Source organism: Streptomyces sp. NPDC127129 (assembly GCF_042671585.1).
Lineage (GTDB): Bacteria > Actinomycetota > Actinomycetes > Streptomycetales > Streptomycetaceae > Streptomyces.
Map to the genome: position 1 here is coordinate 225672 of NZ_JBHXTV010000007.1, position 56148 is coordinate 281819.

Sequence of the window (56148 nt, forward strand, 5' to 3'; positions counted from 1 at the left end):
TGCATGACCTTCTCCAGCAGCGGGAGCAGGTCCTTCACGGAGGAGATCTTGGAGTTGACGATCAGGATGTACGGGTCGTCCAGGGACGCCTCCATACGCTCCATGTCGGTGGCGAAGTACGCCGAGATGTAGCCCTTGTCGAAGCGCATACCCTCGGTGAGCTCCAGCTCCAGACCGAAGGTCTGGGACTCCTCGACGGTGATGACGCCTTCCTTGCCGACCTTGTCCATCGCCTCGGCGATGAGCTCGCCGATCTGGGTGTCGGCGGCGGAGATGGAGGCCGTGGAAGCGATCTGCTCCTTGGTCTCGACATCCTTCGCCTGCTCGAGCAGGGCGCCGGAGACGGCCTCGACGGCCTTCTCGATGCCGCGCTTGAGGGCCATCGGGTTGGCGCCGGCCGCCACGTTGCGCAGGCCCTCGCGGACGAGCGCCTGGGCGAGGACGGTCGCGGTGGTCGTACCGTCACCGGCGACGTCGTCCGTCTTCTTGGCGACTTCCTTGACCAGCTCGGCGCCGATCTTCTCGTACGGGTCCTCGAGCTCGATCTCCTTGGCGATGGACACACCATCGTTGGTGATCGTGGGGGCGCCCCACTTCTTCTCGAGGACGACGTTCCGGCCCTTGGGGCCAAGGGTGACCTTGACGGCGTCGGCGAGCTGGTTCATCCCGCGCTCGAGACCGCGCCGTGCCTCCTCGTCGAACGCGATGATCTTGGCCATGTGAAGTGGTCCTCCCGGACATGGGGTGGATAACGCTCCAGGACCGCGCCGACGCCCGCGACGGACGGCCTGCGTGCCCTGTGGTTCCTTGCCCCACCTGGCCGCGGACCTCGTCTGCCCGATCCTCGTAAGCACTCTCACCTTCAGAGTGCTAACGCCAATGATTAGCACTCGGCCCATGCGAGTGCAAGCGCCTCTCGATGATCGGAACCCCGTCGCGCGCCGCCGGCGCACGCGACGCGCACGCACGAGGGGCCCGCATCCCGGTCAGGATGCGGACCCCTCGGCGTGAGAACGCGTGAGTGCGTACGTGGTGGCCGATCGCGCCGTGCTCAGACGGCGAGCTTGACCATGTCCGCCTGCGGACCCTTCTGGCCCTGCGAGATCTCGAACTCGACCCGCTGACCCTCTTCAAGGGTGCGGTAGCCGTCCATCTGGATCGCGCTGTAGTGGACGAATACATCCGCACCACCGTCGACCGCGATGAAGCCGTAGCCCTTCTCCGCGTTGAACCACTTGACGGTGCCCTGAGCCATGCCTAACTCCCCTATTACTGGCCCTTGCGCGGGACCGCACTTCGCGGACCCGGGTCAGACCCTGCGCCGGAACGCGTCGACCGCGGCTGAATGTATCTGCCCAACTGCCCTCTGCAACAGGTCAATCGGGCGAGAATTCTGGGCATGGCGTAAAGGAGAATTGCGGAGAATTTACTGAATTCCGGGGCAAGTCGGGCCCGGCAAAGCGCGCAGAAGGTACACAACGCACGTGCACTTTGGCTGCTTCTTGTCGCGTGCGGGCGCATTCTCATATGCGTCTGGCACGAGCAGCGAGGGAAAGCCGGGGGGACTTCCCCAACTCTACCGCGCTCAACCATGCAGAATTGCCCCCTCCGCTTCTCTCGCGGAAGGGGCAATTCGGTTACGCCGGGTAACGCGGGGGCGCCGAGACGGCCCTGCAGCCGCCCGCACCTCGCCGGACGATCAGCCTCCGGCGACGGCCGGGATGATCGAGACGCCGGCGCCGTCGGGGGTCGCCGTCTCCAGGCCCTGCTCGAAGCGGACGTCGTCGTCGTTGACGTAGACGTTCACGAAGCGGCGCAGCTTGCCCTGGTCGTCCAGGACACGGGCCGCGATGCCCGCGTGGTTCTTCTCCAGGTCGGCGATGACCTCGGACAGGGTCGCGCCCTCGGCGGCGACCTCGGCCTGGCCGCCGGTGTAGGTGCGGAGGATGGTGGGGATGCGGACCTTCACGCTCATGGGGTGTTCACCTTCGGTGGCTTCGGGCGGGGCGGGGACGGGGGTGGCCGGGGGCCGGGGCGGCCGGCTCACCGGCCGCCCCCGCACCTCGGCGGTCGCGGGCGTCAGCCCGCCAGGCCTGCTTCGCGGAACGCGTCCAGGCTCGGGCGGATCGTCGCGGTCGCCTGCGAGGTATCGGCCACCGCGTCCAGCGTCTTGAGGCCGTCACCCGTGTTGAGCACGACCGTGGTGAGGGCCGGGTCGATGAGACCGGCCTCGACCAGCTTCTTCGTCACGCCGACCGTCACGCCGCCCGCCGTCTCGGCGAAGATGCCCTCCGTACGGGCGAGGATCTTGATCGCCTCGACGACCTGCTCGTCGTCGACGTCCTCCACCGCGCCGCCCGTGCGGCGGGCGATGTCGAGGACGTACGGGCCGTCGGCCGGGTTGCCGATCGCCAGCGACTTGGCGATGGTGTTCGGCTTCTGGGGGCGCACGACGTCGTGACCGGCCTTGAAGGCGGCCGACACCGGCGAGCAGCCCTCGGCCTGCGCGCCGAAGATCTTGTACGGCTTGTCCTCGACCAGGCCCAGCTTGATGAGCTCCTGCAGACCCTTGTCGATCTTGGTGAGCTGCGAGCCGGAGGCGATCGGGATCACGAGCTGGTCCGGGATCACCCAGCCCAGCTGCTCGCAGATCTCGTACGCGAGCGTCTTGGAGCCCTCGCCGTAGTACGGACGCAGGTTGACGTTGACGAAGCCCCAGCCCTCGCCCAGCGGGTCGCCGATGAGCTCGGAGCAGAAGCGGTTGACGTCGTCGTAGTTGCCCTCGATGCCGACCAGCTCACCGCCGTAGACGGCGGCCATGACGACCTTGCCCTGCTCCAGGTCGTGCGGGATGAACACGCAGGAGCGGAAGCCGGCGCGGGCGGCGGCGGCGCCGACGGCGCCGGCCAGGTTGCCGGTGGAGGAGCAGGACAGCGTGGTGAAGCCGAAGGCGCGGGCCGCCTCCAGGGCCTGGGCGACGACGCGGTCCTTGAAGGAGTGCGTCGGGTTGCCGGAGTCGTCCTTGACGAAGAGCTTGCCGGGCTCGACACCGAGCTCACGGGCGAGGTTGTCGGCCTGGACGAGCTTGGTCCAGCCGGGGTTCAGGTTCGGCTTCTCGGCGACGTCGGCCGGGACGGGCAGCAGCGGGGCGTAGCGCCAGATGTTGGCGGGGCCGGCCTCGATCTGCTTGCGCAGCGCCTCGGGGTCACCGGTGGGGAGGTCGTACGCGACTTCGAGGGGGCCGAAACAGAGCTCGCAGGCGAAGATCGGGCCGAGCGGGAAGACTTCACCGCATTCCCGGCAGGAAAGGCCCGAAGCGGGACCGAGGTCGACGGTCCGGGAGGTTTCGGTGGAAACAGTCTGTACAGCCATGGAGGCGAGGCCCTTTCTCCTCATCTTTCTCATGACGAATGTCGTCATGAGACGGATTTGGCACCTTCCCTAGCCGGGAGCCTCGCTGGCGCGTTGTGTCGCGGACGAGACCGACTGGAGGGTTGCCGGGGCTTCAACGGGCCGTTTCCCTCTGCCCCTCTGGATGAGCGGTATTCGATTGTGTGAAGCGATTGTGAGACGCGGGTGGGACCCCGACATGCATCGGGCATCCGCGTTGTTCAAGACTGTAACCGAAGGCCCGGAGGGTTGAACCTGCCGTCCGAACCGCGAGATGGAGATCACGTGCTGGAGGAAGTGGAGCGCTGGCTGGGCCGGCGGTCCTGGTCCGTGGCGGACCGTTCGCTCGACCGCATCCTGGCGGCGAAGCACGGGACGACGGTCAGCGTCGTCCTGCCCGCCCTCGACGAGGAGGCGACGGTCGGCGACATCGTCTCGGTGATCCGCCGGGAGCTGATGACCGAGGCGGTCCCGCTCGTGGACGAGCTGGTGGTGATCGACTCCGGCTCCACCGACCGTACGGCGGAGTTCGCGGCGGCGGCCGGTGCGCGTGTCGTGGCACGCGACGCGATCCTGCCCGGGATTCCGGCCGTGCCCGGCAAAGGCGAGGTGCTGTGGCGGTCACTGATGGTGACGCGTGGGGACATCATCTGCTTCGTCGACGCGGATCTGCGGGACTTCTCCGCGGACTTCGTGACCGGGATCGTCGGCCCGCTGCTGACCGACCCCGACGTCGACTTCGTCAAGGCGATGTACGACCGTCCGCTGGGCGACTCCCCAGGTCAGGGCGGACGGGTGACCGAGCTGGTGGCACGGCCGCTGCTCAATCTGCACTGGCCGCAGCTGGCCGGCTTCGTACAGCCGCTCGGCGGCGAGTACGCGGCGCGCCGCTCGCTGCTCGAACGGCTGCCGTTCCCCGTCGGTTACGGAGTGGAGCTGGGCCTGCTCGTGGATGCGCTCCACACGGTCGGTCTGGACGCGCTCGCCCAGGTCGACGTCGGGGTCCGCAAGCACCGGCACCAGGACGGCCGCGCGCTCGGCAGGATGGCGGCGGCGATCTACCGGACGGCGCAGCTGCGGCTCTCCCGCGGGCATCTGGTGCGGCCCCGGCTGACGCAGTTCGAGCGGGGCGACGACGGATTCACCCCGCGGACGTACGCGGTGGACACCGAGGAGCGTCCGCCGATGATCGACATCACGGAGTACACGCACCGCCGCGTGGCGTAGCGCGGGATGATGATGCTTTTTGCATACATTTCCGTTCTATGCCGCTCCCTCCACGAATGACCACGTTGCCGGCGGTGCTCGGCCTCGCCGTCGGCTCACTCGGTTCGCTCGGCTCGCTCACCCTCGCCGCGGCCGGCCCGGCCGCGGCGGACGTGGTGGAGCCGTTCGGCAAACGCTACGAAGCCTCGCTGTACGGCGACTTCACGACCATCGGCGCCACCGCGGCCGTGACCGCGGGCGCCGGGACCGGCACCAGCACCGGCACCGGCACCGGGGCTGCCACCGGGACCGGCTCCGGGACCGCTCGCGTCGTGATCCCGGTCGGCGCCAAGGTCGCGTACGCCCGGCTCTTCTGGGGCGGGCACGACGGCACGTACAGGACGCCCAGCGGAGCCCTGTCGAAACGGTGCACCGACGCCGGCCGCGACGCGGCGACCCCGTCGGACGACCACGCCACGACCGAACCGCGCATCAAGGTCGGGACGGGGCCGGAGGCGACGGTCTCGATCGACAGCATGGTGACCGACCCGGCCGACACCGGTGGCGCGCACTACTACACGGGCGAGTCGGACGTCACGGCCGCGTTCGCCGGCGTGACCGGCACCGACACGCCGGTCACGGTCGGCGGCATCTGGACGGCCCTGGGCACGGACTGTGTGGCGGGCTGGTCCCTGACACTGGTCCACGAGTTCCCCGGCCCCGAGCCGGCCTTCGCCCCGGACCGGCGCGCCGTCCGCGTCTACGGCGGGCACGTCCTCCAGCGGTCCACCTCCCCGGCGACCACGATCGCCGTCGACGGCTTCCACCGGGCGGCGGGCCGGGCGCGGGCGAGCGTGACGGTCTACGGCGCCGGGAGCACACCGGGCGACGCCTTCCTCGTGGGCGGCAGGAACGTCACCGCGGCCCACCCCGCCGGCGGCACGGGCGCCTCCCTCGTCACGGCCTTCGACATCCCGGAGGGCACCCTTCCGGTGGGCGCCCGGTCGACGGAGCTGACGTTCACTCCGACGGGCGACACATACGTGCCCTCCGCGCTCGCCTTCTCCGTACCGGTGCCGGACCTGGAGATCACCAAGACGGCGGACCCTCGGAAGGTGAAGCCGGGCGACACCGTCACGTACACGATCACGGCGAAGAACACCGGCCGCCTCGGCCATCAGGACGCCCGGTTCGGCGACGACCTGACGGGGAACCTGGACGACGCCGTCTACAACGGCGACGCGAAGGCGACGACGGGGACCGCGACGTACGACGGGCGCTCGATCGCCTACACGGGGGACATCCCGGCCGGCGCGACGGCGAGGATCACCTACTCGGTCACGGTCGACGACCCGGTGCGCGGTGACGGCAGGCTGGCGAGTGGCATCGAGGCCACGTCGCCCCGCACGAACTGCGGGCCGGGCAGCGAGGATCCGGCCTGCGCCGTGACCCCGGTCATCGTCCTGCCGAAGCCGAGCCCGACGGCCACGCCGACGCCTGAGCCGACACCGACACCGACACCGACGCCGACGCCGACGCCGACTGCCACCGCGACCGGGACCGGGACCGGGACCCCGGCCGCGACCGGGACTCCGACCCCGACCCCGACCCCGAAGCGGACGGACCCGAGGGACCTGGCGGACCCGAAGGCCGCGGAAGGCCCGGATCCGAGCGAGTCCGAGGCCGGGCTGCTCGCCGCCCCCGCCGGCCACGCGCCGCGCCCCACCGCCCCGCACGGCCCCGGCGGCACGATGGCCGAGACGGGATCGAGCGGTGAGCGGCTCTGGCTGCTCGGCGGCCTCGCACTCGCCCTGGCGGCGACCGGTGCGGTGGCGAAGGCGGCCCTCCGCGGGCGCCGCGAGCCATGAGGCGTGGATTCGCCAGATTTGTATACGTACGTTTGAGCGTTTACGTGACGGGCTAGGTTCGCGACATGGTTTCTGTGCTCGTGGCGTCCAACCGGGGTCCGGTCTCGTACGCCCTCGCCTCCGACGGCGCGCTCACCGCCCGGCGCGGCGGGGGCGGTCTCGTCTCCGGGCTGAGCGCGGTGTCCTCCGAGGACAGCGTGTGGGTGTGCGCGGCGCTCGGAGAAGGCGACCGCGAGGCGGTGCGGCGCGGGGTGACCGAGCCCGGCGTGCGCATGCTGGGCATCGCCCCGGAGGTGTACGCCGACGCGTACAACGGGATCGCGAACTCGGTGCTGTGGTTCCTCCACCACCATCTGTACGACGTGCCCCACGAGCCGGTCTTCGACGTGGAGTTCCGGCGGCGCTGGGAGTCGTACCGCGCGTACAACCGGGCCTTCGCCGAGGAGCTGGCGGCCCGGGCCGGCGAGGGCGCGGCGGTCCTGGTGCAGGACTACCACCTGGCGCTGGTCCCCGGGCAGCTCCGCGAGCTGCGGCCGGACCTGCGGATCGGCCACTTCACGCACACGCCGTGGGCGTCTCCGGAGTACATGCGGATGCTGCCCGAGGACGTCCGCGAGGAGCTTCTGTGGGGGATGCTCGGCGCGGACGAGCTCGGTTTCCACACCTGGGGATGGGCGCGGGCCTTCATCGACGGGGCGCACCTCGGCGGCGAGCAGGGCGAGGCCGTCGGCGTCTGGCGGGACGAGGACCCCTGGCGCGGGGTGGAGCACCGCAGGGCGGGCGGCGAGCCGCGGCGCACCAGGGTGCACGTCTTCCCGCTGGGCGTGGACGGCGACGACCTCCGCTCCCTCGCCCACACTCCGGAGGTCGACGACCGGCTGGCCGCGCTGCGGGCCGAGATCGGCGACCGGAGGACGATCGTGCGGGTGGACCGCACGGAGTTGTCGAAGAACATCGCCCGCGGCCTGCTGGCGTACCGGGAGCTGCTCCGCGAGCGCCCGGAGTGGCGGGGCAGGGTCGTCCACCTGGCTTCGGCGTACCCCTCCCGCCAGGACCTGGAGGTCTACCGCTCCTACACGGCGGCGGTCGCCCGGCTCGCGGAGGAGATCAACACCGAGTTCGGCACGGACGACTGGCAGCCGGTGCTGCTGTCGGTGAAGGACGACTTCCCGCGCTCCCTCGCGGCGTACCGGCTGGCGGACGTGGCGCTGATCAATCCCGTACGCGACGGGATGAACCTGGTGGCCAAGGAGATCCCGGTGGTCTCGGAGGCGGGGTGCGCGCTGGTGCTCTCCACGGGCGCCGGCGCCTACGACGAGCTGCGCGAGGACGCCCTGACGGTCAATCCGTTCGACGTCTCGGAGACCGCCCGCGCCCTGCACCGCGCGCTGACGATGCCCCCCGCCGAACGCGCGGACCGTTCGAAGCGCCTGGCCGCCGCCGCGACGGCGCTGCCGCCGCAGCGGTGGTTCCTGGACCAGCTGGACGCCCTGCGTCGGGCCTGACCCGTGCGCCCCTGACCGCGGTCCGGTGAGAACCGGAACGCGGCGGTGGATTTTCCGCGATCGACCCCTCCTCGCAGCGACTCCTTTCGTGTCAGACTCTGCCGCGATCGTTCCCCCAGGCGATCCACAGGCGACAAAGAGAACCACGCGAACCATGCGATGCATGCATGCGAAGGGATCGCAGACGTGAAGAGATTTGTCGTGGGCATGACCATCGGGTCGGCGCTCACCGCGCTCCTCGCCACGGGGCTACAGCCCGCCGTGGCGCAGGAGCTCCAGGACACGTCGTCGGAAGCCTCGGGGACGGCCTCCGCGCCCCGGTCCGACAACCGTCCCGGACCGCTCACCAAGCAGCGCACCGAGCTGCGCAAGCAGGCGATCGACAAGATCGCCAAGGGGAAGGCCAAGGCGAACGCCCGCGGGGTGGTCGAGGTCGCACCCGGCAAGTTCGTCGAGACCACGACCACCACGGCCGTCCGCGAGGAGAAGATCTTCACCATCCTCTCCGAGTTCGGCGACCAGGCCGCCGGGAAGTACGGCACGGTCCCCGGCCCGCTCCACAACGAGATACCCCGGCCGGACCGGAGCGTGGACAACTCCAACGCCTGGACGGCTGATTTCGACAAGGCGTACTACGAGAACCTCTTCAACGGCTCCGGCGAGTCGATGAAGACGTACTACGAGAAGCTCTCGGGCGGCCGCTACTCGGTCACCAACACCGTCGAGGACTGGGTCAAGGTCCCCGGCAACGCCTCCCTCTACGGCGACAACGCCGTCGAGGACACCGGCGGCTCGTGGGCCTTCGTCCAGGACACCGGCGACGCCTGGTGGAACGCCCGGATCGCGGCGGGCCAGACCCCGGCCGAGATCGACGCGTACCTCGCCCGGTTCGACGTCTGGGACCGCAACGACTGGGACCACGACGGCGACTTCGACGAGGCCGACGGCTACATCGACCACTTCCAGGCCGTCCACGCCGGCATGGGCGAGGACGCGGGCGGCGGCGCACAGGGCGAGGACGCCATCTGGTCGCACCGCTGGTACGTCAACGGTGACGACTTCGGCCTGACGGGCCCGGACGTCGCCGGCACCCAGAACAAGGCGGGCGGCGCCCGGATCGGCCAGTCGAAGTACTGGCTGGGCGACTACACCACCGAGGGCGAGAACGGCGGACTCGGCGTCTTCTGCCACGAGTTCGGCCACGACCTCGGTCTGCCGGACTACTACGACACCGACGGCGGCGAGAACTCCACCGCCTTCTGGACGCTGATGAGCTCCGGTTCCTGGCTCAGCCACGGCGCCTCCGCCAACGCCGGCATCGGCACCCACCCGGGTCTGATGGGCGCCGAGGAGAAGCTGTTCCTCGGGTGGCTCGACCACGCGAACGCCGAGCTCGGCACCTCCGGCTCGTACACCCTGAACCCGGCGCAGCTCCAGGTCACGGGCAAGGAGCAGGCGGTCCGCGTCGCGCTCCCGGACAGGACGAGCAGCACGGGCTACGCCACCCCCGTCTCGGGCACGCACGCCTGGTGGACCGGCTCGGCCGACGGCCTGAACCAGTCCCTCACCCGGCCCGTCCCGGCCGCCTCGCGCGTCACCGTCAAGGCGAGCGCCTGGTACGAGATCGAGGCCGACTTCGACTACCTCTTCGCCGAGTACTCCCTCGACGGCGGCACGACGTGGGCCCGCGCCGGAGCGGCCGTCGACGGCTCCTCCGCCGGCAGGTGGACGACGCTGCGGTACGCGTACGACTCCCAGGGCAAGGCCTCGCTCTTCCGCTTCCGCTACCAGACGGACGGCGGTGTCCACTTCGCCGGCGCGTTCCTGGACGACATCTCGCTCTCCGCCGGCGGGACGACGCTGGCGAGCGACGATGTCGAGCAGGGCGTGGGCGGCTGGACCGCCGACGGCCGCTGGAAGATCTCGACCGGTACGGAGACGGCCACGTACCCGCGCTACTACCTGGTGGAGAACCGCGAGTACGTCGGCAGCGACGCGCTCCTGGCCGAAGGCCCCTACCAGTTCAGCAAGGGCGTCACGGCACCCGACTGGGTGGAGTTCTTCCGGTACCAGAACGGCATGCTGGTCTGGTACGTGGACCGGTCCTACGACGACAACAACGTCAGCTCGCACCCGGGCGGCGGCCAGGCCATGGTGGTGGACGCCCGTCCGACGCCGTTCGGGTTCGCCGACGGCACCGCCCCCAGCAACCGCCGCCAGCCCTTCGACGCGACCTTCGGCCTGGAGGCCACGGACGCGACCTGCCTCCACAAGGAGGCCCTGACGGGCAAGGGCAAGAGCCAGACGGTCGCGACCCTGGCGGCGTGCGCGCCGTCGGTCCCGGGCATCGCGGTCTTCGACGACACGGACCCGAACGCGTACTACGACACGGCCGCCCCGCAGGCCAGCGTCAAGGTCGCGGGCCACGGCGTGAAGGTCACGGTCACCGGCGACGCCGGTGACGACCTGACGATCAGCGTGGTCAACCCGGCCGCGCACTGACACACGGCGCGCACAGCCTCGCGGAGGCGGTGCGGGGGTCAGGCCTCCCGTACCGCCTCCGCCAGGTCCGTCAGGAACCGCACCACGCCCTCCGGCCCGGCCACCGAGAGGTCGGCGCGGTCCGCGAGTTCCTGGACCTCCGTCGAGCCGCTGCAGACCAGCAGCCCCGGGGTGCCGTTCGAGCGGAGCTTCTCCACGGCCGCGAAGGCCGGCAGGTCGCCCAGGTCGTCACCCGCGTACAGGACGGACCCGGCGCCCACCTCCCGTACGTACTCCGCGAGCGCCACGCCCTTGTCCATGCCGGGAGGGCGCAGTTCGAGGACCATGCGGCCGGGTTCGAGGACCAGGCCGTGGCGGGTGGCGAGGTCGGCGAGCGGGGCCTTGAGGGCCTCGAAGGCCGCCTGGGGGTCGGCCGAGCGGCGGGTGTGGACGGCGACCGCGCGGCCCTTCTCCTCGATCCAGGTGCCCGGCCAGGCGCCCACGCCGTCGAGGAAGCCGGGGAGTTCGGCGCGTACGGACGCCACGCCGGGGTGCACGGCGGAGGCCTGGACGGTACCGGTGACCGCGTCCCAGCGCTCCGCGCCGTAGTGGCCGAGGACCACGAGGTGGTCGAGGCCGGGGACGCCGGCGAAGCCGCCGTACCGTACCGCCACCCCCGCCGGACGACCGGTCACCACCGCCACCGAGGCGATCCGCGGGGCGAGGGCGGCGAGCGCGGGGACGGCGCCGGGGTGGGCGCGGGCCTGTTCGGGGTCGGGGACGATCTCGGCGAGCGTCCCGTCGAAGTCGAGGGCGACGACGGCCTTCTCCGGCCGCGCGAGAAGCGCGGCCAGACCGTCGCGGCCTGCGGATGTGGTCGGGTGCGGAAGGCTGCTGACCATACGACGACCCTACCGACGCGGGCTCACCGGCGCTGCTCCTTCTCGGCACGGACCCGGCGCAGCCGGTTGACGGTCACCGGGTCGTGCCTGAGAGCGCGCGGGTCGTCGAGGAGGGCGTTGAGGAGCTGGTAGTAGCGGGTCGCGGAGAGGCCGAGCTGCTCGCGGACGGCCCGCTCCTTGGCGCCGGGGCCGGGCCAGGAGCGGCGCTCGACGGCGAGCACGGCCCGCTCCCGCTCCCCGAGCCCCTCGTCGCCGGGTCCGGAGTCGCTCGTGTCGGTCATACGACCAACCTATTACTCCGCGCCCTCGGCCGCCGTCGCCGCTCGTGCGATCTCGCCCAGCACGTCGGAGGGCTTCGCCCCCGGGGTGACGGCCTTGCCGATGTTCTGCTTGACGAGGTCGCTGACCTGGGCCCAGGAGGTCTTGCCGACCGGCGGGAGCTGCGAATTCGGCAGCTCCGTCAGGAACTCACGCAGGTTCTTGTGCTCCTCGTCGCTCTCCATCCGGGAGAACGCGCTGACGGTCACCGGCAGCAGGTCGTTGTCGCCCGCGAACTTCAGCACGTTCTCGTCGCTGAAGACGAAGTCGAGGAAGTCGCCGATCTCCTCGCGGTGGCCGTTCTGCTTGAAGCCCATGATCCAGTCGGCGACGCCCATGGACGCCTTGGACTTGCCGTTCGCGCCGGGCAGCGCGACCTTGCCGACCTTCACGCCCTTCTTCTCGGCCTCCTGCATCAGCGAGGGGTGGCCGTTGAGCATGCCGACCTCACCGCGCGAGAAGGCGGCGAAGGCGTCCTTGCGGTTGAGCTTGCCGGGGGCGACGGGGCCGGTGAGCTTCTTCTGGACCAGGTTCGTCTTCAGCCAGTCGAAGGTCTCGACGTTCTGCTCGGAGTCGATCCGGTAGCGGTCGGTGCCGTCGGTGTAGCCGTCGCCGCCGCTGAGCAGCCACATCATCGTCTCGGCCTGGGCCTCCTCCGGACCGAGCGGCAGCGCGAAGGGGTAGGTGACGTCCTTGGCCTTGAGCTTCTGCGCGGCGGCGGCCAGCTCGCCCCAGGTGGTCGGCGGCTTGCTGATGCCGGCCCGCTCGAAGAGGTCCTCGTTGTAGAAGAGCAGCCGCGTGGAGGCGACGAAGGGCAGGCCGTACTGGGTGCGCTTGTGCTCGCCGGCGGAGGCGAGGGGGGCCTGGAAGTTGGCCTGGACGGGTATGGAGAGCAGCTCGTCGGCGGAGTAGAGCTCGTCGGCCGCCGCGTAGTCGGCGTAGGCGCCGATCTGGGCGATGTCGGGGGCCTGGCCGGCCTTGACCATCTCGGCGACCTTGCGGTCGACGTCGTTCCAGGACTCGATCTGGACTTCGACCTGGACTCCGGGGTGCTCGGCCTCGTAGGCGGCCGTGAGCTGGTCCCAGTACTTCTTGGTGGTGTCGCCACCGGTCAGGTCGTAGTCGGCCGCGACCAGCTTCAGGGTCACGTCGCCGGAGTCGCCACCGGTGAGACCGCAGCCGGAGAGCCCCGCGGTCATGCCCAGCGCGGCGAACGTCGCGGTCAGTCCAAGAAATCGCCGCTGCACAGCGTCGCCCCACCCTCGTGCTCGTCGTTGAGCTGTGATTTTCACAGAAGAGGAAGCATAAGGTCTACACCACTTGGGTAGGTCTTCGGGATCGGGTGCAGACCCGGTGAAGCCGCGCCCGGGCGGCCGCCACCCGGATTTGTATCCCTGCGCAACAATATCGGCCAGTGGACTAGACCTTTCGGCCCTGCACACGCGAGACTGTTCCCGTGAGACACGTCATCGCCCTCGATGTGGGCGGCACCGGCATGAAGGCCGCCCTCGTCGGCGCGGACGGCACCCTGCTCCACGAGGCCCGGCGCGCCACCGGGCGCGAGCGCGGCCCCGAGGCCGTCGTCGAGACGATCCTCGGCTTCGCCGCCGAGCTGCGCGCCTACGGACTGGAGCGGTACGGCGAGCCCGCCGCGGCCGCCGGAGTCGCCGTCCCCGGCATCGTCGACGCCGAGAACGGCATCGCCGTCTACGCCGCCAACCTCGGCTGGCGCGACGTCCCGATGCGCGCCCAGCTCAGCGAGCGCCTCGACGGCATCCCGGTCGCCCTCGGCCACGACGTCCGCACCGGCGGCCTCGCCGAGGGCCGGATCGGCGCCGGGAACGGCGCCGACCGCTTCCTCTTCGTACCGCTCGGCACCGGGATCGCCGGCGCCATCGGCATCGGCGGTGTCATCGAAGCCGGCGCCCACGGCTACGCCGGCGAGATCGGCCACATCGTCGTCCGCCCCGGCGGCACCGAGTGCGGCTGCGGCCAGCGCGGCTGCCTGGAGCGGTACGCCTCCGCCTCCGCCGTCTCCCTCGCCTGGGCCGCCGCCTCCGGCGACCCCGACGCCGACGCCGCCGACTGCGCCAAGGCCGTCGAGTCCGGCGACGCCAGGGCCGTGCAGATCTGGCAGGACGCCGTCGACGCGCTCGCCGACGGCCTGGTCACCGCGCTCACCCTGCTGGACCCCCGCACGCTCATCATCGGTGGCGGTCTCGCCGAGGCCGGGGAAACCTTGTTCACACCACTGAGGGCCGCCGTGGAGGAACGCGTCACGTTCCAGAAACTGCCCGCCGTCGTCCCCGCGGCACTCGGGGACACCGCCGGATGCCTGGGCGCGGGCCTCCTCGCCTGGGATCTTCTCTCCCTCGACTCGGAGGTATCCGCCTGATGGCCGTTTCCACAGTTCTCGCCGGTGCCCGCGTGGTGCTGCCGACCGGCATCGTCGAGAACGGACGGGTGATCGTCGACGGCGGTCGTATCGCGGGCGCCGCGCCCGCCGACGCGCCCGCGCTCGACCTCACCGGCCATTGGGTCGTCCCCGGCTTCGTCGACATGCACAACCACGGCGGCGGCGGCGCCTCGTTCACCTCCGGCACCGTGGACGAGATCCTCACCGGCGTCCACACCCACCGGCTGCACGGCACCACCACCGTCGTCGCCTCCTTCGTGACCGGCGAGATGGACTTCCTGAGCACCCGCGCCGGGCTGCTCTCGGAACTCGCCGAGCAGGGCGAGATCGCGGGCATCCACTTCGAGGGCCCGTTCATCGCCCCCTGCCGCAAGGGCGCGCACGACGAGACGCTGCTGCGCGACCCCGACCCGGCCGACGTCCGCAAGCTCATCGACGCCGCCCGCGGCCAGGCCAGGATGGTCACCCTCGCCACCGAACTGCCCGGCGGCATCGACTCCGTACGCCTGCTCGCCGAACACGGCGTGGTCGCCGCGATCGGCCACACCGACGCCACGTACGAGCAGACCGTCGAGGCCATCGACGCGGGCGCCACCGTGGCGACCCACCTCTACAACGCGATGCCCGCCCTCGGCCACCGCGCCCCCGGCCCGATCGCCGCGCTCCTGGAGGACGAGCGGATCACGGTCGAGCTGATCAACGACGGCACCCATCTGCACCCGGCCGCACTGGAGCTGGCGTTCCATCACGCCGGGCCGCGGCGCGTCGCGTTCATCACGGACGCCATGGACGCGGCGGGCTTCGGCGACGGCCGGTACATGCTCGGGCCGCTGGCCGTCGAGGTGAAGGACAGCGTCGCCCGGCTCGTCGAGGGCGGCTCCATCGCGGGCTCGACCCTCACCCTGGACCGCGCGTTCAAGCGGGCGGCGACCGTCGACGGGCTGCCCGTCGAGTCCGTCGTCCAGGCCATCTCCGCCAACCCGGCCCGGGTGCTCGGCATCGACGACCGGGTCGGCTCGCTGGAACCCGGCAAGGACGCCGACCTCGTCGTCCTCGACGCCGCCTTCGACGTCAAGGGCGTGATGCGCAAGGGCGCTTGGGTGGTTGAACCCGACCTGGCGTGATATCGCCCCATCAGCGGTACGGCGGTTGGTCCGGGGACTGGGCCAACCGCCTTCCGTTTGGCATGATCGTGGCGCGTTCTACGGCTGTTCCAAGAACTTTCGACGGGCTACGGGGGTACGGCAGGTGATTCTCACGGTCACCCTCAACACGGCGCTGGACCTCACGTACCGCGTCCCCGCCCTCACCCCGCACGCCTCCCACCGCGTGACGCAGGTGATCGAACGCCCCGGCGGCAAGGGCCTCAACGTCGCCCGCGTCCTCGCGGCGCTCGGCCACGAGACGGTGGTGACCGGCTTCGCGGGCGGCTCCACCGGCGAGATCCTGCGCGGCCACCTGACGGCGACCCCCGTCCGAGACGAGCTGGTCCCGATCGCCGGACACACCCGCCGTACCGTCGCGATCGCCGACACCACGACCGGCGACACCACCCAGCTGAACGAGCCGGGCCCGGCCATCACCCCCGCCGAGTGGACGACCCTCACGACCCGTTACACCGGCCTCCTCGCCGGCGCCTCCGCGGTGGCCCTCTGCGGCAGCCTCCCGCCCGGCATCCACGTCGGCGCGTACGCGGAGCTGATCCGGCTCGCCCGCGCCGCCGGCGTCCCGGTCCTCCTCGACACCAGCGGCGAGCCCCTGCGGCGCGGCATCGCCGCCCGCCCCGACGTGGTCAAGCCGAACGCGGACGAGCTGGCGCAGCTCACCGGCTCCCGCGAACCGCACCGCGCCACCCGCGACGCCCGCCGCCGCGGCGCGCACGCGGTGGTCTCCTCGCTGGGTCCCCAGGGCATGCTGGCCGCGACCCCCGACGGCCTCTGGCACGCGGCCCCGCCGGCCGCGGTGAAGGGCAACCCGACGGGCGCCGGAGACTCGGCCGTCGCGGGCCTCCTCGCCGGCCTGGTCGACCGCCTCCCCTGGCCGGACCGCCTGACCCACGCGGTCGCCCTCTCGGCGGCGACGGTCCTCTCCCCGGTGGCGGGCGAGTTCGACCGGGGCGCGTACGAGGAACTGCTGACCCGGGTGACGGTGACGGAGCAGCCGGCAGCGGCGTGACGACGCGAGAGGCCCCGCGGGACCGAAAGGTCCGGCGGCGAGCTCACGGCTGCCGTCCTTCTGACGGGGTGCCAGGAGGACACCTTCACAAACGATGATGATCGGACCACATGCGCGATGTGAGGATGTGGGTGAGTTGATCGATCGCGAGGGAGAGTCGAGATGAGCGGCCAACTGGAACTTGCCGATGCGTACGACCTGATCTATTCGGCGGCGTCTCGGATGATGTCGCAGGAAGAGCGTCCCGTGTGGCGCCTGGACAGTCCGGGTGGGCGGTGGTCGGAGGAGCGCCGCGCGGCATGGCGGGAGTTGGAGGCGGCGCTGTCCGCCTCTGAGGGTCCCGCTCCGCAGGCGGGGGACCCGTCGGATCCGGCCCGTCATCTGATCTCCCGGCGTGCCGCCGGGCCTGTAGACCGGCCGATCACCTTCGCTGAGGCGGTGGCGGAGTGGGAGGCCCGTATGGCTGCGGACCCGGGCCCCTGGGAGACCCGGCGCGAGCCGTATCTGGACGACTACCTGGTGCCAGGGCGGGCGGTGGTCATGCATGAAGGCCACATGATGACGCTGACCGGGCCGTTTGGTGACCTGGTTCACCGGCTGAAGCCGGGACGGCCCGCGCTGAAGATCGTCGGCGACACTACGGAGTTGAGCCGACTGGTGCACGAGGCGGCCGACGAGCTGCGGGCGGCGATGGGCGCGAACACCCCCACCCCGCACCCGGTCGGGACGGTCGACGTAGCGCGGGTGTCCCACCGGCCGTCCGACGTTGACGACCTGCGGGCACGCTACGACACATTGTTCCGAGCGGCCCAGCGCGCATCGGACAATATGCCCACCCTGGAGTACATGCGGGAAACCGGCGATGCCTCGGTAAGTCCTTTTACGACAAGGGCCGCGCAGGACGTTCAGAACCTTCTGGCCGGGCGGTCGCGAGTGTTCTGGCGGGAGCAGCACGAGCTGATCGACCCGAGCGTCCACGCGGCTGCGGGGGTGAGCTGGACCGAGGGGCAGCCGGCTCCCCGTCCTGCCGGAGACAAGGCGAAGTTCTTCGCGCGCAGCGCGGAGCTCGGACGGAAGCCGAGGCCGCCCCACCCTGGAGAGGTACGCATCTTCCGCGAAAAGGGCGACCCGGACCACGTCGCCATCTCCGCTGTTCGCGCGGGAATCCTGGCGGAAATCCTCGACGAGTACGCCGCCAGGATCCACCCCGGCGCGGAATCCGGCATCATCCACTTCTCCGCCTACGACCTGACGGAATTCATCGACGAGGGAATCGGCCGAGAACTGCGGGAAACCTACGGATTCTGACGTGGGGCATGCGGTGATCGAAGAAAAACGGGGGATCGATGGCTGACCAGCGGTACAACATTCTCGTCGTGTCGGACAACAGCGGCAGGGGTTACGGGGGTGTGGAGGTCTTCAACCAGCAGATGGCCGAGGCTCTCTCCCGCCGACACAACGTCACGCTGTTCACGGCCAACCCTGAAATGCCTGAGCACGAAGGCATACAGAGGGAGGTGACGACCCAACCCCCGGAGGGTGTGAAGGGGCGGGACTGGATCAAGCAAGTCGCCGGCCAGGACCCCATGGCGCACGGCCTGGAAGACCCTGCGAGCCGGCCCTACGACATGATCATCGGGCACTCGCGCTTCTCCGGACCGGCCGCTGCCGAGCTGCGGGAGAACTGGTACCAGGACGCACGCATGGTGCACTTCCTGCACACAAGCCCCGAACGGCTACCGTTCTTCAAGGGAATTTCCCACGAAGAGGCCATTGAAAAGGGCGCCCAAGATTCCGCGATCGAGCGTGAAACGATGGCCCGCGCGGACGTCGTGGCCGGCGTAGGGCCTCTCCTGTCGGAAGCAAGCAGGCAGCTTTCCGCTGAGGGGGCACACCTTCCTCATTCCCATGAAGTGATTCCGGGCACCCGCATTTACGATCCGGTGCAGCACGACCCCGCTCCTGAGCGGCTGAACCTCCTGCTCATGGGCCGGGCTGGTGACCCCCTTAAGGGCGTACAGGACGCCGCCAGGGCAGTGGCCCTGCTGAACGCATCCGGTGTCTCCGTCCATCTCACCGTCCGCGGTCTACGCGACGAGGAAATGGCGGCGGCGATTGAGGAACTCACTGACCTCAGCGGCGGAAACGTGACAATCAAAGGTCGCACGAGCAATGTTGAGGAGCTCAATGACGACATCAGGGGTTCCCACGCGGTGATCATGCCTTCGAAGCACGAGGGTTACGGCATGGTGGCCGCCGAGGGGCTCGCCCATGGTGTCCCCGTGCTGGTCAACGAGGAGAGCGGCGCCGCGATGTTCTTTCAGGACACCGATCGGGTGCCGGCGGAGATCGGCCAGCGGTGCGTGGTGCCCGAGCCGACCGACGGCGAGCCCCGTTCAAAGGCATGGTTCCACGCGATCAACCAGTTTCATCAGGAGCTCCCCCAGCGTCAGGCCGATGCCCTCTACCTGCGGGAAGTACTCCAGCAGTACTCCTGGGACCACGCCATGCAAGCCCTGGTCCAGGCGACCATGGAGCAGACGCCGCTGCCGCAGCGCGGCCCCGAGATGATGGTCACCGCCCAGGAGCGGGACGCGGCCCGCACGGTCCAGGGGCCGAACGGGCAGGTCCTCAGGCCCGAGGCACCGGAGCAAGGGCCGCCACAGGCGCCGCAGCAGGCCGCCGTCGGACAACAGCGCCAGGGACCTGGGCAGGAAGGCCCCGGGCAGGAAGGGCCGGGACAGGAAGGTCCAGGGCAAGAGGGTCCTCCGGGGCCGCAGGGGGGCGGGCCCCGTACCCCCGGGCCGCAGACCCCGGCACCACAGACCCCGGCGCCACAGACCACCGGCCAGCAGGCCCCGGCACCACAGACCCCCGGCCAGCAGGCCCCGGCACCGCAGACCCCCGGTCAGCAGGCCCCGGCACCGCAGCCTCAGGCGCCGGAGCAGCCCCGGCCGGCGTGGCAGGCGGGTTTCACGCACACCCAGCCCGCCCCGAGGAGCGGGCCCGCCCCCGCCGCTCCTGACAACTCGGCACCCTCGTGGCAGGCGGGCTTCACGCACAAGCAGCCCGGCGCCGCCGAGCGGCGCGGTAGCTCGGCCCCCGCGCCTGGCGCCGGGGAGAGCGCTCCGGGACGGGGCGGCCCCCAGCAGGCGCCGCCCAGCCCCCGCGCCGACGGGGTCGGCATGTGAGTCGGCGCCGGGTGGACGCACCACGCGTCCACCCGGCGCCGGGTGTCTGTATCAGGCGGCCTACGGGCCGACCGGCTCAGAGGTTACTGATCTTGACCCAGTCGAGGATCACGTCGCACTGGTTGCCCGCCTCGCAGGAGAGCTTGATCTCGTTCTGGCCCTTCTGGAGCGAGACCTGCGACCAGGTGGTCTGCCAGTTCTTCTCCAGGTTCGGGTCCGACGAACCGATGAAGTTCTTCAGGTTCATCGCGTTCGTGTTCGCCTTGCCGTTGACGGTCACGGTGGCGTTGGCGTCCTTGGCCGGGACCGAGTACCGCACTTCGATCTTGTACGTGCCGGCCTCGGGGACCTCGGTCTTCCAGGTCGCGGACGCACCGACGGTGTTGAACCCGGTCACGTAGGTGCCGCCCGCACCCTTCGCGCCCTTGATGGTCTTCTCGAGGTGCGCGCTGCCGCCGAGCTGGAGGACCGCCGCGTCCTGCTGCGGCAGGGCCGCCGGGGAGTCGTCGGGGCTGGGCTCGGCGCTCGGGCTCTGGGTGGCCTGCGAGGCGCCGCCGGTCGGCTTGCCGCCCGCGGCACCGCCGTCGGTCTCCTCGCCGCCCTTGTTGGTGATGATGGCGGCCGTGATTCCGAGCACAACCACCGCGACGACCGCGATCGCGCCGATCAGCAGGCCCCGGGTGTTGGGGCCGCGGCCGCCGCCACCGCCGCGCTGGGGCGGGATCGGCGACTGCCGGGTCTGCTGGTTGCCCGGGTACGTCTCGGGGGCCGCGTACTGCGGATGCGGCTGGCCGTACGCCGGCTGCTGCGGGACCTGCCCGGGCGGCGGACCGTACTGCTGCTGGCCGCCGTACTGGCGCTCGCCGACCGTTCTGACCTGGTTGTACGAGGTTCGCGGGACACCCGGCTGCGCGGCCGGTCCGGGGTAGCCGTAGCCACCGGCCTGACCCGGGGGCTGGGCGCCCGCCGCCTGGCCGTCCGCGTACAGGTAGCCGAACGGATCGTCGTTCTCGGGCGTGTTCGCGCCGTCGTTACCGGCAGCCATCCGGTCACTCCTATCCCATGCTCGCCAGCCGTCGCCGACCGGCCGAGCCTACCCCGAACGGGGAAGCCGGCGATCCGGTCCTTGACAAGGAGGGGTGCCGTGGGCCGCTATCCGGCGCGCCTGTGGACCTTGGCGCGCGACCGCTTCTCGATGTACATCCGCTGGTCGGCGGAGTTCAGGACCTCTTCGACGGTCATGCCGCACTCGGCCCAGCCGATGCCGAAACTCGCCCCGACCCGGACCGCCCGGCCGTCGACCCGGATCGGCGGAATGATCGCGTTCCGGAGCCGTACGGCGAGGTCCGCGGCGTCGGCGGCGCCGAGGCCGTCGGCGAGGACGACGAACTCGTCACCGCCGAGACGGGCGACGGTGTCCCCGTCCCGTACGCCGGTGGTGAGCCGCCGGGCCACCTCGATGAGGACCGCGTCGCCGGTGTGGTGCCCGAAACGGTCGTTGATCGACTTGAAGCCGTCGAGGTCGCAGAAGAGCACCGCGAGCCCCTTCGTGCCGTCGTCGATCTCCCCGCCGGCGGGCGCGACGGAGTGCACGTGGTGGTCGTACGGCCCGCCGGCGCCGTGCCCCGCGTCGAAGCCGAAGCCGTGCTCGTGCCCGTACGGGGCGTCGTAGTCGGTCTCGGGGGTGGCGTGCGGGCGCTCGCAGATCCGGGCGCTGAGCCGGGAGCGCAGCTCGGCGCTGTTGGGCAGGCCGGTGAGCGCGTCGTGGGAGGCGCGGTGGGCGAGCTGCAGCTCGTGACGCTTGCGCTCCTCGATGTCCTCGACGTGGGTGAGGAGGAAGCGGGGTCCGTCGGCGGTGTCGGCGACCACCGAGTTGCGCAGGGAGACCCAGACGTACGTGCCGTCGCGGCGGCCGAGCCGCAGCTCGGCGCGGCCGCCCTCGGCGGAGGTGCGCAGCAGCGTCCCGATGTCCTCGGGGTGGACGAGGTCGGCGAAGGAGTAGCGGCGCATGACGGAGGCGGGCCGGCCGAGGAGCCGGCAGAGGGCGTCGTTGGTGCGCAGCAGGCGGCCGTGCTGGTCGCCGCCCATCTCGGCGATGGCCATGCCGGAGGGGGCGTACTCGAAGGCCTGGCGGAACGACTCTTCGCTGGCGCGCAGTGCCTGCTGCTCCCGCTCCAGACGGACGAGGGCGCGCTGCATGTTTGCTCGCAGCCGGGCGTTGCTGATCGCAATCGCGGACTGCGAGGCGTACATCTGCAGGGCCTCCTGACCCCAGGGGCCGGGATGCCTGCCGTTGCGGGGCCGGTCGACGGAGATGACGCCGAGAAGCTCGCGTCCGGAGCCGGAGGCATACATCGGGGCGTAGAGGCGGTCGTGCGGATGCCACTCGTCCTCGAAGCGCGGGGCGGGGCCTTCGGTGTGCCACTGGGGGACGTCGTCCTCGATGAGGACCCAGCCCTCGGTGTGCGGTATGAACCGCAGGTCACCCCAGGCGACACCCATGGAAAGGCGGCGCTCCCAGGACGCGCGGGAGCCGACGCGGCCGGTGATCAGCGCTTCGGCCGCGGGGCTGCCGGCGAAGGCGGCGACGACGAGATCTCCGTCGGGGCGTACGAGGTTGACGCAGGCCAGCTCATAGTTGAGGCCCGCGACGATGCCGTCGGCCACGGTCTGCAGGGTGTCCGCCAGACTGCGGGCTGTATTGAGGTCGGCCACGACCTGATGCAGCTGCCGCAGGGTCGCAAGACGGACGTACGGCTCCGACTCGGTCTCCATCGCTCGCTCTCCCCGAGACCTCGACAGCAACTCCAGGGTTCTCATCGGCTCTCGTACTGCACTGTCTCCGCCACTGAATCACAGCGAGCGTTGCACCCGGTACACAGGGTCAACAAATACTGCACTCTGTGACTCAAGTCACAAGACGTGAGGAAGCGTGCCAGGGGGTGCCGGAAACCGCCCCCCACCCTTCCTGAACGCAAAGTGAACGGCGGGCGACCAGCAGGGGGTCACGTGTCACCCCTCCGGGACCGAGGTCCTAGGACCGGCGGGGGTGCCCGGTCTGGTCCCGGGGCCCGATGCCACGGCCCGCGGGGCGGAGCTAGCGTGCGGATGTGCTGACGACGACCCTCACCTCGCCCCCCACCTCGGATCTGGCGATCCCCCATGCTGAGGGGGTGAGCAACGACGAGTTCCGGGCGGCGATGTCCCGCCTCGCGGCGGGCGTGGTCCTGGTGACGGCCCACGACCCGGACGACGGCCCGCGCGGCGAGGACGTCGGGATGACCGCGACCGCGTTCCTCTCGGTCTCCCTGGACCCGCCGCTGGTCATGGTCAGCCTGCGCAACGGCTCCCGCATGGACGACCTGCTGGCGGAGGTCCCGGTCTGGGCGGTCTCGGTACTCGCCGAGAACCAGCGCCACGTCGCGGGCCGTTTCGCGATGAAGGGCCGCGTGAGCGACCGCCTCCTCTTCGCGGACATCCCGTGCACCCGGGGCGAGGAGAGCGGCGCGCTCCTGGTGACCGGCGCGCTGGCGACGCTCGAATGCCGCACGGAGAACCGCGTGGTGGCGGGCGACCACACCCTGGTGGTGGCCCGCGTCCTGACGTCGTCGGTGCCGAGCGCGACGCAGGACTCCCCGCTGACGTACTTCCGGGGCAAGTACCGGCACTTGGCCTGACCCCGAAGACACCTCGAACCACTGAGGCGGGCGCGTGGGGCTCCCCCGCCGCCGAAGCCGGCGAGCGGGCCGGGCTCCCCGGACCCGGCCGGCACCCGAAGAACCGGGGCGGGCGGGTCAGCCCCGCCGGTCGGCCCGGTCGGCCCGGTCGGCCCGGTCAGGGCCGGTCACGGTCGTGCCCGATCTCCCGCCGGTCGGCCCGGTCAGGACCCGGTCAGCGCCCGGTCAGGACCAGTCGCGGCCCTGGCGGCCGCGCTTCGTCTCCGCGCGCTGCTTCTTCACCCTCAGCCGGCGCTCGTTGATCCCCCGCGGGATCTTCGTCGCCCGGCGCGGCTTCGGCGGCGGAGCCGTCGCCTCCGCGAGGAGCGCGGCGAGACGCACCGCCGCCGTCTCACGGTTGCGCCACTGCGAGCGGTGTTCCGACGCGCGGACGGTCACCACCCCGCCGACCAGCCGCGAGGCGAGCCGTTCGAGGGCGCGTGCCTTCCAGACCTCGGGCAACGCCTCCGTCGACGCCAGGTCGAAACGGAGCTCCACCTGCGAGTCACTGGTGTTGACGTGCTGCCCACCCGGCCCCGACGACCGCGAGAAACGCCACATGAGCTCGGCCTCGGGCAGGGAGACGGAGCCGCGGATCAGATAGGGACCGGACATGTCATCCATGTTCCCCGGACCGGCTCCCGCACGTCATCCTGTTTTCGCACCGTGGCGACACCGGTCCTGGACCGTGGAACCGGCGGGGCACCGTCCGCGTTATCCCGTGTGACGACATCACGAAGGTCACGAAGAAAGGCACATCCCATGGCTGTAAGCCTGTCCAAGGGCGGCAATGTCTCCCTGACGAAGGAGGCTCCGGGCCTGACCGCCGTCACCGTGGGCCTCGGCTGGGACGTCCGCACGACCACCGGCACGGACTTCGACCTCGACGCCTCGGCCATCGGCGTCGACGCCGCCGGCAAGGTCGCCTCCGACGCGCACTTCGTCTTCTTCAACAACAAGTCCACGCCGGACCAGACCATCGTCCACACCGGTGACAACCGCACCGGCGAGGGCGGCGGCGACGACGAGCAGATCAACGTGAACCTCGCCGCGCTGCCCCCGAACGTGGACAAGATCGTCTTCCCGGTCTCCATCTACGACGCGGTCAACCGCACGCAGAACTTCGGCCAGGTCCGGAACGCGTACATCCGCATCATCAACCAGGCCGGCGGCGCCGAGATCGCCCGCTACGACCTCTCCGAGGACGCCGCCGTCGAGACCGCGATGGTCTTCGGCGAGCTGTACCGCAACGGCCAGGAGTGGAAGTTCCGCGCGGTCGGTCAGGGTTACGCCTCGGGCCTCGAGGGCATCGCCCGCGACTTCGGCGTCAACCTCTGACGTACGTACGGCGGCGGTAGGACGGCCTCGGCCCAGCCCGCGGCCGAAGCCGGCCACAAGGTCCGTATGGAGAGCCCCGGCGCGACGAACGCGCCGGGGCTCTACCCTTGCCCGCGTGATCGTCGAACCGCTCACCCCGGCCGAGGCCCACGCCCTCCCCGGCCCGCTGCTCACCGAACTCACCGCGCTGTACGCCTCGAACCGGGCGTTCCACGAACTCACCGGCGACTTCCCCGACCCCGACGACATCCGGCCCGAACAGGTCGCCGCCGCCCTCGCCGACGAGTTCGCGCAGCCCGGCACCGAGGTACTGCTGGCCCGCTCCGAGGGCCGGCTCGTGGGCATCGCCGTCACGCTCGCCCACCACCCCGACCCGGCCGACCCGGACCCCTGGCTCGGCCTGCTGATGATCGAGGGCGGCGCCCACCGCACCGGTCACGGCCGCCGGCTCGCCGCCGCCGTCGAGGACCGCTTCCGCGCCGCGGGCCGCACGGGAATCGGGCTCGCGGTCCTGGAGGACAACCCGAAAGCCCTCGCGTTCTGGACCGCCCTCGGCTACGAGGAGACCGCGCGCAGGCCCGACCGCGCCCACGCCCGGCCCTGCGTCGTCCTCCGGAAAAAACTCGGTCCGAAAAAATCCGGCGGGGATGTCGAGAACGCGGAACCTGCTCCGTCCCCGGGGTGAACGCGACCACAATGGGTCGTATCAGCACCGAGGAGAACCACCATGGCCAAGTACCTGCTGCTCAAGCACTACCGTGGCGCCCCGGCTCCGGCGAACGACGTCCCCATGGACCAGTGGACGCCGGAGGAGATCTCGGCGCACATGCAGTACATGCAGGACTTCGCGGACCGGCTGGAGAAGTCCGGCGAGTTCGTCGACGGTCAGGCACTCGCACCCGAGGGGACGTGGGTCCGGTACGACGGTGAGGGGCGCCCGCCGGTCACCGACGGCCCGTTCGCGGAGACCAAGGACCTCATCGCCGGCTGGATGATCATCGACGTCGACAGCTACGACCGTGCCGTCGAACTGGCCGGGGAGCTGTCGGCCGCTCCCGGGGCGGGCGGGAAGCCGATCCACGAGTGGCTGGAACTGCGGCCGTTCTACGGCGTGCGACCCACCATCACGGAGTAACCTCACCGATGGACGAGGCGCAGCTCAGGAGCCTCACGCCGAGCGTCCTCGGAATCCTCGTCCGCCGCGGAGCCGACTTCGCGGCGGCCGAGGACGCCGTCCAGGACGCCCTGGTCGAGGCCGTCCGCCTCCGGCCGGCCGACCGGCCCCGGGACCCCAAGGGCTGGCTGGTCACCGTGGCCTGGCGCAAGTTCCTCGACGCGACCCGGGCCGACGCCGCCCGCCGCCGCCGTGAGGACCGCGCCGACGAGGAGCCGCCGCCCGGCCCCGCGCCCGCGGTGGACGACACGCTCCAGCTCTACTTCCTGTGCGCCCACCCGTCGCTGACGCCCTCGTCCGCGGTCGCGCTCACCCTTCGCGCCGTCGGCGGGCTGACCACCCGCCAGATCGCCCACGCCTACCTGGTGCCCGAAGCGACGATGGCGCAGCGGATCAGCCGGGCCAAACGCACCGTCTCCGGGGTCCGGTTCGACCAGCCCGGCGATGTCGCCACCGTGCTCCGCGTCCTCTACCTGGTCTTCAACGAGGGCTACTCGGGCGACGTCGACCTCGCCGCCGAGGCCATCCGGCTCACCCGGCAGCTCGCGGACGTGATCGACCATCCCGAAGTGGCGGGGCTGCTCGCCCTGATGCTGCTCCACCACGCCCGGCGCGCCTCCCGGACCGCACCCGACGGCAGCCTGGTCCCGCTCGCCGAGCAGGACCGCGGCCGATGGGACACCGGGGCGATCGCCGAGGGCGTCCGGATCCTCCAGGCGGCCCTCGCCCGCGACCGGCTCGGCGAGTTCCAGGCCCAGGCCGCCGTCGCGGCGCTCCACGCGGACGCGCCGACCGCCGAGGAGACGGACTGGGTGCAGATCGTCGAGTGGTACGACGAGCTCGCCCGGCTGACCGACAGTCCGGTGGTCCGGCTCAACCGCGCGGTGGCGGTCGGCGAGGCCGACGGACCGCGCGCCGGGCTTGCGGCGCTCGCCACGCTGGACGACTCCCTGCCGCGCCACACCGCGGTCGCCGCCTACCTGCACGAGCGGGACGGGGACGGGGAGATGGCGGCGCGGCTGTACGCCGACGCGGCCCGCAAGGCCCCGAACCTCGCCGAACGCGACTACCTGACGCGTCAGGCCGCCCGCCTCAACGCCGAGGGGCAGCGCTGACGGGAGTGCACGGGCGGGCCGGGCGGGCCGGGCGGGCCGCATCGGCCGCGGCCCGGGCCGCCCTCATGACGTGGCCGGCCGGCCCTTCCCGTACAGCCACACGTCCCACACCTCGTCGTCGAGGTCCCGACCCGCCACGTCCTCCACGTAGGCCGTGAAGTCGGCGGTGGAGGCGGTGCCGTGACGGTGTGCCGCGGGCCAGCCGGCGAGGATCTCGAAGAACTTCTCGTCGCCGACCGCCTGCCGGATCTTGTGCACCACCATCGCGCCCCGCTGGTACACGGGCGGGTCGAAGAGGTTCTCCGCCGCGGGCGGCTCGGCCGGCGGGAAGGCCCAGTTGGCGTCCACGGCGACCGCCGCGTCGAAGCTGCGCTGCGCCGGGGTGTCCTCGAAGTCCTCCGCGTACAGCCACTCCGCGTACACCGCGAAGCCCTCGCTGAGCCAGATGTCCTGCCAGGTCGCGGGCGTGACCGAGTTGCCGTACCACTGGTGCGCCAGCTCGTGGGCGAGGATCTCCGGTGTGAACGCGTCCTGCGGGAAGACCGGCCGGGTCTGGGTCTCCAGCGCGTAGCCCGCGTCCCCGGTCCGCTCGACGATCGCGCCCGTGGCGGAGAAGGGGTACGGGCCGAAGTTCTCCTCCTGCCAGGCGACGATCTCGGGGATGCGGTCCAGCAGCGGCGCGCTCTTCGCGGCGACGGTCGGGTCCGCGGCCGTCAGCACGGGCAGCCCGGACGGGGTCGCCGAGGCCTTCGTCACGTACCGGCCCACACCGACGGTCGCGAGATAGCTGGCCATCGGCTCGGCGACGCGCCAGACGGACGTCGTCCGGCCGTTCGCGGTCCGCTCCGAGGTCCGTACGCCGTTGGAGATCGCCTGCGTCCCGGCGGGGACGGTGAGCGTGATGTCGTACGTCGCCTTGTCGGAGGGGTGGTGGTTGCCGGGGAACCAGGCCATGGAGCCGGCCGGCTGACCCAGCGCGAGCGCCCCGTCGGCGGTCCGCAGCCAGCCCTCCTGCGAGCCGTCCGCGTCCGTGATCGTCCGGGGCACACCGGCGTACGTGACCTTCGCGCGGAACACGTCGCCCTTGTCGATGTCGTCGCGGGGCCGGAGCGTCAGCTCGTTCCCGGCCCGGTTGACCGCGGCCGGGACGTCGTTCACGGAGGCCGACGCGACGGAGAGACCGGCGAGGTCGAGGTTGAAGGCGCTGAGGTCCTGCGTGGCGCGGGCCGTGATCATGGCCGTGGCGTCGAGCCGGCCCTGCCGGGGCTCGTAGCGGAGGTCGAGCGCGTAGTGGGTGACGTCGTAGCCGCCGTTGCCGAGCTTGGGGAAGTACGGGTCGCGCAGCCCGGCCGCGCCGGGCGTACCGCGCACCCCGCCCACGTCGACGCCGTCGTCCGCGGCCGCGGTGCAACCGCCGAGGACGAGCAGCGCGGCGAGGGCTCCCGCCAGGCCGACTCTGCTCCGCATGTCCACCAGTCGATCTTAGGCAGGGGTACGGCTCCGGTGCCGCTCGGCGGGGTGACGGCGCGGGTGCCGCCCGACGGGGATGCGGGCGGCACCGGTCCCGTGCGGGGCGCGTTCGCGCGGCCGCACGGGGCTACGTCCAAGGGCTACGTCTCGGGGTTGCTTCCCGGAGTGCTCCCGAGGCTGCTTCCCGGGGTCACTGCGAGAGCGACGCGAGGCCCGCCTGCGCGAACTTCTCGTCGAGGTCGCCGCTCGGCGCACCGGCGACACCGATGCCGGCGATCGGCGCGCCCTTGGCGGTCACCGGGACGCCGCCGCCGAGGAACAGGGTGCCGGGGATGTCCTTCAGGTTCGGGGCCTGGGCGAGGCGCTTGGCCAGCTCCGAGGTCGGGGCGTTCCAGGAGACCGCCGTGAACGCCTTGCGCTCGGCCGACTCGTACGACTGCGGGCCGGCACCGTCGCCGCGCAGGGTCACGATGGTGTTGCCGTTGCGGTCCACGACGGCGACCGTGATGCGCTGGTTCTCGTCCTCGGCGGCGTCCAGGGTGGCCTGCGCGGCCTCGGTCGCGGCCTCGATCGTCAGGTGCGTGGTCTGCTGGAGGTTCTTGTTCGACGCGTCGGCCTTGGCGGCGACGGCGGGCGCGGCGGCGGGGGCGGAGGCGTTCGCGGAGACGGCGCCGAACGTGCCGGCGGCGGCGATGGCGACGGTGGCGGCACCGAAGACGATCTTCTTCTTCATGACGGGCTCCTTGAGGCTGTGGCGGTGGTCGGTTCGGTTCGAGGCGGGTCGTTCGTTCGCTCTGCCATCGATCCTCCGGCCGGATCCGGGCCCGTACGGTCCACGGACCGGATGCCGCCGTCGCGCATGATGGACGACGGGGGTGTCAGCCGATCGGTTGATGCCCCTCTGGTCCTCCTGGGCCAGTATGGATACGTATCCCCAGGTCAGAAGGTTTCTCCCCCGGTCAGAGGAGTACGTGTGACGGCGCAGGACCCGGACGAGGACCCGGACTCGCGCTGGCTCGCGCGGGTCATGCACCTCGCCTTCTTCCTCCTCCTCGGCGCGTCCCTGGCCCGCTTCCTGCTGCGGCACCCGTGGGAGGACCGCAGCCCGTGGATCGTCGCCCTCTCCGGCGCGCTCGCCGCCCTGTACCTCCTGGGCCCCGTGCTCGGCACCCGTCCCACCCCGCGCCGGATCGCCTGGCTGGTCACGGTCGTCGCCGTCTGGATGCTCCTGGTGGTCCTCGCGCCGAGCTTCGCGTGGTGCGCGGTGCCGCTGTTCTACACCGGCATGCGCACGCTGCCGCCGCGGGCCGCCCTCGTCCTCGTCACCCTCCTCACCGTCTTCGTCGTGACCGCGCAGGTCCAGCTCTCCGACGACGGTTTCGACCCCAACCTCGTCGTCGCCCCGCCGGCCGTCGCCGCGATCGCCACCGCCGTCTTCGTCCACGCGCAGCGGCAGGCGGACCGGCAGCGGGCGCTGATCGACGACCTGATCCGGACCCGCCGCGAGCTGGCCGCGATCGAGCGCCGCGAGGGCACTCTCGCCGAACGCCAGCGGCTGTCGATGGAGATCCACGACACCCTGGCGCAGGGCCTGTCCAGCCAGCAGATGCTGCTCCAGGCCGCCGAACGGACCTGGGACAGCGATCCGTCGACCGCGCGCCGCCATGTCCGTACCGCCGAGTCCATCGCCGAACGCAACCTCGCCGAGGCCCGCCGCTTCGTCCACGACCTGGCCCCGGCCGACCTCGCGGAGGGCGGCGGCCTGGAGGAGGCGCTGCGGATGCTGGCCGGGCGGGAGGCCGCCGCGTTCCGGGTCGACGGGGCACCGGTCGCCCTGCCGGAGCGCGCCCAGTCGGCGCTGCTGCGCATCGCGCAGGGCGCCCTCGCCAACGTCCGCGAGCACGCGGGCGCCACCTCCGCCGCGCTGACCCTGACGTACCTCGACGACCAGGTCGTCCTCGACATCGCCGACGACGGACGCGGCTTCGACCTCTCCGCGGCGCGCGACGGCGCGGGTGTGCGCGGCCACGGCCTGCCCGCGATGCGGGCGCGGGTGCGCCAGCTCGGCGGCACCCTGACGGTGGAGTCCACCCCGGGCGAGGGGACGGTCCTCTCGGCCGCGATTCCCTTGCCCACGAACCTGGAGGCAGGCCGATGAAGGCCTACGAACCCGGAGGCCGGCCGTGACCGTACGGATCCTGCTCTGCGACGACCACGCCGTCGTCCGTGCCGGGCTGCTCGCCCTGCTCGGCAGCGCCGACGACATCGAGGTCGTCGGCGAGGCCGGCAGCGGCGAGGAGGCCGTCGCGATGGCCGCCAAGCTGCGCCCGGACGTCGTCCTGATGGACCTCCAGCTCGGCCCCGGCATCGACGGCGTCGAGGCGACCCGCCGGATCGCGGGGACGGCGACCGGCGTGCACGTCCTGGTCCTCACCACCTACGACACGGACGCCGACATCACCCGCGCCATCGAGGCGGGCGCGACCGGCTACCTCCTGAAGGCCGAGCGCCCCGAGGAGCTCTTCGCCGCGATCCACTCCGCCGCCCAGGGCCGTACGACCCTCTCCCCGCCGGTCGCCAGCCGTGTCATGGACCGGATGCGCGGCGCCGCCGGTCCCACCCTGACCGACCGCGAGCGGGACATCCTCGGCCAGCTCGCCCACGGGCTCGGCAACCGCGAGATCGCCCGCGCGCTCTTCATCAGCGAGGCGACCGTGAAGACCCATCTGGGACGGATCTACGCGAAGCTCGGCGTGGACACCCGTGCGGGTGCCGTCGCCGTGGCGAAGGAGCAGCGCCTGCTCCCCTGACGCTGCTACTCTGCGTTGCCTTTCTATCGCAGAGTGTCAGTCTCGTCTCGTTGTGGGAGCGCACGTGAAGATCGCCTGCGTCGGCGGTGGGCCCGCCGGCCTGTACTTCTCGATCCTGATGAAGCGGCAGGACCCCTCCCACGAGATCACCGTCTACGAACGGAACCCCGCGGGCTCCACGTACGGCTGGGGCGTGACCTACTGGGCCGGGCTCCTGGACAAACTGCGCGCGGGCGACCCGGAGTCGGCGCGCGCCGTCGACGAGGCCTCCGTCCGCTGGACCGACGGGGTCGCCATCGTCCGTGACGAGCGGACCGTCCACCGGGGTGACGAGGGCTTCGGCATCGGCCGCCGCAGGATGCTCACGCTCCTCGCCGAGCGGGCCGAGGCGCTGGGCGTACGGGTCGTGTTCGAGCACGGGATCTCCGGCCCCGACGCCCCCGAACTGGCGGACGCGGACCTCGTCGTCGCCGCCGACGGCGTCAACAGCGCCCTGCGCGAGGCGTACGCGGGCCATTTCGGGGCCGAGGTCGCCACCGGCCGCAACCCGTACGTCTGGCTCGGCACGACGAAGGTCTTCGACTCGTTCAGCTTCGCCTTCAAGGAGACCGAGCACGGCTGGATCTGGTGTTACGCGTACGGGTTCAGCGGCGAGCAGTCCACCTGTGTCGTCGAGTGCGCCCCGGAGACCTGGAAGGGGCTGGGGCTCGACACGAGGAGCGAGGCCGACAGCCTGCATCTGCTGGAGAAGCTGTTCCACGACCTCCTCGACGGGCAGCCGCTGATCGGCCGCGGCCAGGAGGCCGGCGCGGCGCAGTGGCTCACCTTCCGCACGCTCACCACGCGCGTCTGGCACCGCGGCAACCTGGTCCTCCTCGGCGACGCCGCCCACACCACGCACTACTCGATCGGTGCGGGCACCACGCTCGCCCTGGAGGACGCGCTCGCGCTCGCGGACGCCCTGCGCGCCGGCGGGGACCTGGACGGGGCGCTCGCGCGGTACGGCGCCCGGCGGCGCGCCGAGCTCCTCTCGGCGCAGAGCGCGGCCCGCTACAGCGCCCGGTGGTACGAGAACCTGCCCCGTTACATGCGGCTGCCTCCGGCCCAGATGTTCGCGCTCCTCGGCCAGCGCCACTCGCCCCTGCTGCCGCACGTCCCGCCGCAGCTCTACTACCGCCTCGACCGCGCCGCCGACGGCCTCCAGCCCCTGCGCAACCTGAAGCGCTGGCTGGGCCCGAGGCTCGCCCGCACCCTGCACGCCAGGTCGCGGTAAGGGCCGCGCCGCCGCGCGTGGGACCATCGTCCCCGTGCTCGACATCGGCTACTCCCTCTCCCGTCGCTTCCCCGACCCCCCGCAGACCGACTACCGCCGCGCGGACGTCCACGCACTGCGCCACGACCTGTTCTGCGGGGACGTGTACCTCGCCGACCCCAAGGCCGACCGCGAGGTGTCCACAGCCTGGGGATGGGTGCCGGTGCTCGACTTCGCCTGGGCCCTCTGCGACATCGTCGAGCAGCTGGACCGCGACCCCCGGGGCAGCCGGTCCTCACAGCCCCAGTACGCCGAGCTCGACTTCACCGAGTCCACGGACCGCATGCTCTTCGAGCGCCGCTTCGGCTGGGTGGACGTGGAGGCCGACTGGATGCCGGGCGACGAGCCGCCGCTCACCTTCAACCACGCCGAACTGCGCCGCGAGGCCCGCGACTTCCTGCACGACCTGGTCGCCGACCTCACCGACATGCACGAGGGCCTCGGCGACAACCCCGTGATCTGGGACCTCCAGGCCCGCTTCCCCCGAGTCCCGTAGGACGCGCCCTCAGTCCTCCACCCGCACCCCCAACTGCGCGGCGAACACCGGCGCCAGGTCCAGCAACTGCGCCGTACTGATCACCGCCCCCGACAGCGCGTCGACCCCCCGCGCGATCTCCAGGCGGTCCACCGTCCGCAGGTCCACGTCCTTCATCCGGGCCCCGGCGAAGTCCGCCCCCTTCAGCACGCACCCCCGGAACTCGACCCGTTCGAGCACCGCGCCCGCGAAATCGGGCTCGTCGAGCACGCACTCCTCGAAGACGACGTCCTTGAGCCTGGCCGTCCGCAGGTTCAGGAAGTCGATCTTCCCTCCCCGCACGAGGACCCGCTCCAGCACCGCCCCGTGCAACTGCGTCCCCCCGAGCCGCGCGTCCACGACCTCCACGTCCCGCAGCGACGCCTCCGCGAGATCCGTACCGACCCCGCGCACCCCGTTCAGCACGGAATCCAGCAGGCGCGCTCTGCTCAGCCGCGTCTCGTCCAGCACGCACTCCCGCAGCGCGCACTCCAGGAACCGCGCCCCGGACGCGCCCTGCCCGGACAGGTCACGCCCCTCGAACGCGATCCCGTCGTAGTCCCCGTCCGGCTCCAGCTCTCCTTCGTGCGCCTCCAGCGGCGGCAGCCGGACCTCCGCCCTCCGCGCTGCCGCGATCCTCTTCCTGCCGCTGCCGCTGCTGCCGCCGCCGCGGCTCGCCCTGCCTGTCACCATGCCCCCATCGTGACGTACGCCACTGACAACGCCCCGATGTCACATCCGGGACCCCCTCGCCCGTCCCCCTCGTACCAGCGACACAAGGGAGCGAGCGATGCAGCGGAACGACACGACCGGGGCCCGGACCGCCCGGAACCACATCACCGTCGTCGGCGGCGGGTTCGCCGGACTCACCGCGGCCATCACCGCCGCCGAGTCCGGAGCCGCGGTCACCCTCCACGAGGCCCACCACACCCTCGGCGGCCGCGCCCGCACCGCCGACGGGCCGTACCGCACCAACGAAGGACCGCACGCCCTCTACCGCAAGGGCCCGCACTGGACCTGGCTCGCGCAGCGCGGCCTCATCGGCCCCCTCGCGCAGATCCCGCCCCTCGAAGCCGCCCGCTTCCGCTTCCACCTCGACGGCAGGCTGCGCCGCATCCCGCCGCTCGGCTTCCTGCGCCACGCGCTCCGCACGGCCGACCAGGCCCCCGTCGACACCGACTTCCTCACCTGGGCCACCCGCATCGCCGGCCCCGAGGCGGCCCGTCAGGCCGCCGCGTTCAGCGGTGTCGCCCTCTTCCACCACGACCCGGGCGCGCTCTCGGCCCGCTTCGTCCAGGAGCGGCTGCACCGGTCCGCCGCCCTGCCGCCCGAGGCGCAGTACATCCAGGGCGGCTGGGGGCGGCTCGTCGAGCGAATGGCCGCGTACGCCCGGGAGGCGGGCGTACGGATCGAGACCTCGTCCCGGCTCGACGCGCTGCCGCTCGACGACGGCCCGGTCGTCGTCGCGACCTCCCTGGCCGCCGCGGCCCGCCTCCTCGGCGAGCCGGCCCTCGGCGGGGAGAGCGGCCGCACCGTCCTGTTCGACCTGGCTCTGCGCCGCCGCACGGGCGACCCGTTCATCGTCTCCGACCTGGACGCACCCGGCTGGATCGAGCGCTTCACCGCGCAGGACCCCTTCCTCGCACCGGCCGGCGAGCAGCTGATCCAGGCGCAGTTCCCCATCGCCCCGGGCGAGTCCAAGGCCGACGGCGTCGCGCACGCCGAGCGCCTGCTCGACCTGGGGTTCCCCGGCTGGCGCGAGCGTACGGTCTGGCGCCGCGAAGCCGTCTCCGGCGGCCGTACGGGCGCGGTCGACCGGCCCGGTACGACCTGGCGCGACCGGCCGGCGATCGACCGGGGCGACGGCGTGTACCTGGTCGGTGACGAGGTGGCGGCGCCGGGCGTGCTGTCGGAGGTGTCGTTCACGAGCGCGGTGGAGGCGGTGTCGCTGGCGCTCAGGACCCGGACCCTTGACCTCAAGTCTGCTTGAGGTTGAAAGCTGGGTGCCGTCACGACGTACCGACCACACTTCGGGGAGTCATCATGCACGCGATCCGTCTCCACGCCTTCGGCCCGGCGGAGAACCTCAGCTACGAAGAGGTGGAGGACCCGGCCCCGGGCCCCGGACAGGTGCGGATCGCGGTCACCGCGGCCGGCGTCCACCTCCTCGACACGGCCCTGCGCCTCGGCCGGACCGGCCCCTTCCCCGCCCCCGCCGAGCTGCCCACGATCCCCGGCCGCGAGGTCGCCGGCACCGTCGACGCACTCGGCGAGGGCACGGACCCGTCCTGGCTGGGCAAGCGCGTCGTCGCCCACCTGGGCATGGCCCCCGGCGGCTACGCGGAACGCGCCGTCGTCGACGCCGGCCGGCTGCACGCCCTCGCGGACCGCCTCGGCGAGGCGGAGGCCGTCGCGATGATCGGCACGGGCCGCACCACGCTCGGCATCCTCCAGTTCACCGAGCTCGGCCCGGACTCGGTCGCCGTCGTCCCGGCCGCGGCCGGCGGCATCGGCACCCTCCTCGTCCAGTACGCGAAGAACACCGGCGCCACGGTCGTCGGCCTCGCGGGCGGCCCGGAGAAGGTGGCCCTCGTGAAGGAGAACGGCGCGGACCTCGCGGTCGACTACAAGCTGCCCGACTGGCCGGACCAGGTCCGCGCCTTCCTCGGCACCAGGTCCGCCACGGTCGTCTTCGACTCCGTCGGCGGCGCCACCGGCCTGGCGGCCGTCGACCTCCTCGGGAAGGGCGGCCTGCACGTCGTCTTCGGCTGGTCCGGCGCCGGCCTCCACGACGGCGAGCCGCTCACCTTCACCGACGAGGAACTCGCGGCCCGTGGCATCACGTCGGAGTCCGTCCTCGGCCCCGTCATGATCCAGAAGGCCGGCGGCGACGTCCGCAACCTCGAACTCGCCTCCCTCGCCGCCGCCACCGAGGGCACCCTCCGCCCGGCGGTCCACCGCTTCCCCCTCAAGGAGGCCGCCGCGGCCCACCGCGCCCTGGAGACCCGGGGCACGATCGGCAAGGTGGTTCTGATCCCGTAACGGAACCGGCCGCCGGACCCGCGTCAGCGGGGCGGGGCGTGGGCGCCCCGCCCCGCCGGCACCTCCTCACCCCGCGGCACGCGGCAGCACTACGCGACCGACCCCAGCCCGCGCAGAGCGTCGTCCGTCAGCCGGTACACCGTCCACTCGTCCTGCGGGCGCGCGCCCAGCGACTCGTAGAAGTCGATCGACGGCTTGTTCCAGTTCAGGACCGACCACTCCAGCCGCTCGTACCCCCGCTCCAGACAGATCCGCGCCAACTCCGCCAACAGCGCCTTCCCATGGCCGCCGCCCCGGCTCGACGGACGGACGTACAGGTCCTCCAGGTAGATGCCGTGGACACCGCGCCAGGTGGAGAAGTTCAGGAACCACAGGGCGAAGCCCACGGGCTCGCCCTCGTCCGATTCCGCGATGTGCGCGAAGGCCGCGGGACGCGGGCCGAACAGCGCCTCGCGGAGCTGCTCGGGGGTCGCGCGGACCTCGTCCAGCGCCTTCTCGTACGCGGCGAGTTCGCGGACCATCGCGTGGATCACAGGGACATCGGCAGGAGTGGCGGTACGAATCATGCACGCATCATGCGCCCCGCCGGCACCCGGTCGACGCCCGCCCGGCACCCCGCGAACGCTTCCGGCACCCCGTCAACGCCCCGCCCGGCACCCGCGAACGCTTCCGGCACCCCGCAAATGCCCCCGCCGGCACCCCGCCAACGCCCGCCCGGCACCCCGCCAACGCACCCGCACCCGCACCCGCACCCCTCAACGGCCCCGGGCCAGCAGGGTCCGCGCGATGGACACCTGGTCGGGATCGAGCGCCTCCTCGCCGTCCTCCACGTCCCACAGCCCGTTCTGCAGCACCCGGCCGAGCGTCCACGCGAGCGCACGCCCGCGGTCGAGCCCCAGCCGCTCCGTCAGCAGATCGAACCGCCACAGCGTCCCGGCGGCCGGATCCTCCTCCCACAGATCCGTCAGCGCGGGAAGCAGTTCGAACCCCGGATCGCCCACCAGCGGCTTCGGATCGATCGCCAGCCACGGCTCGCGCTCCGCCGCCAGGATGTTGTCGTAGTGCAGATCCCAGTGCAGCAACCGGTCCCCCGGCTCCCCCATCACCTCCCGCACCGCCGCCGCGCAGTCCCGCAGCAGCGCCGCGTCGTCCGCCCCCAGCCGCGCCGCGGCGCCCGGGGTCTCGGCCACCATCCGCGCGGCGATGTCACCCAGCCCCCGCAGCCCGTCCGGCGCGGGTACCGCCACCAGCCGCGCCAGCAGATCGGCGAGGATCCCCACCGCCTCCCGCACGTCCGTCAGCGTCGACAGATGCCGGCCCTCGTCCAGCCGCTCCAGCAGCAGCGTGCCGGTCTCCGGATCGTCCGCGAGCAGCCGTACGGCCCCCGAACCGTCCCAGACCCGGAGCGCCACGGCCTCCCCCGCGCTCTCCTCGTCGAGGAGCTGCATCTTCAGCGCCGCCCGTACACCGTCCGCTCCCCGGGTCACCGGCAGCACGAGCGACGCCACCCCGTACATCGACGGCCCCGTCACCCGCAGCCCCCACCGGTCCAGGAACTCCCGCGCCCGCCCCGGCAACGCCGCGACGAACGCGCGCCCCGCCTCTCCGTTGAACCTCGCCTGCGATGCCACCAGTTCCGCCGGAATCTCGATCACAGGTCGAAGCTATCGGCGCCGGCCGCCCGGCACACCCGAGAAAACACCCGGCCCCCGCAGGACGACGCCCCCTCACACCCCCGCATCCCGCAACACCCGGGCGAACGCGTCGTGGTCGTACAACGCACCGCCCACCCCCACCTGCTGCCCGTCGAGCAGCACCGTCGGCGTCCCGCCCACGCCCGACTCCTCGAACACCTTCTCGGCCGACGCCACCCACTCCCGGTACGACCCCTCCCGCACCGCCCGGTCGAACTCCGCGCCCCGCAATCCCTCCACCCCGTCGGCCACCCGCAGGGGATCCTCCGCCCCGCCACTCGCGAGCACCGACGCCTGGAACTCCGCGAACTTCCCCGCCTCCACCGACGCCCGCAGCGCGTTCGCCGACCGCGCCGACGCCGTCCCGCCGCTCCGCGCGTCCAGGAACGACGCGACGACGTACGCGATCCGCACCTTCCCCGCCGCCGCGGCCTCCGCGAGCGCCACGCCCCCGCTCTCGTCGAACTTGGCGCAGTAGCTGCAGCGAGGGTCGAGGAAGACGGTCGCGGTGTGCGGCGCCGACGGATCCCCGACGAGGATCCGCGGACCCTCGACCACCGTCGTGAGCCCGGCCGCGGCGGTCGAGAACGACACCGCGGGAGCGGCCACCGGCGCCGCCGAACAACCCGCCGCCGCAAGCCCCACCACCCCCGCCGCGGCGAGCGCCACGACAGCACGAACAGTCCTGCGTACGGGCATGAAAAGGTCCTTTCGGAACAACGGAATCCGCACCTTCGAACCTAGGCCGCACCCCCACCCCACCCACCCCGCCGAAAGACCCCGATCCAGGGGTCGAAGGCCCTCCGGCCATCCAGTAGCCTCCCGCCCATGGTCAGCAGGAGCAGCACGGTCAACGGCGGCATCTCGTTCTGGTACGCGCAGGAAGGCACCCCCGCCCCGCGCGAGCCTCTGCCCGGGGACGCCACGGCGGACGTCTGCATCGTCGGCGGCGGCTACACCGGACTGTGGACGGCGTACTACCTCAAGAAGGCCGTCCCCTTCCTCAACATCACCGTCCTCGAAGCCAAGTTCTGCGGTTACGGCGCCTCCGGCCGCAACGGCGGCTGGCTCTACAACGGCATCGCCGGCCGCGACCGCTACGCCAAGCTCCACGGCCACGAGGCCGCCGTCCGCCTCCAGCACGCGATGAACGACACCGTCGACGAGGTCGTCGAGGTCTGCGCCGCCGAGAGCATCGACGCCGACATCCACCGCGGCGGCGTCCTGGAGATCGCGCACTCCCCCGCCCAGCTCGCCCGTCTCAAGGCCTTCCACGCCGTGGAGATCGCCTTCGGCGAGAAGGAACGCGAGCTCTACGGCGCCCGCGAGACCGCCGACCGCATCCGCGTCGCCGGCGCCGTCGGCTCCTCCTGGACCCCGCACGGCGCCCGCCTCCACCCGGTGAAGCTCGTCACGGGCCTGGCCGCCGCCGTCGAGGCCCTCGGCGTCACGATCCACGAGTCGACCCCGGTCACCGAGATCAAGCCCAAGCACGCCATCACGCCGTACGGCACCGTCCGCGCGCCCTACGTCCTGCGCTGCACCGAGGGCTTCACCGCCTCACTCACGGGCCAGCGCCGCACCTGGCTCCCCATGAACTCCTCCATGATCGCCACCGAGCCCCTCACCGACGCCCAGTGGGACGCCATCGGCTGGCACGGCCGGGAGACCCTCGGCGACATGGCCCACGCCTACATGTACGCCCAGCGCACCGCCGACGGCCGCATCGCCCTCGGCGGCCGGGGCGTCCCGTACCGCTACGGCTCCAGGACGGACAACGACGGCCGCACCCAGCCCCAGACGATCGAGGCACTCCGCGACATCCTCGTCCGCTTCTTCCCCTCCCTCGCCGGCATCGGCATCGACCACGCCTGGTCCGGCGTCCTCGGCGTCCCCCGCGACTGGTGCGCCACCGTCACGCTCGACCGCTCCACGGGCCTGGGCTGGGCGGGCGGCTACGTCGGCTCCGGCGTCGCCACCGCCAACCTCGCGGCCCGCACCCTGCGCGACCTGATCCAGCAGGACTCCGGCCAGTCGGGCCCCACCGACCTGACCGCGCTCCCCTGGGTCGGCCACAAGGTCCGCACATGGGAACCGGAACCGCTGCGCTGGCTCGGAGTCCAGACGATGTACGCCGCCTACCGCAACGCGGACCGCCGGGAATCGACCACCCACACGGCGACCACGTCCCGCATCGCCCGGCTCGCCGACCGGCTCTCGGGCCGCTGACGTGGTGCTCGTCATGCCCGGTCGGCGGACGTCGACGATGGAGCTGCTGGCCGGCGAGGCGACGGCGCGGGGGATGGCGACCCTGGCGGCGGAGGAGATCGGCGCGGCGGTGGGACCGGCGTACTGGTACGGCGGACCGGTGGCCGGAGCACGCTTGGCCGGACGGCTCGGGTTCGCCCTGCTCGAACCGGCGGACGACTGGCTCGCCGAGCTGCCGGAGGAGTTCACGGGGCGGGAGGTCCGTGCGGCGACCGTCGCAGATGCCTGGGCGATCGAGCGGCCCACGTTCGTCAAGCCGCCGCGGGACAAGTCCTTCCCGGCGGACGTCTACGCCGACGGCTCGCGGCTGCCCGGCGACCTGGACCCGGCGACGCCGGTGCTGCTCTCCGAGGTGGTGACCTTCGCCGCCGAGTACCGCCTGTTCCTGCTGGACGGGCGGATCGCCACAGGCAGTCGGTACGCGGTGTTCGGCCGGCTCGACCCCGGCCCGCTCGACCGGCACGGGGCCGTCGCCACGGAGATCACCGAGTTCGTCGACCGTCTCGTCGCCACGGCCGGGCCCACCCTGCCGAGCGCCGTCGTCGTGGACGTCGGCCAGTTGCTCGACCCGTACCGTCCGGGCCATCGCTGGGCCGTGGTGGAGGCCAACATGGCGTGGTTCTCCCACGCGTACGCCGCCGACCCGGGGCGAGTCCTGGACGTCGTACTACGGGCGGCGGGACCGCGCGACCGGGTGCGGCCGGACGACCTCCCGTTCGTACGCCACTGAACCCTTAGTTGGGCTGGTAGTCCCAGAAGCAGTAGGCACAAGCGCCACAAAGGCTCGTTGAGGAAACCGAGATCCGCACTCATCGGCCGGTGCTGCGGGCAGGCGGAGGCATTCCTGGCATCGGCAGCATGCCAGGCCGATCCGGGCTGCGGCAGCCGGGGCCCACTCGACCATCTGGACCACCTCGTCGGCCCGCCCGGCCCCTGGGGCGGCCCCAGGGGCGGTCCGAGACTCACCCGTGACCTGCGGAAAGATCCACGACGGGGTTACCGCGGGTTCCGTCGCCACGCGCACAGGATCGTCACCGAACCGACATACCGAGCGGTCGGAAATCCCCTTACGCAAGGGCTATACCCATGAGTAACGTACGCGGACCCACCAGCGCCACCCGCCCGTTCCCCGGGGCGGCAAGGAGCGAGATCGATGTCGTACCACCAGCCTTTCCCCGGCCCACCGCCCGTACCCCAGCACCGGAATGCCGGGCGGCACCGCCAAGACGCGGCGTCGCAGTCCTGGGAGGGTGGATCGCCGTCCTGGGACACCGATCCACGGGCAGCCCGTGACTCGTCCCCGCGAGCGTGGGACTCCTCGCCGCAGGGGTGGGACTCCGCGCAGCAGCCCTGGGACGCCTCCCCGCAGCCGCAACCGCAGCCGCCCGCCGCCACCCACGATCGTGATGATCTGCACCGGCTCGGATCGGCTTACCGAAGGCTCCGCCGCGTCGCCACCTTCACCGCGCTCGGCTACTTCGTCATCTTCCTTTTCCTGTCCGGCTACGCCCCCTCGATGATGACCAGCAGCATCAGCGGTGACCTCACCACCGGGCTGGTCCTGGGGCTCCTCCAGCTGCCCGTGGCGCTGGCCGCTATCGCGCTGTACGAGCGGATCGCGCGCAAGAACGTCGACCCGCTCGCCGCGGCGATCCGCGAACGCGCCGAGCAGGCGGCCGCGGCAGCGGCGCCCCGGCCCGAGCGCCAGAGCCGCTCCGGACGTCCCGTGTGGCAGCAGCCCACCGGAGGTGCGCGCGCATGACCAGCTTCAGCTCCGAGGCCCAGACGATGTCGCTGATGGCGTTCATCGCGGTCATCACCGTCACGCTGCTGCTGTGCGTGATGACCGGGCCCGACCGTGACGACCTGGGCGACTTCTACACCGGCTACCGCTCGCTCTCCCCCGTGCAGAGCGGCCTCGCCATCGCCGGCGACTACATCTCCGCCGGCACCGTGCTCGGCACCATCGGCATCATCGCGCTCGTCGGCTACGACGGCATCACGCTCGCCCTGAGCACCGTGCTCTCGCTGGTCCTGATGATGTTCCTGCTCGCCGAGCCGCTGCGGAACGCCGGCCGGTTCACGATCGGCGACGTCTTCACCCGTCGTCTCCCCGGCCCCGCCGTGCGGATCACCACGGCCGCGGTCACCCTGACCGCACTGCTCCCGCTGGTGATCTTCCAGCTCGCGGGCGCCGGCGATCTCCTCTCCGTCGTCCTCGGATTCGACGCCGACGGCTTCAAGACCGGGGCGATCGTGTTCCTGGGGCTGCTGATGATCGCGTACGCGGCGATCGGCGGCATGAAGGGCACCGCCTTCATCCAGATCGTCAAGACCGTCGCCCTGCTCGGCGCGTCCCTCGCGATCGCCGCGCTCATCCTCAACCGCTTCGACTTCAGCCTGCCCTCCCTGCTGGACGCCGCCAAGCGCGGCAGCGGGGCGGGAGACGCCTATCTCTCCTCCGGTCTCCAGTTCGGCGGCAACGAACTCGACATGATCAGCACGCAGTTGACGGTCGTGCTCGGCGCCGCGGTGCTGCCGCAGATCACCATGCGCATGTTCACCGCGCGCAGCGCGGCGGCCGTGCGGCGCTCGATGTCGTGGGCCGTGTCGACCGTCGTCGTGACCTGTCTGCTGATCGCCGTCATCGGCTTCGGCGCGGCGGCGATCGTCGGCCACCAGGGAATCGTCGCCGGCGACCCGCAGGGCAAGACAGCGTTCCTCATGGTCAGCCAGGCCGTCATGGGCACGGAGCAGACGACCGTCGAGACGCTGCTGTTCACAGCCGTGGCGACGGCCATCTTCCTCACCCTGCTGGCCTCGGTCGCCGGGATCACCCTCGCCTGCGCCAACACCCTGGCGCACGACCTCATCACGCACGGGCTGCGCCGAAAGGCGCACCTGAAGGGCTCCACCGAGATGGCCATCGCCCGGACCGCCGCGGCGGTCGTCGGGCTCGTGGCGATCGCGATCGCCGCCGGTGCACGCCATCTGAACCTTCAGGCGCTGCTCACCCTGTCGTTCTGCATCGGCGCGTCCGCGGTCGCACCGGCCCTCATCTACAGCCTCTTCTGGCGCCGCTACTCCCGTACGGGACTGCTCAGCACCCTCATCGTGGGCACCGCCTCCGCGTTCATCCTCATGACCGGCAGCAACCTGGTGTCCGGATCGCCCCAGGCGATCTTCCCGGACCAGGACTTCAACTGGTTCCCGTTCACCACGTCGGGCATCCTCTCGGCCCCGCTGGGCTTCCTCGCGGGCTGGCTCGGCACGGTGCTCTTCGAACGTGACGCGGCCGACCAGCGCATGCGGTACGAAGCGGTGGAGGAAACGATCCTGGCCGGCACCCCCGCGGCAACGAGCGCCTCCGCGTCCTAGACGCGCACGCCCCGAGGTGTGTGCTGCCGTCACCGGTAGACGCCGAAGACCCCCGACCGTGATCGGTCGGGGGTCTTCGCGTGTCCTACCTGGAGCCCCCTGTCGGGTTCGAACCGACGACCCCCGCTTTACAAGTTCGGCCGGGCTGCCGCTGGCCGGGCAGACTGCTGTTCGTGGCTGCCGTGAGGAACCGTGATGGACTGCCGACATCCACCGTCGTTGATGTCATCCGTGGATGTCGGCTTCACGAATCGGCAGCCCCCGTCAGCGTTTCTTCCGGAGCTTGCGCATCTTCGCCTCGGCTTCCTTCTTCTTCCGCTGCTCCACTCCGTACGCGGACCATGGGCCTTGATGCTTGGCACACCGCGAGCTACCGATGATCGCCTTGCTTTGGCAGCGGCCGCCGTTCTTGGTGGGTGCCCCGCACTTCGACTGAGTCATCCTGCCCCTCCTCAGGGCCCACCGCAGGCCCCTTCCCCACGCTGCGCGCAGAGCCGGCTCGCGGCGAGGGCGCAGAGGACGGCGGTGGAAGCACAGGCTGGGCGTCGGAGAGTATCGGGGTTGCTCAGAACTCCCTGAACATGGAGGGATCCCACTCTGGTGGAAGGGACCGGGCCATGAAGACGTAGACAGGCCCGTACGGCGTCTCCGTCTGGAGAGCCTCCCACTGGTCCAGGTCGTGAGCGCAGTACCGGCGCCACAAATCCATCATCTGCGCGACCTCTTCGTCACTGAGACGATCACGGTCCTGCCCGTCTGTCATGGGCGCCATGGTAGGCGCGTCCCCGAGCCCCCTGTCTACGCCCACCTCTTTACAAGAGAGGGAGGAGGGAGCCGCATCTGACCTGCACTGATGCTGCGGGAGCTGATCGACGCCCCAGAGCCCGGCACCACCCCTCGTTCCCCGTGGTTCCCCGCACGATCTGGCACGGATGTGGCACGGCCTTCACCGCCGTCTGTCAGTGCCTCGGGATATCGTCCACCTGCGCGCGGTCGGTTTCCGAGGTGTCCAGCTCTGTAGTGCAGCTGCATCCCTGGCTCTGTCTGGGGGCGGTCCGGTGCAAGCCCAGCACCTAACCGACGTCCAGGCTCCGCCGATGGCCAAGAGTGCCCTGCCAGCGCTGACCGCGCGCACGCTTCCAAGTCTGTTGGTGGAGTGGTGGGCGTCGTTCGCCGCCGTTCACCTGCGCGCTCTCGGGGACGCAGAAGCATTCGCCGTGGCGCCGTGGACCACCGTGAACGGTCCTGGCCGTGTGTGAATGAGACGGAGATGCGGTGGCCGAGCGAGGGTGGCCTGCCCGGAAACACCTTGGTAGCCGCATCCGCGGAAGGGTTAGCGTGCGTTCATGGATCTCCTACGCCGTGCAGCCGTGAAGCTGGCCCTCGGAGAGCAGCCGACCGAGGACCTACCGATGATCGCTGCCCTGGCGGTGGCTGACGGCCTGAACAGCCAGTCCCTGATCCAGTTGGCAGGGCTCTCTCGGCGTGACCCGCCGGCCGACATCCGCGACCTCTTCATGCAGACCATGGCAGAGCTGGGGCTTTCTGTACCCGACGTCGAGGAAGCCTGGCGCGAACGAATGCTCGAGGCGGCAGAAGGCATGCTCAGTGGCTCCCTTACGCACTACGAGGCCAGCAGCGAGATCTACTGGTGCGCCTGCCATCTTGATCGGACGGACACTGCGAACGAGCTTGTGAACCTGTTCATGGGGCTGTGGAGCAACTGGGAAGACTGGCCGGATGGACGCCCCTCCATCGAACGGGACATGCAGGTGGCCGCTGCCGACCTTCTGCGAAGCCACGGCAAGCCGGTGCCCAAGTGGGCGCGGCTCCACGCGCCGCCGGGCACGGAACAAGCGCGGCCGGCCTTCTGATCCGTAGCTCTAGTGGGATCGCTCAGCGGCGGGCATTCCGGCCGCTGGCCGGTCCCCGAGGGCCGCTACTGGGTGGCGACGGTTGCCGAGGTTGCGGTACCGCGCTGCTGTACCGACGACCCCAGCAACCGCTGCCACCCGTTGCGGCGCTGCTAAACGATGGCTACACGGCTCCCGGCCAGTTCTTGGATGGCATCCCGGATGCGCTGCTCGGCTGCATCTAGCCACGTCGCATCGACGGCGAACTCCTGGTTCCCTTCCGGGTGCCACCGGTACAACGTCTGCTTGCCACCGATTGTGGCAGGGCGCGCGTGGAGAACGGCATTACGATCCCGGGCAGTAGCCTCCAGGAGCTCCCCCGCCCGCCGCAGCCAGTTAACGGTGGCAGCATCCGCGATGTGCTGAAGGATCTTCGGGCTCTTGAAGGTCTGCGCCAGGCGTCCGGTGGTCATGCCCACCAGCTTCCGTACCTCCAATTCCGCAGGCAGGCTGGGGATGTGCGGGAGGTCTCCTAGGACTTGCCACTCCAGATAGGTGACCAGGTAGGAGAGGCGGCCTACGCGGAGCAGGTAGTCATCTTCAGCGAGCATGGATACACAGTGCCGTCGCCGTTTACTGATCGCTACCGCTTTGGGAGAGCGGGAGGGCGGGTGCGCACCTGACCTGGACAGATGCTTGGAGAGCTGATCGACGGCTCAGGACCCGCTAACGCCGGTCGTTCCCCGTGACTCCCCGCTCGATCTGGCACGGATGTGGCACGACCGCTCTTCGCTCTGAAGCAACTCGGCTGGCCGCACATCTTGGGCCGGTCGGCTGTGCGCCTATCGATCAGAAGGGAGCTGCGAGATCTCCGCGGCCATCGCTATGTGGCCCGCAGTCCCAGGGCTCCTCCCGGACAGGTTCAATGTCGGTGACGTCGTGGCCCCATGCTTCGAGGGCCTTCCAGGCAATGCGCCGGTTATGGTCGTTGCCGCTGGTGTCTAGGATGCGGCGCGCGTTCACGGCGAGGTGATTGCGGTGCTGGGCGAGCGCGGGGTGTTCAGCGAGGATGAGCGCGGCGAGGTCGGCGGCTTCGCGCACGTCCTCGTGACTGTCCTGCAGGAAAGGCGCGACGGCTCCATAAAGCATCGGGCGGAGGTCCCGAAGGGCCGCCAGCATGGAGTCGTGGGTGAGGAAGCCAGGGAAGTACTGCTCGATGCGGTCGACAACCTCGTCGGAGGCGTCGTAGGCCGTGGAAACCAACCAGTTCAACAATGTCGCGCGGATGGGTGCGTTGCGATACGGCCGGAGGGTCATGGCCGCCGGGTGGGTGAGGATGCCGGCGACATACATGGCGACGGGGGCAGTGGCTTCGTAGATGCTGTTCTGGTGGCAGACCAGCTCACTCAGCTCCGACAAGGCGGTTACCTGCACCTTGGGATCAGGCTCCAGCAGCCTTGGCAGGACTGTGGGAAGGCACTCACCGTTCCCGAAAGCCGTCTGGAGCGAACCCCAATCAGTCTCCGTTAGGACGACTTGGTAGGGCGGCAAGCCAGGGTCACGGGACGCCTCAGCCTTGGAGCTGTTGTGATTCACAGGCGAAACCTAGACCAGGCTTCTGACACGACCTCCCGTCCGGGCCAGTTACTCGGTCTGCCGACCTGCACAGGCGTGTGGCACGTCCCCAGTCTGGAAGATCCCGTTTGCGGGTGGCGGCTGAGCTGGCAAGACGCTGACCTGCGCGTTCCCGGCTCGCTCTCCGTTGTTCGCCGAGGCTCCCCGCTACTTGCTGTCTCATCGGGCACGTCGGGGGCACGGCCTCACTCGTAGATCCGGGCTGCAGCAAGGGCGCGAGCGAAGAACGTCCAGTCGCCTTGGGGCGGTAGATCCTGCCCATGGTTGCTGTACCACCCGGGCGCATCCGAGACCCAGGCTTCCAGAGCCTCCAAGAAGGCGTCCAGCGTCCCGTTCTCCCACTCCGCGCCATTCTCTGCATGGTCCGCTCGTAGGCGTGCCAGGAAGGCACTGAATGCTTCTCGGTCGCCAAGGTGGTCGGCTGCTGCAAGAGGTCTCGTCATGACCGCGACCCTATGGGCGCCCACGCGTGGGTGATCACGGGCTACACCCCGACAACGCGGCGTCCCATCCAGGCTTTGAGGTCTGGTCTCATCCCTATCAGGTCGATCATGGGGACCCTGGGACCTCGCCCGGCACGCTTCGCGCCGTCCGGTTCGCACTCGTTGGTGTCAGCCACTGATGTCATCGCAGGACGGCGGTCTTGACAAGCTCCGACCTATTCATCGAGCCACGGGCCTCGGGTGATGCCCTTGTGCAGTCGCTCGTCCAGGCAATCCAGGTGAGCCCAGACGAACTGCCTGGTCTGAAGCCCTGCTCGAGTGATCTCCAACGTGACCCCATCGCCGAGGGGGCCGACGTCAGTAGTGTTCATGCAAAAGGCGCAGCTCACCTGCTCGTCCGTGCTCATCTGGTGAATGTATCCCGAGGGTGGGTGGCGCGGGCTTGGCGTGGAACTGCCACGGGTCACCGGCCCGTCGGCCTCCGCCGACCACTCACCCCCTAACTCCCATCCCGTCTGCCGTCGGCCCACACGTATGTGGAGCGGGCGCGGTGCCGGGCGTCCAGGTGGAGCGCGCCACTGTACGAACGACCTGGACGCCCGGTGCCGTGTCTGCTCGGCTTGTCCTGGGTCGATGGCAGACGGGATGGGAGTTCCCCACCGCCACACCCCACCGGCCGGCACCCGCGTACGGCGCCCCCGCCATCCCGGAGCCTGAGGCCCCCGCCGGAGGCATGTCGGTGACAAATGGAACCGCGGCCGTTGGGGCTCGGACTCATGCCCTTGGGCCTATCCCGTCTTGCAGGGGCGGGCGTCGGCGCAGCGGGGGCGGAGCGGGCCGAAGGCAGGAGCGGCGCCCCGAGCGGAACCGGGAAGCCCGCCCGGCGGAGCGGAGCGCAGCCGGGTGCCTTGATGAGGTAGAGAAACTTGTAACAGCTCCCCCGTTGATCCTCAGCTACGCCGTGGTGAGTGCGTCGGCGATGGCCCGCATGTCGTCCGTGATCGCGTCGGCTTGCGGTTCGGCCTCAAGCGACGGAGGTCCGACCGCCCCGCTGGCATGGACGCCTCTGGGTGTCGTAGGCGCCTGACACGATCACGCACGTGATAGCCACCGAAGATCTTGTTACCCTCGTATCGGCGAAGGCCAGGGTCACTTCTACGACGCTGCCTGACACCGCCACCGCCGAGGAGGTGGCCTCGGCAGAGGCAGTTCTCGGGTTCGCGCTCCCACCTCTGCTGGCAAGTCTGTATCAGGAGGTGGCCAACGGCGGCTACGGACCCGACTACCAGCTTCTTCCGTTGGTCGGGCCAGGGCGCACGGTGCTGAGCGAGTACCAGTCCGAACGATCTGCCTCAGCCAGGAGCGAGACACCGTACTGGCCCGCGGGCGTGCTGCCGATCCTCGACTGGGGCTGCGCCATGTACGCCGCCGTGGACTGCCTCAGCGAGACCGCCACGGTCCTCCTTTTCGAGCCGAACGCCATGGAGGACGACGGAGCCGCCGCCTGGTTCGTCGACGCCGGGAGTCTGGCCGAGTGGCTCGAAACGTGGCTTGCCGGAACAGGGTGGTACCGGGAAGACGCCTATGAGGATGACGACGTGGCAGAGCCGGCCCCCTGGCATTTCGCAGCCTCCCGGATCGCGGAGTGAACGAACCGCGGGATGAACGCTCAGCTCGCCGGAGCGGCTCCCCGACACGACGGCAGCCCAGGCCCGACCGTCCTTGACCACCGCCGTTGATGTCACCCGTAGACGCCGAAGACCCCCAACCGTGATCGGTCGGGGGTCTTCGCGTGTCCTGCCTGGAGCCCCCTGTCGGGTTCGAACCGACGACCCCCGCTTTACAAGAGCGGTGCTCTGGCCAGCTGAGCTAAGGAGGCAGCGAGTGCAGTGTAACCAACCCCCACCCCACCTCGGTCGGCAATCTCACCGACTCGGACTGCTGACAGATCGCGTGCCGCCAGGTAGCGTCACCCGGAGTTCACCTCGGTGGACTAGACCTCAATCCTTCCTTTACTCGGATCGTCCGGCACGTTCCTGCCGGTGAAGGGACACATCACCATGGCTTCTGTCACTTTCGACAAGGCGACCCGGCTCTACCCGGGTTCCGACAAGCCCGCCGTCGACCAGCTCGAGATCGAGATCGAGGACGGCGAGTTCCTCGTCCTCGTCGGGCCCTCCGGCTGCGGCAAGTCCACCTCGCTGCGCATGCTCGCCGGCCTGGAGGACGTCAACGGCGGTTCCATCCGCATCGGTGACCGCGACGTCACGCACCTGCCGCCGAAGGACCGGGACATCGCCATGGTGTTCCAGAACTACGCGCTGTACCCGCACATGACCGTCGCCGACAACATGGGCTTCGCCCTCAAGATCGCCGGCGTCAACAAGAGCGAGATCCGCGCCAAGGTCGAGGAGGCCGCGAAGATCCTCGACCTCACGCCGTACCTGGACCGCAAGCCGAAGGCCCTCTCCGGCGGTCAGCGCCAGCGAGTCGCCATGGGGCGCGCGATCGTGCGTGAGCCGCAGGTCTTCCTCATGGACGAGCCGCTGTCGAACCTCGACGCCAAGCTGCGTGTCTCCACCCGTACGCAGATCGCGTCGCTCCAGCGCCGCCTCGGCATCACCACGGTGTACGTCACCCACGACCAGGTCGAGGCCCTCACCATGGGCGACCGGGTCGCCGTCCTCAAGGACGGTCTGCTCCAGCAGGTCGACTCGCCGCGGAACATGTACGACCGCCCCGCCAACCTCTTCGTCGCCGGCTTCATCGGCTCCCCCGCCATGAACCTGGTCGAGGTGCCGATCACCGACGGCGGCGTGAAGTTCGGCAACAGCATCGTCCCGGTCTCCCGTGACGCGCTCTCCGCCGCCTCCGCCAAGGGCGACACGACCGTGACGGTCGGCATCCGCCCCGAGCACTTCGACGTGTCGGGCGCCACCAGCAAGGAGGGCCTGGCCGTCTCCGTGAACGTCGTCGAGGAGCTCGGCGCCGACGGTTACGTCTACGGCTCCGCCCGCGTCGGCGGCGAGGACAAGGACCTGGTCGTCCGCGTCGGCGGCCGCGCCGTGCCGGAGAAGGGCTCCACGCTGCACGTCGTGCCGCGCCCGGACGAGCTGCACGTCTTCTCCACCTCGACCGGCGAGCGCCTCTCCGGCTGAGTCCGTACCGAGGCTGCATGCTGCCGAACGGCCCCTCATCTCTTGCAGATGCGGGGCCGTTCGCCTATGTCGACAAATACCCCGGCATAGCTGCCATTTCAGACACCGACGTCAACACGGGATTCGAATTTTCGCCTCGAACCATCCCCCGCGAGAGTGACTAAATGTCGCCATATCATCACCGGCCGCTACGCTCGCCTCCGTGACGCACACTGCCCGCCGTATCGGCCGCTCTCTCGCCCTCGTCCTGCCCGTCGTCCTGGTGCTCTCCGGAACGCTCGCGGTGTCCGCCGTTCCGTGGGCCGGCCAGGGCTCCGACACCCAGATGCTGACCGCATCCTCGGAGGACGTCTCCGTCCCCGCCAAGTCCCGTGCCCCGCAGGATATTCTGCGCGACCGGCTCCTCGCAGAGCTTCAGGAGAAGGACCCCGGAACGGCCCTGACCCACCTCCAGCGCGAGGTCGAGAACAGCCCGTCCCTCGCCAAGCACTGCGTGTCCATCGCGCGCGCCCTCGGCAAGGCGGCCGTCCGCCACTACGGCCCCACCCGCGCCCAGTCCTTCTCCCGCCCCGTCTGCGACACCTCGTTCGCGACCGGCGTGATGTACGCGAGCTGAGCCGCCGGCTCGGCCCGCGACACCGGAGACGGATCCCGAAGACGGACACCGAAGACGCTGAACGGCTCCTTCGCGAGGTGCGCATATCGTTCGCGGTATGCATACCTCCCCGACGCAGGCCGTGGTCCTGGCGGGCGGCCAGGGCTCGCGCCTGCGCCCGTACACCGACGACCGCCCCAAGCCGATGGTCGAGATCCCGGGAACCGGGACCCCGATCATCGGCCATCAGCTGTCCTGGCTCGCCGCCGAGGGCGTGACGGACGCCGTCGTGTCCTGCGGCCATCTCGCCGAGGTGCTGGAGGAATGGCTCGCCTCCGCCGATCTGCCGCTGCGCGTGACGACGGTCGTCGAGGAGGAACCTCTCGGCCGCGGTGGCGGCCTCAAGTACGCCGCCGCGCACCTGCCCGACCCCGGACAGCCCTGGTACGCCACCAACGGCGACATCTGGACCCGCTTCTCCCTGCGTGAGATGGCCGCGTTCCACGACGAGCGCGACGCCACCGCCACCCTCGCCCTCGCCCGCCCCCGGATCCCGTGGGGCGCCGTCGAGACCGACAACTTCGGGCACATCACCGACTTCATCGAGGCGCCGCCGTCGCCGTTCCTCATCAACGCGGGCGTGTACGTGTTCTCCGCCGCGTTCACCGACCTGCTCCCGGACCGGGGCGACCACGAGCGCACCACGTTCCCCCGGCTGGCCAGGGAGCGCCGCCTCGCGGGCTTCCCGCTGCCCCACGGGGCCTACTGGCGGGCGATCGACACGGCGAAGGACCTGACCGAGGCGGCGAAGGAGCTGGCCGCCCAGGGCGCCTGACAGCCCCTCGTACGACTCGCGGCAAGGCGTAGGGCTGCCTGCCTCGGCTGTCCTGCAGCCCGTCCACCCGGCTGCCTCCGACCGCCGCGGCCACCCGGCTTCCCCGGCCACCCGACTGCCGGCTGCCCGTACGCCTTTCAGCCCTCCCGCCCCAGCAGCCCACGCCGAAAGGGCGGCACCGCATTCTCGCGGTGCCGCCCTTCGCCTTCCGGACGGTACGTCCGTCAGCCCAGCAGGCCGCCGATCGGGTTCCGGTTGCCGCCGGTGCCGCCCGTCGACGAGCCGCCGCTCGTGGGCTCGGTCGTGCCGCCCGTGCCGCCACCGCCGCCGCTCGTGCCGCCGGTGCTCGTCGGGCCGGAGCTGGTGGACGGCGGGGGCGCCGGTCGCGACTGGGTCGGCGTACGGCTGCCGGTGCCCTGCGTGGCGGTCGGCCGGCTCTCCTCCGAACGGCCCGTCTCCCGCACGGTCTCGCTCGGCGAGGCCGTCTTGTCGTCCTCGCGCTCCCCGCTCGCCCCGGCCGTCGCCGACGGCTTGGGGCGGGTGGAGGTCGACTGGGACGGGGTGCGCTCGCCCGGCTCCTGCGGGAGCGTCCGGCCGGGCAGGTGGTTGATCGGGTCGTCGTTCGGGCCGGGGACCGTGACCATCTCGGTGGACCGTACGGCCCCGCCGAGCACCGAGCCGGTGAGCAGCGTGAGGCCGACGACGACGGAGGTGACGAGCGCCCCGCGGCGCAGGACGCGGCGGCGCAGGTCCCACAGCTCGGAGCGGGGTCCGAGGGTGCGCCAGGCTTCGCCGGCGAGACGGCCGTCGATGGAGTAGACGGGCGCGCCGGCGATGATCAGCGGGGACCAGGCGGCGAGGAAGATGATGTCGGCGGAGTCGTAGACGGGGACCGACTTCCAGCTCACCGTCAGCAGGAGCGCGGCGGAGAGCAGGGCGCCGATGACGGCCGCCACGCGCTGCCAGAGGCCGAGGACGGTGAGGACGCCGACGACGACCTGGAGGAAGGCGACGGTGAGTCCGGCGCCGACCGGGTGCTGGAGGGCGAAGTCGCGGAGCGGTTCGGCCAGCGCCCAGGGGTTGAGCGAGTGGAGCCACTTGACCATGGAGCCGCGCTCGCCGCCGTCGAAGTAGACGGGGTCGCAGAGCTTGCCCATGCCGGCGTAGATGGAGATGAAGCCGAGGAAGACGCGGAGCGGGAGGAGGACGACGCCGAGGTTCATCCGGCGCCCGGGGTAGTAGGCGTGCCGGACGGGGTCGGCGCCGTGGCGCTGCGCGCGGCCGCCGCGGTACTCGTCGCCGTTCGCGTCGTCCCCGCGCCCGGTCCCTTGGCCGTCGCCGGTGCCGTACGCGCCGTCGCGGGACAGCTCGTACGGGCTGTCGTAGGCGTGGTCGAAGGCGCCTTCGGCGCGCCGCATCGGGGGGAGGAGCGGCGGGTCGGCGGTGACGACGGGGGTGGGCATGGTGTCGTCGATGCGCGGGATGGCCTGCGTGACGCCGGTGTCGTGGTGCGCGGGGGGTTCCAGCGTGGAGACGGAGGACTCGCGCACGGCCTGGAGCAGTCCGGTCGCTCCGGGCGCGGACTTTCCGGTCCACACGACGGGCCGGCGGCGGCCGGCGGCACCGCCCGCCGCTGCCGCGGCGAGGGCCGGGCCGCGGGAGGCGGCGAACTTCGGCTGCTGGGCCGGGGCGAGCCGCACACGGAAGCTGGCGTGGTTCACGATGACCTGCGCGGGATCGGAATCCACCTTGAGCATGCTCAGCGCGGGCTGATCGTCGAACCCCGGCCGGGGCGTTCTGGTGTCCACACTCATCTAACCGAGTGACGCGGGGTTAGGACACTGCCTTGACAGGCTCTGAATGTCCGAGACCCGTCAAGATCGCGCCATCCGTGCCCGCGTACGCGAAAGGGCCCAGCTCAGGGAGGTGGGCCCGTTCGGTACGGCGTGTGGCGAGGTCAGTTCGAGCGGCGGCGGGCGACCTCGTAGAGGACGATGCCCGCGGCGACGCCGGCGTTCAGCGACTCGGCGCCACCGGGCATCGAGATGCGGACGCGGTAGTCGCAGGTCTCGCCGACGAGGCGGCCGAGGCCCTTGCCCTCGCTGCCGATGACGATGACGACGGGGCCGTCGAGCGCCTCCAGGTCCTCGACGGTGTGCTCGCCGTCGGCGGCGAGGCCGACGACCGTCAGGCCCTCCTTCTGGAAGCCCTCCAGCGCCCGGGTCAGGTTGGTGACGCGGGAGACGGGGGTGCGGGCGGCGGTGCCGGCCGAGGACTTCCAGGCGCCGGCGGTCATGCCGGCCGCGCGGCGCTCGGGGACGACGACGCCGTGACCGCCGAAGGCGGAGACGGAGCGGACGATCGCGCCGAGGTTGCGGGGGTCGGTGACGCCGTCGAGGGCGACGATCAGCGGGTCCTCGTGGGCGTCGTAGGCGGCCGCGGTGAGGTCCTCGGGGTGCGCGTACTCGTAGGGCGGGACCTGGAGGACGAGGCCCTGGTGGTTCAGGCCGTTCGTCATCCGGTCGAGCTCCTGGCGCGGGGCCTCCATCAGGTTGATGTTGCCGCGGTCGCCGGCGAGCTTGAGGACGTCGCGGACGCGCTCGTCGTTGTCGATGAACTGCTGGACGTAGAGCGTGGTGGCGGGGACGCCGTCGCGCAGCGCCTCGAAGACCGGGTTACGGCCGACGACCATCTCCGAGGTGCCCTTGGGGCCGCCTCGGCGCGGTGCGGGGCGGCGCTTGGCGGCCTGTCGGGCGATGGCGTTGGAGACGCGGAACGCCTTGTGGCCCTTGCGGTCCTCGGCCTTCGGCGTGGGGCCCTTGCCCTCCAGGCCCTTGCGCCGCTGGCCACCGCTGCCCACCGTCGCGCCCTTCTTGTTGGACGTACGGCGGTTCCTGCGCTGGCTGTTCCCGGCCATGACTACTCTCATCCTCGGTGATGCGTACGCAGGTGCGTTCACGCGCGTACATAGGTCTGTAAGTGAAGTGTGCCGCCCGGCTCCCCGAGCGGCACATCATCAGCGGTTGCCCAGCGTCCAGCGGGGGCCGTCGGGGCTGTCCTCGATGGCGAGGCCGGACTGGCCGAGCTGGTCGCGGATCGCGTCCGCGGTCGCCCAGTCCTTGCGCTCGCGGGCCGACTCGCGCTGCTGGAGCACGAGCCGTACGAGGGTGTCGACGACGCCGTGGAGCTCCTCGCCGCGGTCGGTCTCCTCGGCCCAGTGCGGGTCGAGGGGGTCGAGGCCGAGGACGCCGAGCATGGCCCGGACCTCGCCGAGGCGGGCGATGGCCTCGTCCTTGTCGTCGGCGGCCAGCGCGCTGTTGCCCTGGCGCACGGTGGTGTGGATGATCGCGAGCGCCTGCGGGACGCCCAGGTCGTCGTCCATCGCCTCGGCGAAGGCGGGCGGCACCTCGGGGGCGGGCGGGACGGTCTTGCCCGCCTTCTCGGTGACGCGCTGGACGAAGCCCTCGATCCGCGCGAACGCGGACTCGGCCTCGCGCAGGGACTCCTCGCTGTACTCGATCATCGAGCGGTAGTGCGGGGTGCCCAGGTAGTAGCGCAGGACGATGGGGCGCCAGTGCTTGACCATCTCGGAGACGAGCACCGAGTTGCCGAGCGACTTGGACATCTTCTCGCCGCTCATGGTGACCCAGGCGTTGTGCACCCAGTACGAGGCGAAGTCGTCGCCGAAGGCCTTGGCCTGGGCGATCTCGTTCTCGTGGTGGGGGAAGATCAGGTCGAGGCCGCCGCCGTGGATGTCGAAGGCGGGGCCGAGGTACTTGTGGGCCATGGCCGAGCACTCCAGGTGCCAGCCGGGCCGGCCGCGGCCCCACGGGGTCTCCCAGTCGGGCTCGCCGGGCTTGGTGGCCTTCCACATGGCGAAGTCGCGCGGGTCGCGCTTGCCGGAGACGCCTTCGTCGGGCTGGCGGAGGTCGTCGATGTCCTGGTTGGACAGGGCGAGGTAGCCGGGGAACGAGCGGACGTCGAAGTAGACGCTGCCGTCGGCCTCGTAGGCGTGTCCGCGCTCGATGAGACCGCGCATCATCTCGACCATCTCGGTGATGTGGCCGGTGGCACGGGGCTCGTAGGTGGGCGGCAGGCAACCGAGGGCGTCGTAGCCGGAGTTGAACGCGCGCTCGTTCTCGTAGCCGATGGACCACCAGGGGCGGCCCTGGTCACCGGCCTTGGCGATGATCTTGTCGTCGATGTCGGTGACGTTGCGGATGAACGTGACGTCGTAGCCGCGGTACTCGAACCAGCGGCGCATGATGTCGAAGTTCAGCCCCGACCGGATGTGGCCGATGTGCGGGGCGGCCTGGACGGTGGCACCACAGAGGTAGATCGAGACG

The 56148-nt window shown here is 71.2% G+C and carries 53 protein-coding genes, 2 tRNA genes and 1 riboswitch (2 of these 56 running past the window's edge); of the genes, 29 read left to right on the forward strand and 26 right to left on the reverse strand.

Annotated elements, in window-relative coordinates; translation table 11 throughout:
* The 4 genes from groL to thrC form a co-directional block, all read right to left on the reverse strand.
* Positions 1-719, reverse strand: partial view of a chaperonin GroEL gene (gene groL / locus ACFVGW_RS15955; protein ID WP_361437039.1) — the 5' portion only. Its footprint begins 910 nt before the window's first position; the window shows 719 of its 1629 coding nt (coding positions 1-719); the start codon lies at positions 717-719; the stop codon falls past the left edge of the window.
* A gap of 332 nt (positions 720-1051) precedes the next feature.
* Positions 1052-1255: a cold-shock protein gene (locus tag ACFVGW_RS15960; protein ID WP_005315736.1), complete on the reverse strand. Its 204-nt coding sequence runs from the start codon at positions 1253-1255 to the stop codon at positions 1052-1054.
* A 444-nt stretch (positions 1256-1699) separates the two neighbouring features.
* Positions 1700-1975, reverse strand: a complete 276-nt coding sequence (locus ACFVGW_RS15965) for a MoaD/ThiS family protein (protein WP_352191605.1) — start codon at positions 1973-1975, stop codon at positions 1700-1702.
* A gap of 104 nt (positions 1976-2079) precedes the next feature.
* On the reverse strand, positions 2080-3372 hold the full coding sequence (thrC, locus tag ACFVGW_RS15970; RefSeq protein WP_383225932.1) for a threonine synthase: 1293 nt from the start codon (positions 3370-3372) through the stop codon (positions 2080-2082).
* A 17-nt stretch (positions 3373-3389) separates the two neighbouring features.
* Positions 3390-3542, reverse strand: a riboswitch (SAM riboswitch).
* Positions 3543-3675: 133 nt separating this feature from the next.
* Between thrC and ACFVGW_RS15975 the strand changes: the two genes are divergently transcribed.
* The 4 genes from ACFVGW_RS15975 (at position 3676) to ACFVGW_RS15990 (ending at position 10471) form a co-directional block, all read left to right on the forward strand.
* Positions 3676-4617 carry a glucosyl-3-phosphoglycerate synthase gene (locus ACFVGW_RS15975; RefSeq protein ID WP_385852388.1) on the forward strand — a complete coding sequence of 314 codons (942 nt, stop codon included), beginning with the start codon at positions 3676-3678 and terminating at the stop codon, positions 4615-4617.
* Positions 4618-4673: 56 nt separating this feature from the next.
* The gene (locus ACFVGW_RS15980; protein ID WP_385852389.1) at positions 4674-6464 is read left to right on the forward strand and encodes a hypothetical protein; all 1791 of its coding nucleotides are present in this window, start codon (positions 4674-4676) and stop codon (positions 6462-6464) included.
* A gap of 65 nt (positions 6465-6529) precedes the next feature.
* Positions 6530-7969: a trehalose-6-phosphate synthase gene (locus ACFVGW_RS15985; RefSeq protein WP_385852390.1), complete on the forward strand. Its 1440-nt coding sequence runs from the start codon at positions 6530-6532 to the stop codon at positions 7967-7969.
* A gap of 186 nt (positions 7970-8155) precedes the next feature.
* Positions 8156-10471 carry an immune inhibitor A domain-containing protein gene (locus ACFVGW_RS15990; protein ID WP_385852391.1) on the forward strand — a complete coding sequence of 772 codons (2316 nt, stop codon included), beginning with the start codon at positions 8156-8158 and terminating at the stop codon, positions 10469-10471.
* Between the two features lie 38 nt (positions 10472-10509).
* On the opposite strand, the gene otsB is transcribed toward ACFVGW_RS15990, so the two are convergent.
* Genes otsB through ACFVGW_RS16005 form a run of 3 tightly spaced genes read right to left on the reverse strand, consistent with a single transcriptional unit; the run spans position 10510 to position 12917 of the window.
* Entirely contained in the window at positions 10510-11352 is an 843-nt protein-coding gene (otsB, locus tag ACFVGW_RS15995; protein ID WP_385852392.1) for a trehalose-phosphatase, read from the reverse strand.
* 23 nt (positions 11353-11375) lie between these two features.
* Positions 11376-11633: a DUF3263 domain-containing protein gene (locus ACFVGW_RS16000; RefSeq protein ID WP_383225945.1), complete on the reverse strand. Its 258-nt coding sequence runs from the start codon at positions 11631-11633 to the stop codon at positions 11376-11378.
* Between the two features lie 12 nt (positions 11634-11645).
* On the reverse strand, positions 11646-12917 hold the full coding sequence (locus ACFVGW_RS16005; RefSeq protein WP_385852393.1) for an extracellular solute-binding protein: 1272 nt from the start codon (positions 12915-12917) through the stop codon (positions 11646-11648).
* 209 nt (positions 12918-13126) lie between these two features.
* Here ACFVGW_RS16005 and ACFVGW_RS16010 point away from each other — a divergent pair, with 209 nt between their 5' ends.
* From ACFVGW_RS16010 to ACFVGW_RS16030, 5 genes are all read left to right on the forward strand, one after another.
* Entirely contained in the window at positions 13127-14065 is a 939-nt protein-coding gene (locus ACFVGW_RS16010; RefSeq protein WP_383225950.1) for an ROK family protein, read from the forward strand.
* Entirely contained in the window at positions 14065-15210 is a 1146-nt protein-coding gene (gene nagA / locus ACFVGW_RS16015; RefSeq protein ID WP_383310710.1) for an N-acetylglucosamine-6-phosphate deacetylase, read from the forward strand. Before ACFVGW_RS16010 ends, nagA begins: the two co-directional genes overlap by 1 nt.
* A gap of 124 nt (positions 15211-15334) precedes the next feature.
* Entirely contained in the window at positions 15335-16261 is a 927-nt protein-coding gene (locus ACFVGW_RS16020) for a 1-phosphofructokinase family hexose kinase (RefSeq protein WP_385852394.1), read from the forward strand.
* A gap of 162 nt (positions 16262-16423) precedes the next feature.
* Positions 16424-17569 carry a hypothetical protein gene (locus tag ACFVGW_RS16025; protein WP_352190186.1) on the forward strand — a complete coding sequence of 382 codons (1146 nt, stop codon included), beginning with the start codon at positions 16424-16426 and terminating at the stop codon, positions 17567-17569.
* 38 nt (positions 17570-17607) lie between these two features.
* Complete coding sequence (locus ACFVGW_RS16030) at positions 17608-19452, forward strand: glycosyltransferase (RefSeq protein WP_385852395.1); 1845 nt, start codon at positions 17608-17610, stop codon at positions 19450-19452.
* 76 nt (positions 19453-19528) lie between these two features.
* Here ACFVGW_RS16030 and ACFVGW_RS16035 read toward each other — a convergent pair whose 3' ends face one another.
* On the reverse strand, positions 19529-20497 hold the full coding sequence (locus ACFVGW_RS16035; RefSeq protein WP_383288882.1) for a CBM35 domain-containing protein: 969 nt from the start codon (positions 20495-20497) through the stop codon (positions 19529-19531).
* A 107-nt stretch (positions 20498-20604) separates the two neighbouring features.
* Entirely contained in the window at positions 20605-22227 is a 1623-nt protein-coding gene (gene cdgB / locus ACFVGW_RS16040; protein ID WP_385852396.1) for a diguanylate cyclase CdgB, read from the reverse strand.
* 335 nt (positions 22228-22562) lie between these two features.
* On the opposite strand from cdgB, the gene ACFVGW_RS16045 reads away from it, so the two are divergent.
* Positions 22563-23129 (forward strand): flavin reductase family protein, encoded by a 567-nt coding sequence (locus tag ACFVGW_RS16045; RefSeq protein ID WP_385852397.1) that lies wholly within the window; start codon positions 22563-22565, stop codon positions 23127-23129.
* Between the two features lie 225 nt (positions 23130-23354).
* On the opposite strand, the gene arfB is transcribed toward ACFVGW_RS16045, so the two are convergent.
* Positions 23355-23792 (reverse strand): alternative ribosome rescue aminoacyl-tRNA hydrolase ArfB, encoded by a 438-nt coding sequence (arfB, locus tag ACFVGW_RS16050; RefSeq protein WP_352190191.1) that lies wholly within the window; start codon positions 23790-23792, stop codon positions 23355-23357.
* Positions 23793-23930: 138 nt separating this feature from the next.
* Between arfB and ACFVGW_RS16055 the strand changes: the two genes are divergently transcribed.
* The 4 genes from ACFVGW_RS16055 (at position 23931) to ACFVGW_RS16070 (ending at position 26795) form a co-directional block, all read left to right on the forward strand.
* Positions 23931-24506 carry a TerD family protein gene (locus ACFVGW_RS16055; RefSeq protein ID WP_352190192.1) on the forward strand — a complete coding sequence of 192 codons (576 nt, stop codon included), beginning with the start codon at positions 23931-23933 and terminating at the stop codon, positions 24504-24506.
* A 115-nt stretch (positions 24507-24621) separates the two neighbouring features.
* Entirely contained in the window at positions 24622-25191 is a 570-nt protein-coding gene (locus ACFVGW_RS16060) for a GNAT family N-acetyltransferase (RefSeq protein ID WP_385852398.1), read from the forward strand.
* Positions 25192-25233: 42 nt separating this feature from the next.
* On the forward strand, positions 25234-25641 hold the full coding sequence (locus tag ACFVGW_RS16065) for a YciI family protein (RefSeq protein WP_352190194.1): 408 nt from the start codon (positions 25234-25236) through the stop codon (positions 25639-25641).
* 8 nt (positions 25642-25649) lie between these two features.
* Entirely contained in the window at positions 25650-26795 is a 1146-nt protein-coding gene (locus tag ACFVGW_RS16070; protein ID WP_385852399.1) for an RNA polymerase sigma factor, read from the forward strand.
* A gap of 63 nt (positions 26796-26858) precedes the next feature.
* Here the strand turns inward: ACFVGW_RS16070 and ACFVGW_RS16075 are convergent, their stop codons facing one another.
* Positions 26859-28262 carry a M1 family metallopeptidase gene (locus tag ACFVGW_RS16075; protein WP_385852400.1) on the reverse strand — a complete coding sequence of 468 codons (1404 nt, stop codon included), beginning with the start codon at positions 28260-28262 and terminating at the stop codon, positions 26859-26861.
* A gap of 193 nt (positions 28263-28455) precedes the next feature.
* The gene (locus ACFVGW_RS16080) at positions 28456-28998 is read right to left on the reverse strand and encodes a heme-binding protein (RefSeq protein WP_385852401.1); all 543 of its coding nucleotides are present in this window, start codon (positions 28996-28998) and stop codon (positions 28456-28458) included.
* A 294-nt stretch (positions 28999-29292) separates the two neighbouring features.
* Between ACFVGW_RS16080 and ACFVGW_RS16085 the strand changes: the two genes are divergently transcribed.
* The 4 genes from ACFVGW_RS16085 to ACFVGW_RS16100 all read left to right on the forward strand — a co-directional run bounded on the left by ACFVGW_RS16085 (position 29293) and on the right by ACFVGW_RS16100 (position 32883).
* Positions 29293-30423, forward strand: coding sequence for a sensor histidine kinase (locus tag ACFVGW_RS16085; protein WP_385852488.1), 1131 nt, complete (start codon positions 29293-29295; stop codon positions 30421-30423).
* 25 nt (positions 30424-30448) lie between these two features.
* Complete coding sequence (locus ACFVGW_RS16090) at positions 30449-31075, forward strand: response regulator (RefSeq protein WP_383225973.1); 627 nt, start codon at positions 30449-30451, stop codon at positions 31073-31075.
* A gap of 64 nt (positions 31076-31139) precedes the next feature.
* On the forward strand, positions 31140-32348 hold the full coding sequence (locus ACFVGW_RS16095; protein WP_385852402.1) for an FAD-dependent monooxygenase: 1209 nt from the start codon (positions 31140-31142) through the stop codon (positions 32346-32348).
* 34 nt (positions 32349-32382) lie between these two features.
* Positions 32383-32883: a hypothetical protein gene (locus ACFVGW_RS16100; RefSeq protein WP_352190198.1), complete on the forward strand. Its 501-nt coding sequence runs from the start codon at positions 32383-32385 to the stop codon at positions 32881-32883.
* Between the two features lie 9 nt (positions 32884-32892).
* On the opposite strand, the gene ACFVGW_RS16105 is transcribed toward ACFVGW_RS16100, so the two are convergent.
* Positions 32893-33594 (reverse strand): pentapeptide repeat-containing protein, encoded by a 702-nt coding sequence (locus ACFVGW_RS16105; protein ID WP_385852403.1) that lies wholly within the window; start codon positions 33592-33594, stop codon positions 32893-32895.
* Between the two features lie 97 nt (positions 33595-33691).
* On the opposite strand from ACFVGW_RS16105, the gene ACFVGW_RS16110 reads away from it, so the two are divergent.
* The gene (locus tag ACFVGW_RS16110; RefSeq protein ID WP_385852404.1) at positions 33692-34891 is read left to right on the forward strand and encodes an NAD(P)-binding protein; all 1200 of its coding nucleotides are present in this window, start codon (positions 33692-33694) and stop codon (positions 34889-34891) included.
* A gap of 53 nt (positions 34892-34944) precedes the next feature.
* Complete coding sequence (locus ACFVGW_RS16115) at positions 34945-35943, forward strand: zinc-binding dehydrogenase (RefSeq protein ID WP_385852405.1); 999 nt, start codon at positions 34945-34947, stop codon at positions 35941-35943.
* 89 nt (positions 35944-36032) lie between these two features.
* Here the strand turns inward: ACFVGW_RS16115 and ACFVGW_RS16120 are convergent, their stop codons facing one another.
* The 3 genes from ACFVGW_RS16120 to ACFVGW_RS16130 form a co-directional block, all read right to left on the reverse strand.
* Positions 36033-36509 (reverse strand): GNAT family N-acetyltransferase, encoded by a 477-nt coding sequence (locus ACFVGW_RS16120; protein ID WP_385852406.1) that lies wholly within the window; start codon positions 36507-36509, stop codon positions 36033-36035.
* A 189-nt stretch (positions 36510-36698) separates the two neighbouring features.
* On the reverse strand, positions 36699-37598 hold the full coding sequence (locus ACFVGW_RS16125) for an aminoglycoside phosphotransferase family protein (protein WP_383225988.1): 900 nt from the start codon (positions 37596-37598) through the stop codon (positions 36699-36701).
* Between the two features lie 72 nt (positions 37599-37670).
* Complete coding sequence (locus ACFVGW_RS16130; RefSeq protein ID WP_385852407.1) at positions 37671-38336, reverse strand: DsbA family protein; 666 nt, start codon at positions 38334-38336, stop codon at positions 37671-37673.
* Between the two features lie 129 nt (positions 38337-38465).
* On the opposite strand from ACFVGW_RS16130, the gene ACFVGW_RS16135 reads away from it, so the two are divergent.
* The 4 genes from ACFVGW_RS16135 to ACFVGW_RS16150 all read left to right on the forward strand — a co-directional run bounded on the left by ACFVGW_RS16135 (position 38466) and on the right by ACFVGW_RS16150 (position 43283).
* Positions 38466-39866, forward strand: coding sequence for an NAD(P)/FAD-dependent oxidoreductase (locus ACFVGW_RS16135; protein WP_385852408.1), 1401 nt, complete (start codon positions 38466-38468; stop codon positions 39864-39866).
* Between the two features lie 37 nt (positions 39867-39903).
* Positions 39904-40635 (forward strand): ATP-grasp domain-containing protein, encoded by a 732-nt coding sequence (locus tag ACFVGW_RS16140; protein ID WP_385852489.1) that lies wholly within the window; start codon positions 39904-39906, stop codon positions 40633-40635.
* A gap of 423 nt (positions 40636-41058) precedes the next feature.
* Positions 41059-41667, forward strand: a complete 609-nt coding sequence (locus tag ACFVGW_RS16145) for a DUF485 domain-containing protein (protein ID WP_385852409.1) — start codon at positions 41059-41061, stop codon at positions 41665-41667.
* Positions 41664-43283, forward strand: a complete 1620-nt coding sequence (locus ACFVGW_RS16150; RefSeq protein ID WP_385852410.1) for a cation acetate symporter — start codon at positions 41664-41666, stop codon at positions 43281-43283. Before ACFVGW_RS16145 ends, ACFVGW_RS16150 begins: the two co-directional genes overlap by 4 nt.
* A 90-nt stretch (positions 43284-43373) precedes the next feature.
* On the opposite strand, the gene ACFVGW_RS16155 is transcribed toward ACFVGW_RS16150, so the two are convergent.
* A tRNA-Tyr gene (locus tag ACFVGW_RS16155) sits at positions 43374-43444 on the reverse strand.
* A 404-nt stretch (positions 43445-43848) separates the two neighbouring features.
* Positions 43849-44046 (reverse strand): hypothetical protein, encoded by a 198-nt coding sequence (locus tag ACFVGW_RS16160; RefSeq protein WP_385852411.1) that lies wholly within the window; start codon positions 44044-44046, stop codon positions 43849-43851.
* Positions 44047-44629: 583 nt separating this feature from the next.
* On the opposite strand from ACFVGW_RS16160, the gene ACFVGW_RS16165 reads away from it, so the two are divergent.
* Complete coding sequence (locus tag ACFVGW_RS16165) at positions 44630-45157, forward strand: hypothetical protein (RefSeq protein WP_385852412.1); 528 nt, start codon at positions 44630-44632, stop codon at positions 45155-45157.
* 152 nt (positions 45158-45309) lie between these two features.
* On the opposite strand, the gene ACFVGW_RS16170 is transcribed toward ACFVGW_RS16165, so the two are convergent.
* From ACFVGW_RS16170 to ACFVGW_RS16185, 4 genes are all read right to left on the reverse strand, one after another.
* Positions 45310-45747 carry a hypothetical protein gene (locus ACFVGW_RS16170; protein WP_385852413.1) on the reverse strand — a complete coding sequence of 146 codons (438 nt, stop codon included), beginning with the start codon at positions 45745-45747 and terminating at the stop codon, positions 45310-45312.
* 238 nt (positions 45748-45985) lie between these two features.
* Entirely contained in the window at positions 45986-46555 is a 570-nt protein-coding gene (locus ACFVGW_RS16175) for a hypothetical protein (protein ID WP_385852414.1), read from the reverse strand.
* Between the two features lie 401 nt (positions 46556-46956).
* Complete coding sequence (locus tag ACFVGW_RS16180; RefSeq protein ID WP_385852415.1) at positions 46957-47214, reverse strand: hypothetical protein; 258 nt, start codon at positions 47212-47214, stop codon at positions 46957-46959.
* Positions 47215-47429: 215 nt separating this feature from the next.
* Entirely contained in the window at positions 47430-47621 is a 192-nt protein-coding gene (locus ACFVGW_RS16185) for a hypothetical protein (RefSeq protein ID WP_385852416.1), read from the reverse strand.
* A 693-nt stretch (positions 47622-48314) separates the two neighbouring features.
* Between ACFVGW_RS16185 and ACFVGW_RS16190 the strand changes: the two genes are divergently transcribed.
* Positions 48315-48863 carry an SMI1/KNR4 family protein gene (locus ACFVGW_RS16190; RefSeq protein WP_385852417.1) on the forward strand — a complete coding sequence of 183 codons (549 nt, stop codon included), beginning with the start codon at positions 48315-48317 and terminating at the stop codon, positions 48861-48863.
* Positions 48864-49016: 153 nt separating this feature from the next.
* Here the strand turns inward: ACFVGW_RS16190 and ACFVGW_RS16195 are convergent.
* A tRNA-Thr gene (locus ACFVGW_RS16195) sits at positions 49017-49093 on the reverse strand.
* A 181-nt stretch (positions 49094-49274) separates the two neighbouring features.
* On the opposite strand from ACFVGW_RS16195, the gene ACFVGW_RS16200 reads away from it, so the two are divergent.
* The 3 genes from ACFVGW_RS16200 to ACFVGW_RS16210 all read left to right on the forward strand — a co-directional run bounded on the left by ACFVGW_RS16200 (position 49275) and on the right by ACFVGW_RS16210 (position 51802).
* Positions 49275-50372 carry a sn-glycerol-3-phosphate ABC transporter ATP-binding protein UgpC gene (locus ACFVGW_RS16200; protein ID WP_352190209.1) on the forward strand — a complete coding sequence of 366 codons (1098 nt, stop codon included), beginning with the start codon at positions 49275-49277 and terminating at the stop codon, positions 50370-50372.
* Between the two features lie 202 nt (positions 50373-50574).
* Entirely contained in the window at positions 50575-50988 is a 414-nt protein-coding gene (locus ACFVGW_RS16205) for a hypothetical protein (RefSeq protein ID WP_383226004.1), read from the forward strand.
* A gap of 97 nt (positions 50989-51085) precedes the next feature.
* Complete coding sequence (locus ACFVGW_RS16210) at positions 51086-51802, forward strand: nucleotidyltransferase family protein (protein WP_352190211.1); 717 nt, start codon at positions 51086-51088, stop codon at positions 51800-51802.
* 224 nt (positions 51803-52026) lie between these two features.
* On the opposite strand, the gene ACFVGW_RS16215 is transcribed toward ACFVGW_RS16210, so the two are convergent.
* From ACFVGW_RS16215 to cysS, 3 genes are all read right to left on the reverse strand, one after another.
* A complete protein-coding gene (locus ACFVGW_RS16215; RefSeq protein WP_385852418.1) occupies positions 52027-53616 on the reverse strand; it encodes a DoxX family membrane protein in 1590 nt (529 codons plus the stop codon).
* Positions 53617-53759: 143 nt separating this feature from the next.
* Complete coding sequence (gene rlmB, locus ACFVGW_RS16220; protein ID WP_385852419.1) at positions 53760-54719, reverse strand: 23S rRNA (guanosine(2251)-2'-O)-methyltransferase RlmB; 960 nt, start codon at positions 54717-54719, stop codon at positions 53760-53762.
* A 99-nt stretch (positions 54720-54818) separates the two neighbouring features.
* On the reverse strand, positions 54819-56148 hold the 3' portion of the coding sequence (gene cysS, locus ACFVGW_RS16225; RefSeq protein WP_385852420.1) for a cysteine--tRNA ligase. 68 nt of this gene lie beyond the right edge of the window; the window shows 1330 of its 1398 coding nt (coding positions 69-1398); the start codon falls outside the window, past its right edge; its stop codon occupies positions 54819-54821.

What these genes read in the sequence shown, in the direction of transcription:
- ACFVGW_RS15960 (WP_005315736.1), bottom strand. Translation starts at nt 1,255, where the DNA reads ATGGCTCAGGGCACCGTCAAGTGGTTCAACGCGGAGAAGGGCTACGGC.
- ACFVGW_RS15965 (WP_352191605.1), bottom strand. Translation starts at nt 1,975, where the DNA reads ATGAGCGTGAAGGTCCGCATCCCCACCATCCTCCGCACCTACACCGGC.
- thrC (WP_383225932.1), bottom strand. Translation starts at nt 3,372, where the DNA reads ATGGCTGTACAGACTGTTTCCACCGAAACCTCCCGGACCGTCGACCTC.
- ACFVGW_RS15980 (WP_385852389.1), top strand. Translation starts at nt 4,674, where the DNA reads ATGACCACGTTGCCGGCGGTGCTCGGCCTCGCCGTCGGCTCACTCGGT.
- ACFVGW_RS15985 (WP_385852390.1), top strand. Translation starts at nt 6,530, where the DNA reads ATGGTTTCTGTGCTCGTGGCGTCCAACCGGGGTCCGGTCTCGTACGCC.
- otsB (WP_385852392.1), bottom strand. Translation starts at nt 11,352, where the DNA reads ATGGTCAGCAGCCTTCCGCACCCGACCACATCCGCAGGCCGCGACGGT.
- ACFVGW_RS16000 (WP_383225945.1), bottom strand. Translation starts at nt 11,633, where the DNA reads ATGACCGACACGAGCGACTCCGGACCCGGCGACGAGGGGCTCGGGGAG.
- nagA (WP_383310710.1), top strand. Translation starts at nt 14,065, where the DNA reads ATGGCCGTTTCCACAGTTCTCGCCGGTGCCCGCGTGGTGCTGCCGACC.
- ACFVGW_RS16025 (WP_352190186.1), top strand. Translation starts at nt 16,424, where the DNA reads ATGAGCGGCCAACTGGAACTTGCCGATGCGTACGACCTGATCTATTCG.
- ACFVGW_RS16030 (WP_385852395.1), top strand. Translation starts at nt 17,608, where the DNA reads ATGGCTGACCAGCGGTACAACATTCTCGTCGTGTCGGACAACAGCGGC.
- ACFVGW_RS16035 (WP_383288882.1), bottom strand. Translation starts at nt 20,497, where the DNA reads ATGGCTGCCGGTAACGACGGCGCGAACACGCCCGAGAACGACGATCCG.
- cdgB (WP_385852396.1), bottom strand. Translation starts at nt 22,227, where the DNA reads ATGGAGACCGAGTCGGAGCCGTACGTCCGTCTTGCGACCCTGCGGCAG.
- arfB (WP_352190191.1), bottom strand. Translation starts at nt 23,792, where the DNA reads ATGGATGACATGTCCGGTCCCTATCTGATCCGCGGCTCCGTCTCCCTG.
- ACFVGW_RS16055 (WP_352190192.1), top strand. Translation starts at nt 23,931, where the DNA reads ATGGCTGTAAGCCTGTCCAAGGGCGGCAATGTCTCCCTGACGAAGGAG.
- ACFVGW_RS16065 (WP_352190194.1), top strand. Translation starts at nt 25,234, where the DNA reads ATGGCCAAGTACCTGCTGCTCAAGCACTACCGTGGCGCCCCGGCTCCG.
- ACFVGW_RS16070 (WP_385852399.1), top strand. Translation starts at nt 25,650, where the DNA reads ATGGACGAGGCGCAGCTCAGGAGCCTCACGCCGAGCGTCCTCGGAATC.
- ACFVGW_RS16075 (WP_385852400.1), bottom strand. Translation starts at nt 28,262, where the DNA reads ATGCGGAGCAGAGTCGGCCTGGCGGGAGCCCTCGCCGCGCTGCTCGTC.
- ACFVGW_RS16080 (WP_385852401.1), bottom strand. Translation starts at nt 28,998, where the DNA reads ATGAAGAAGAAGATCGTCTTCGGTGCCGCCACCGTCGCCATCGCCGCC.
- ACFVGW_RS16085 (WP_385852488.1), top strand. Translation starts at nt 29,293, where the DNA reads ATGCACCTCGCCTTCTTCCTCCTCCTCGGCGCGTCCCTGGCCCGCTTC.
- ACFVGW_RS16105 (WP_385852403.1), bottom strand. Translation starts at nt 33,594, where the DNA reads ATGGTGACAGGCAGGGCGAGCCGCGGCGGCGGCAGCAGCGGCAGCGGC.
- ACFVGW_RS16110 (WP_385852404.1), top strand. Translation starts at nt 33,692, where the DNA reads ATGCAGCGGAACGACACGACCGGGGCCCGGACCGCCCGGAACCACATC.
- ACFVGW_RS16115 (WP_385852405.1), top strand. Translation starts at nt 34,945, where the DNA reads ATGCACGCGATCCGTCTCCACGCCTTCGGCCCGGCGGAGAACCTCAGC.
- ACFVGW_RS16120 (WP_385852406.1), bottom strand. Translation starts at nt 36,509, where the DNA reads ATGATTCGTACCGCCACTCCTGCCGATGTCCCTGTGATCCACGCGATG.
- ACFVGW_RS16130 (WP_385852407.1), bottom strand. Translation starts at nt 38,336, where the DNA reads ATGCCCGTACGCAGGACTGTTCGTGCTGTCGTGGCGCTCGCCGCGGCG.
- ACFVGW_RS16135 (WP_385852408.1), top strand. Translation starts at nt 38,466, where the DNA reads ATGGTCAGCAGGAGCAGCACGGTCAACGGCGGCATCTCGTTCTGGTAC.
- ACFVGW_RS16140 (WP_385852489.1), top strand. Translation starts at nt 39,904, where the DNA reads ATGGAGCTGCTGGCCGGCGAGGCGACGGCGCGGGGGATGGCGACCCTG.
- ACFVGW_RS16145 (WP_385852409.1), top strand. Translation starts at nt 41,059, where the DNA reads ATGTCGTACCACCAGCCTTTCCCCGGCCCACCGCCCGTACCCCAGCAC.
- ACFVGW_RS16150 (WP_385852410.1), top strand. Translation starts at nt 41,664, where the DNA reads ATGACCAGCTTCAGCTCCGAGGCCCAGACGATGTCGCTGATGGCGTTC.
- ACFVGW_RS16160 (WP_385852411.1), bottom strand. Translation starts at nt 44,046, where the DNA reads ATGACAGACGGGCAGGACCGTGATCGTCTCAGTGACGAAGAGGTCGCG.
- ACFVGW_RS16165 (WP_385852412.1), top strand. Translation starts at nt 44,630, where the DNA reads ATGGATCTCCTACGCCGTGCAGCCGTGAAGCTGGCCCTCGGAGAGCAG.
- ACFVGW_RS16170 (WP_385852413.1), bottom strand. Translation starts at nt 45,747, where the DNA reads ATGCTCGCTGAAGATGACTACCTGCTCCGCGTAGGCCGCCTCTCCTAC.
- ACFVGW_RS16180 (WP_385852415.1), bottom strand. Translation starts at nt 47,214, where the DNA reads ATGACGAGACCTCTTGCAGCAGCCGACCACCTTGGCGACCGAGAAGCA.
- ACFVGW_RS16185 (WP_385852416.1), bottom strand. Translation starts at nt 47,621, where the DNA reads ATGAGCACGGACGAGCAGGTGAGCTGCGCCTTTTGCATGAACACTACT.
- ACFVGW_RS16200 (WP_352190209.1), top strand. Translation starts at nt 49,275, where the DNA reads ATGGCTTCTGTCACTTTCGACAAGGCGACCCGGCTCTACCCGGGTTCC.
- ACFVGW_RS16210 (WP_352190211.1), top strand. Translation starts at nt 51,086, where the DNA reads ATGCATACCTCCCCGACGCAGGCCGTGGTCCTGGCGGGCGGCCAGGGC.
- ACFVGW_RS16215 (WP_385852418.1), bottom strand. Translation starts at nt 53,616, where the DNA reads ATGAGTGTGGACACCAGAACGCCCCGGCCGGGGTTCGACGATCAGCCC.
- rlmB (WP_385852419.1), bottom strand. Translation starts at nt 54,719, where the DNA reads ATGGCCGGGAACAGCCAGCGCAGGAACCGCCGTACGTCCAACAAGAAG.